Source organism: Candidatus Delongbacteria bacterium, assembly GCA_041675285.1.
Classification (GTDB): Bacteria; CAIWAD01; CAIWAD01; order CAIWAD01; family CAIWAD01; genus CAIWAD01.
Genome location: JBAYTZ010000008.1, coordinates 115343 through 173013, shown reverse-complemented (window position 1 = coordinate 173013; position 57671 = coordinate 115343). Strand labels below are relative to the sequence as shown.

The following is a 57671-nucleotide window of genomic DNA, read 5'->3' as shown; positions in this document are numbered from 1 at the left end:
CGGCAGGGTCAACAACAGCAGGGCGGCGGCCCCCAGCCGGCGGATCATGCGCTCGAACAATTTCATGCGGCGTCCTTTCAGGAGGACGGACCCGACCCGCCGGGCTCCGGCGGCCGGATCCGTTATGGGCACTGGAATGGGCCCGCTACAGGCCGATTCCCCGGGTCAGTTCCAGCCAGAGGCCCGGCCAGACGCCCAGCACCAGCACGCCCAGGGCGGCCAGTCCGGCGGCCAGGGTCAGTCCGCGGTCGCACTCCAGCCGCTCCGTCCGCGCCGGCGCGGGCTCGTGGAAGTAGGCGAAGACCACCAGCCGCAGGTAGTAGTAGACGGCCACCACGCTGGTCAGGATGCCCAGCACGGCCAGACCCGTCTGCCCGGCGCGCACGGCGGCGGAAAAGACCAGCAGCTTGCCCATGAAGCCCGCCAGCGGCGGGATGCCCGCCAGGCCCAGCAGCAGCACGGCCAGCAGGCCGGCCAGCACGGGGTCGCGTTTGGCCAGCCCCTTGTAGTCGTCGATGTGGTAGCGCCCGCCGCCCGCCCGGCTGACCCGCGCGGCGATCAGGAAGAGCGGCACGTTGAGCAGGCCGTAAGGCAGCAGGTAGAAGAGCACGGCCTCGAGGCTCTCCCCGGCGTAACCCGTGGCCTGCAGGCCCAGCAGCAGGTAGCCCGCGTGGGCCACGGAACTGAAGGCCAGCATGCGCTTGACGTTCACCTGGCCCAGGGCGCTGAAGTTGCCCACGATCATGGTCAGCGCCGCGCAGATCCCCAGCAGCGAGGCCCAGGCCGTGGACTGGGGCGCCAGCGGCAGCAGCAGGCGGCCGAAGCCGGCGAAGGCCGCGGCCTTGGCGCCCGTGCTCATGAAGGCCGTGACCCAGCTGGGGCTGCCCGTGTAGACGTCGGGCAGCCAGGAGTGGAAGGGCACGGCCCCCACCTTGAAGAGGAAGCCGGTCAGGCTGAGGACGATGCCCCCCAGCGCGATCCACTGCGCCCCGCCGCCATGGCGCGCGATGCCCAGCCCCAGCTCCGCCAGGTTCAGCGTGCCCGCGGCGCCGTAGAGCAGGGTCAGGCCGAAGAGCAGGAAGGCCGAAGCGAAGGAGCCCGTCAGGAAGTAGGTCAGGGCCGCGTGGCGCGATTCCGTCCGCTGCCCCAGGAGGCCCGCCAGCGCATAGAGCGAAAGACTGAGCACCTCGATGGCCAAAAAGAGCGTGATCAGGTCTCCGGCGGAGGCCAGGGCCAGCATGCCCGTGGCGCCGAACAGGGTCAAGGCCAGGGTCTCGGCCCGCGGCAGGGTGCGCTGGCGCAGGTAGGACGCGCCGCCCAGCAGCAGCAGCAGCAGCGCGGCCAGCACCGTGGTGCGCCCCGCGTAGGCCAGCGGATCGGACTGGACAGAACCGAAGTAGCCGGGTTCGCGGGTCACGGGGAAGAGGCAGAAGGCCAGGGCCGCCAGGACCGCCAGGGCGCTCAGCGGGCTCAGCCAGCCGTCGGCGCGCCGGCCGCCCAGGGCGTTGGCCAGCAGCACCAGCAGGCCGCCGCCCGCCAGGATCAGCTCGGGCAGCAGGCTGGCCGGATTCAGGGTGCTCAGGTCCATCTCAGCGGTTCCTCATCAGTTCCAGGGTCGCCTCCACGGCGGGATTGATGCGGTCCAGCAGCGGCTGCGGCTGGACGCCGATCCAGATCACCAGCACGATCAGCGGCGCGAAGACCAGTAGTTCGCGCCGGCTCAGGTCGGGCAGGCCCTGGTTCTTGGGGTTGGCGAGCGGGCCGAAGAGCACGCGCTGCACCATCCAGAGCAGGTAGACGGCGCCCAGCACCACGCCCGAGGCGGCGATGGCCGTCGGTCCGGGCTGGCTCTGGAAGGAGCCCAGCAGAATCATGAACTCGCCCACGAAGCCGTTCAGGCCGGGCAGACCCACCGACGACAGCACGAAGAAGACCAGCACGAAGGCGTAGAGCGGCATGCCCGCCGCCAGCCCGCCGAAGTCGGCGATCAGGCGCGTGTGGCGGCGCTCGTAGATCACGCCCACCGCCAGGAACAAGGCGCCCGTGGAGAGGCCGTGGTTGATCATCTGCAGCACGGCGCCCGAGACGCCGATGGTCTGCAGCGAGAACAGGCCCAGCATCACGAAGCCCAGGTGCGAGACGGAGCTGTAGGCCACCAGCTTCTTCATGTCCTTCTGGACGATGGAGACCAGCGCGCCGAACACGATGCCCACCACCGCCAGGCCCACCAGCAGCGGCAGCAGGGCCTGCACGGCGCTGGGAAAGAAGGGCAGGGCGAAGCGCAGGAAGCCGTAGGTGCCCATCTTGAGCAGCACGCCGGCCAGGATCACGCTGCCGCCCGTGGGCGCCTCCACGTGGGCGTCGGGCAGCCAGGTGTGCAGCGGAAACATCGGGACCTTGATGGCGAAGGCCACGGCGAAGGCCGCGAAGAGCCAGAGCTGGGTCCCGGCGGCGGGATGGAAGTGCTCCAGCAGCAGCGGCAGGTCGAAGGTGCGGCCCAGCCCGGGCACCAGCGTGTTCCAGTGGATGACCAGGATGGCCACCAGCATCAGCACGCTGCCCGCCATCGTGTAGAGGAAGAACTTCACCGCCGCGTAGATCCGCCGCGTGCCGCCCCAGATCCCGATCAGGAAGTACATGGGGATCAGCACCAGCTCCCAGAACACATAGAAGAGGATCAGGTCCAGGCTGGCGAACACGCCCACCATGCCCGTGGTCATCAGGAAGAAGAGCATCAGGTAGCCCTTCAGGGCCTTCTCCACGTGGAAGCTGGCCAGGATGATGATCGGCAGCAGCTGGGTGGTGAGCAGCACCAGCAAAAGCGAGATGCCGTCCACGCCCATGTGGAAGGAGATCCCCAGCCGGGGCAGCCAGTCCGCCTGCACGACGAACTGGTACTGGCCGGCCGTGGCCACGTCGAAACTTGTGAACAGCGGGATGCTGAGCGCGAATTCCAGCAGGGACAGCAGCAGAGCCGCGCCCTTCAACAGCCCCGTCTGCCGGGCGGGGATCAGCCAGAGCAGCAGCAGGGCCGCCAGGGGAAAGAAGGTCAGCAGGGGCAGGATCTGGTGCAGCATGGGCGTGTCCATCATCGGGTGAAGACCACAAGGAGCAGGGCCACCAGCCCCAGCGCCATGGCGGTGAGATACTGCGGCAGGCGGCCCGACTGCAGCGGACGCAGGCCCGCGCCCGCCCGTTCGCAGAGCCGGCCCAGCCCGTTGACCACGCCCTCCACCACCAGGCCGTCCACCTGCTTGTAGCAGAAGTCGCAGAGGCCGGCGATGGGCCGCACCACCAGCGCCTCGTAGATCTCATCCACGTACCACTTGTTGAGCAGCCGCCGGTGCAGGCCGGGATGCCGCTTGGCGCGCGCCGCCGCCAGCCCGGGCTGGCCCAGGTAGAGGCGCCGGGCCTCCAGCAGCCCCAGGGCGGCCACACCGATGGAGAGCGCGGCCAGCAGGGCTTCCAGGCCCGCGTTGCCGTGTTCCGCCGTGGCGTGCAGCAGGGCCAGGTCGCTGCCCTGGTGGAAGACCGGGGCCAGGAACTCGGCGAAGCGGTTGCCGACGTGGGCGAAATCCAGGAAGTGCGGCAGGCCCCAGAAGCCCGCGATGGCCGCCAGCCCGGCCAGGATCAGCAGCGGCAGGGTCATCACCAGCGGGTTTTCGTGGAAGTGGGCGGCCTCGGCCTCCGGGCCGCGGTAGCGGCCGTGGAAGGTCAGGAAGAGCAGGCGGAACATGTAGAAGCTGGTCAGCCCGGCGGCCAGCAGGCCCGTCGCCCAGAGGGCCCAGTGGCCGCCGGCGAAGGTCTTCCAGAGGATCTCGTCCTTGCTGAAGAAGCCGGCAAAGGGCGGGAAGCCGGCGATGGCCACGGTGCCCACCCAAAAGGTCCAGTAGGTGACGGGCAGGTGGCGGCGCAGACCGCCCATGTTGCGCATGTCCTGGGGATCCCGGTGATGGTCGTGGACCTGGTGGTAGACGTGGTGCATGGCGTGGATCACCGCGCCGGCCCCGAGGAAGAGCAGGGCCTTGAAGAAGGCGTGGGTGACCACGTGGAACAGTCCGGCCGTGTAGGCGCCCACGCCCATGGCCAGGAACATGTAGCCCAGCTGGGAGACCGTCGAGTAGGCCAGCACCTTCTTGATGTCCGTCTGCACCAGGCCGATGGTGGCGGCGAAGAGGGCCGTGGCCGCGCCCACCACGGCCACCGTCAGCAGGGCCGCCGGGGCCAGGCTGAACAGCACGTGGCTGCGCGCGATCATGTAGAGGCCCGCCGTGACCATGGTGGCGGCGTGGATCAGCGCCGAGACCGGCGTGGGGCCGGCCATGGCGTCGGGCAGCCAGACGTAGAGCGGGATCTGCGCGCTCTTGCCCGTAGCGCCCACGAAGAGCAGCAGGGCGGCGGCCGTGGGCAGCCAGTGGCCCACCGGGAAGGACTTCAAGCCCTCCGTCACCCCCCCGAAATCCAGGCTGCCCAGCTGGCTGAACAGCAGAAAGAGGCCGAGCAGGAAGCCGAAGTCACCGATGCGGTTGACCACGAAGGCCTTCTTCCCCGCGCTGGCCTTGGCCGGATCCTGGAACCAGAAGCCGATCAGCAGATAGGAACAGAGCCCGACGCCTTCCCAGCCCAGGAACATCACCAGGTAGTTGCCGCCCAGCACAAGCATGAGCATGGCGAAGCAGAACAGGTTGAGATAGGCGAAGTAGCGGGCGAAGTCCGGCTCCTGCCCCATGTAGCCGATGCTGTAGAGGTGGATCAGCGTGGCCACGCCGCTGACGAAGAGCGCGTAGAGCAGCGAGAGCGGATCCAGCAAAAGAGTCCAGTCCACGGCCAGGCTGCCCGAGTGGAACCAGCTGGCATAGGTGAAGCTCAAGGAGCGGGCGTCCGCGGGCAGGTTCTGGAACTGCAGGAAGATCAGCAGGGCGGTGACGAAACTGCCGGCGATGGCCGCCGTGGCCAGGGCACCGGCCACTTTGACATTGGTATAACGGCCCAGCAGCCCGTTGAGCAGCGCGCCCAGCAAGGGCAGCAGCGGAATCAGGGCCAGGGCCAGCGCGTAGTGGAAGCCGTCGTGCATCAGCGCCCTTCCTCCGGTTGTGACGGGACCAGGCGCAGGTGTTCCAAACTCGTGCTGCCGTGCCAGCGGTAGAGCAGCACCACGATGGCCAGGCCCAGGGCCACCTCGGCGGCGGCCACGGTCATGCTGAAGAAGGCGAAGGCCTGGCCGTCCAGCCCGCCGCCCTGGCGGCTGAAGGCCACCAGCAGCAGGTTGGCCGAGTTGAGCATCAGCTCGATGCACATCAGCACGATCAAGACGTTGCGGCGTACCAGCACACCGGTCAGGCCCAGCCCGAACAGCAGCACGCTGAGCAGCAGGTAGTGGTTGAGTTCGGGCATCAGGCCTCCTCGTCCGTCGCCGTGGCCCCGGGCTCCCCGGCGCGGCGGGTGAGCGCCACGGCGCCCACCAGGGCGGCCAGCAGCAGCACGCTGGTCAGTTCAAAGGGATAGACCCAGCGCCGGAACAGCTCGGCGCCGAAGGCCTCCACCGTGCCGTCCTGGGGCAGGCCGGCGGCGGGCAGCCAGTCGGCCCCGGCGCGGAACAGGCCGCTCAGCGCCAGCAGGGCCGCCGCGCCGCTCAGGGCGTAGAACCAGCGCCCGGCGGGCAGCCGGCGCGCCTGCAGCACGTCCTTGCGCAGGTTGAGCAGCATGATCACGAACAGGAAGAGCACGATCACGGCGCCGCCGTAGACGATCAGTTGGACGGCGGCAAGGAAGGGCGCCTGGAGCAGCATGTAGTGGCCGGCGATGGAGACCATCACCGTGAGCAGGCCCAGCACCGAGTCCACCGGACTGCGGCGCAACACCACCCACAAACCGCCCCCCAGCGTGAGCAGGGACAGCAGGATGAAGAGCAGGGGTCGCACAGATCCTCCAGGCAAGGGAGGCCCACGACAGTCCTAGGCGTGGACCAGGGCCTCGAATTCGTTGCGGAACTTGCTGATCCCCGACTTCACCGGCCCGGTGGCCGCGTCCCCCAGCGCGCAGATGGTGCGGAAGGAGACGTGCTGGCAGATGTCCAGCAGGAGGTCCAGGTCGCCGGATTTGCCCCGGCCCGCCAGCACGCGCTCCAGGATGGCGTGCATCCAATGGGTGCCTTCCCGGCAGGGCGTGCACTGGCCGCAGCTCTCGTGGGCGTAGAAGTGGGCCAGGTTGCGCACCACCTCGGGCACGCTCACCGTCTCGTCCAGCACGATCACGGCGCCGGAGCCCAGCATGGTGCCGTGCTCCAGGCAGCTCTCGTAGTCCAGCTTCAGGGTGGCGGCCTCGGCGGCGGTGAGCATGGGGACGGACGAGCCGCCCGGGATGAGCACCTTCAGTCGCCGTCCGCCCTTCATGCCGCCACAATCCTCGTCCAGCAGCTGCTGGAAAGGCGTGCCCAGCCGCACCTCGTAGACGCCCGGGCGCTCCACGTGCCCCGAGACGCTGAACAGCTTGGTGCCCGGGGACTTCTCCGTGCCCAGGGCGCGGTACCAGTCCGCCCCGTGGCCCACGATGGGCGGCACGGCGGCCAGGGTTTCCACGTTGTTGATGATGGTCGGGCAGCCGTAGAGGCCCACCACCGCCGGGAAGGGCGGCTTGGTGCGCGGCAGGCCGCGCCGGCCCTCCAGCGAGTTGAGCAGGGCCGTCTCCTCGCCGCAGATGTAGGCGCCGGCGCCCATGTGCACGTGCAGGTCCACGTCCAGCCCGCGGCCCAGGATGTCCCGGCCCAGCAGGCCCGCCCCGCGCGCCTCGTCCAGGGCGCGGTTCACGGCGGCGGCCTCCTCGAGGAATTCGCCGCGGATGTAGATGTAGCCCGTCTTCGCGCCGATGGCGAAACAGGTCAGCAGCATGCCTTCGATCAGCTGGTGGGGCGCGTAGCGCAGCAGGTCCCGGTCCTTGAAGGTGCCGGGCTCGCCCTCGTCGGCGTTGCAGACCAGGTAGACGGGCTTCTCCGTCTGCTTGGGCAGGAAACCCCACTTCATCCCGGTGGGGAAGCCGGCGCCCCCGCGGCCGCGCAGGCCCGAGGCCTTGACCACGGCGGCGACCTCGGCGGGCTGCAGGCGGTCCAGCGCGCTCTTCAGGCTCTGGTAGCCGCCGTCCTCGAGGTAGGCGTCCAGGCTGGCGCGGGTCTTGGATTGCAGGGCGGGGAAGCAGATGAACTCAGCCATGGACCGGGCCTCCGGCGGCGGCCGCCGTCCCACCGGGCGGCGCGACGAGGGGCGCCTCGAGTCCTTCCAGCTTGTCCAGCAGCACTTTCAAGCCCGGCACGGTCAGCCCCTCGTGATAGACGCCGTTGATCAGCAGCACGGGACCCGTCCCGCAGGAGGCCAGGCATTCCACCTCCTCCAGCGTGAACAGGCCGCGCGGATCCGTGCCCGCATGGGCCTCGCCCAGTTGCAGGCGCGTGCGCAGGTAGTCGAGGATCTCATGGCCGCCCAGCACGTGGCAGGAGAGCGTGCGGCAGACGCTGATCCGGTGGCGGCCCACCGGCTGGCGCTGGAACATGGTGTAGAAGCTCACCACGTCCGCCACGTGGATGCGCGGCAGCTCCAGCACGCGCGCCACCTCGTCCACGACCTCCGGGCTGACCCAGCCCAGACGGCCCTGCGCCAGGTGCAGCAACGGGATGGTGGCGCTCATGGGCTCGGGATAGCGGGCCAGGATCCGCTCGATCTCCTGACGCTCCTCCGCGGTGAAAGTGAAGGCCATGCCGGGGATCCGTTCAGTTGTGGAAAATTCAGCAGGCAAATCTATTGATCCCGTGCCGCGCCTCCAAGCTGCCGGCGCAGACGCTGCCCGTATGAGGCGCGGCGTGCGCGCCGCGCCTCCAAGCTGCTGGCACGGTCACTATCCCAATGGGCGCGCCGTGCGCGCCGCGCCTCCAAGCTGCCCGCCCATCACGTCGGTGGGCGCAAGCTACAAGCGCTCGCGGGTCTCCACCAGGACGGGCCGGCGGCCCCGGGTGTCCACGCGGGCCGCGGCCAGGCGCGGATCATGCTCGAAAACCAGCCAGCTGGAGCCGTCCCCGTGGCTCTGGTAGAGAGCCTGCTTCTCCTCCACCACGCTTAGGGGAAAGAGGTCGTAGCCCATCACCCAGGGCAGGGGCAGGTGCGCGGCCGTGGGCACCAGGTCCGCGCAGTGCACGAGGCCCGGACCCCCACCGCCGTCCAGCTCCACCAGCTGCATGCCCGGCGTGTGGCCGTCCACCACGCGCAGACTCAGGCCGGGGAAGAGTTCGCCCGGCCCCTCCAGCAGGTGCAGGTCCAGCCCGCGCAGCGGCTCCAGGTTCTCCTTCAAGTAGCTGGCCCGGTCGCGCAGGGTGGGCTGCAGGGCCCACTCCCACTGCCGGCGCTGCAGGTGGATGCGCGCGTTGGGCAGCGCGGGCACCCCGCGGCCGCCCTCCAGCCGGACAGCGCCCCCCGCGTGGTCGAAGTGCAGGTGGGTCAGCACCAGGTCGGTCACGTCCGCCGGCGCCAGGCCCTGCTCGGCCAGCAGTTCGTCCAGCGAGCGCCCCGCGTCGTCCAGGGCGAACATCTCGCGGAAGAGCGGGCCGTCCTTGTCGCCCACGCCGCAGTCCACCAGCACCGTGCGCGTGCCGTCCCGCACCAGCAGGCAGCGCAGGGCCAGCTCGATGCGGTTGAGGGCGTCCGGGGGCGCCTCGCGCTCCCAGACCACCCGCGGCACCACGCCGAACATCGCCCCGCCGTCCAGCCGAAAGCGGCCGAAGTCCAGGCTGCGCACGTCCCAGCGGCCGATCTGCATCAGGAGTTGTGATCCAGGAAGTGCTGGGCGTCCAGCGCGGCCATGCAGCCCGTGCCCGCCGCCGAGATGGCCTGGCGGTAGCGGCTGTCCGCCACGTCGCCGGCCGCGAACACGCCGGGCACGTTGGTGGCCGTGGTGCGGCCCTGGCAGAGCAGGTAGCCGGTCTCGTCCATCTCCAGCACGCCCTTGAAGAGCGCCGTGTTGGGCAGGTGGCCGATGGCCACGAAGGCGCCGTCCAGCTTGAGGACGCGCACGGCGCCGCTCACCGCGTGCTTGAGTTCCACGCCCTCCAGGCCGCCCTGGGCCGCGTCGCCCACGAAGGCCAGCGGGATCTCGTTCAGGGCGAACTCGATCTTCGGGTTCTTGCGGGCCTTCTCCACCATGATCGGCGAGGCGCGGAAGGCCTCGCGGCGGTGGATCAGCGTGACCTTGCTGGCGAAGTTGGTCAGGAAGCAGGCCTCCTCCATGGCGCTGTCGCCGCCGCCGATGACGCAGATCTCCTTGCCCTTGAAGAAGAAGCCGTCGCAGGTGGCGCAGGCGCTGACGCCGTAGCCCATCAGCTTGTCCTCCCCCGGGATGCCCAGCAGACGGGCCGTGGCGCCGGTGGCGACGATCAGCGAGTCGGTGGTCAGGGTCTGGCCGTCCACGTCCAGCGTGAAGGGCCGGCGGCTCAGGTCGACGGACTGCACGCTGCCCATCACGAACTCGGTGCCGAAGCGCTCCACCTGCTGGTGCAGGTTGTCGATCAGCTCCGGCCCCTGGATCCCGTGGGGGAAGCCGGGGAAGTTCTCCACCTCGGTGGTGATGGTGAGCTGGCCGCCGGGCTGCATGCCTTCGATGACCAGGGGGGCCAGGTTGGCGCGCGCGGCGTAGAGGGCGGCGGTCAGGCCGGCCGGGCCGCCTCCGATGATGAGCACCTTGCGGTGGCTGGACATGGGCGAATCTCCAAGGTTGTGCGTGGGTGGCGCCGCTGCGGGGCGGGTGCGGGAATATCGGGAAGGGTCGCGGCCGGGACAAGGAAGGCGCGGGGTCCTCGCCGCGCTCCCGCAGCCCCTTGTCGTGCCAGCGGGAGAAAATCCGTTGTTCCGCGCCGCGTCGAGCCCTATTTTGGGCCCACTTGTCTGCACACTTCATCCAATCCCATAAGAGGACCCGCCATGAGACTGCTGCTCGTTCTTTCCGTGTTGGGCGGCGTGCTGAGTGCCTCGGCCGGCCAGGCCGATCGGGCGCGCCACGCCAATCGGCCCCTCCAGGCGCCGCGTCCGGCCCAGAGCCTGGCCACGGGCGAGGAAGTCCTGCCCGACCTGGCCGTCAAGCAACCCGTCCTGCCCGTGCCGCGCACGGACATCACGGCCCAGGTGGGCTCCACGGCCTACGACTATCAGGGCAACGGCTCGCTGTCCAAGATGATCGCCGTCTCCTCCGACGGCGTGGCCCACGGCAGCTTCATGTATTCGCTGGCCACCGACCAGACCTGGGCCGACCGCCGCGTCAAGTCCTGGTGCGTCAACCCGGACCTCTCCGTCGTCGAGGCCCTGAACGTCTACGACGCCCGCGCCGGCTACACCACGGCGGCCTGCACGGGTCCCGAGGGCGAGACCCCCAACAGCACGGTGGTGGCCTTCCACACGGGCACCGACTCCTGGCTGGGCACGGACTTCTTCGGCTGCACGCACGCCTTCAACCTGCTCCAGTCGGGCACGGCCAAGTCCTGGCCCCACGTGGGCGTGGACGGCGACAACCGCCTGCACATGGTGGTCTATGACTCCGCCAACCCGCACATCTGGTACCGCGGCACGTCCGACGGCGCCGGCTGGGACGGCGCAGCCGTCCGCCTGACCTCCGACAGCCAGGCCCTGGGCGCCATCGCCGTGGGCAGCAAGATCAGCTCGCGCGCGGCCGTGCTCTTCCACCAGCGCACCGACGCCGAGGACATCCCCTACGACGGCGGCAGCGGCGTGATCGGCGTGCAGATCCACCACGACATCCTGGGCTACGTGGCCGACGACGGCGACATCTTCGGCCAGTACGAGGCGGGCGCGCTCCACAACTTCACGGACTACGGCCCGGACAGCGAGGTACCCTTCGGCCCCTACGGCAACCGCGCCTACTGCGACATCGACGGCCTCTTCGACCGCACGGAGAGCAACGACCTGCACGTGGTCTACTCCGGCGATCCCATGTGGACGGACACGCTGCACGTGATCTGGAACACGGAGATCGAGGACTCGCTCCAGGAAGTCTACTACCACTGGAGCCTGGGCCGCGGCCAGATCTGGCACTTCAACGCCGACCACGGCGAGTGGAGCCACGTGACGGGCCACAACAGCATCATCGACCCCAATGACCGCTGGCTGGACGGCGGCTCCTGGCGCATGCGCCAGGATCGGCCCAGCCTGGCCGTGGATCCCGAGACCGGCTACCTCTACTGCGCCTGGAGCCAGCGCATCGAGGGCGACCGCGCCGCCCCCGGCGAGTGGGGTTGCACCACGGCCACGCTGGACAGCATCGGCAACGCCGAGATCTTCATCGCCTGCTCGGCGGACAACGGCCTGACCTGGGGCGAGCCGGTCAACGTGACCAACACCAGCACGCCGGGCTGCGTCAACGACTGCCTGAGCGAGGACTGGATGTCCATGGCGGAAGTGGTCTCCGAGGGCAACCTGCACCTGACCTACGTCGAGGATCATTCCACCGGCGGCGTGGCCCAGTGCGAGGGCAACGCGGTGATCAACCCGATCATGTACATGCGCGTCCCGGTGGCCGACATCCCGCCGCACACGGGCACGCCCTGGGACGCCGCGGGCTGGGTGGGCCTGGCCCAGACCCAGCGCTGGTACGGCTGGTACAGCACGGCCTGGTGCGGCGAGGAAGCCGTGCTGGACAGCGTGAAGTGGGTGGATCCCATCCACCTCTTGAACGAGTCCCCGATGGACGTGCAGCTCTCCCACATCTCCTGGCACCACAGTAGCCTGGACCAGATCGGCACGCCGGAAGAGCAGGGCATCACCGAGGTCGGCCTGGAAGTCAGGACCGACGCGGGCTACGTGCCCATCAACGAGTGGACCGGCCTGCTGCCGGCCTGGCGCGGCACCAAGTTCAACGCCCACTTCGCCTACGCGGGCCTGACCAACTACGACGTGCTGATCGGCTTCCACTTCACCGACGAGCGGCCCTCGCTCTACTACCGGCTGGAGATGGTCAACGCCCTCCAGGGCGACGAGACCGAGCCCTGCACGGGCGTGGTGGAGATCCCCTGGGAGAACGTGGACCAGATGGAAGAGACCGTGCTGTTCGACTTCGAGGACGAGCTGCCCCCGGCGCAGCGTCCGGTGGAGTTCGGCCTGCTGCAGGCCTCGCCCAATCCCTTCAACCCCAGCACCCAGCTGCGCTACAGCCTGGACAGCGCCGGCCGGGTCAGCCTGAAGGTCTACAACGTGGCCGGCCAGCTGGTCGCCACGCTGGACGAGGGCTTCCGCGGCGCGGGCTGGCACCAGGCGCGCTTCGACGGCACGGGCCTGGCCTCGGGCGTCTACGTCTGCACGCTCGAGGCGGGCGGACGGACGGTGAGCCAGAAGCTGCTGCTTTCCAAGTAGCCGCTGATCAGCGTTGATTGAGGGGCAGGGAGTCGCGAGGCTCCCTGCCCTTTTTGCTGCCCGGGCCGCCCGCGCATGCGCAGCGACCCGCGCTTTTCATTGGCTTCGGCCAGACGGAACCTGATATTGGAGCCGACCTCAGCGGCGGCCGGGCCTGGTCGCCGGGTGACATCCCTTCATCCCAATACCTCAGGAGCCTCCATGCAGCGCCTTGTCCTTTGCTTCGTCCTGATCCTCGGCCTCGCCCTGGGCAGCGCCCAGGCGCAGGAGGGCCAGTTCTGCGCGCTGACCGGCGCCAGCGAGGGCGCCTGCCGCGCCGTGGCCAGCAATTGGAACACGGTCCTCATCGGGGCCGGCACCCAGCTCTCGATCCTCCATCACCTGCACGCCCCACAGGACACGCTGCTGCGCCAGGTCTCCCTGCACTTCCCCGATCTGGTCCTCGGCGTGGCCCTGGACGACACGCTGGCCTACGTGGCCGCAGGCCGCGGACTCTACCTCTACGGCATGAGCGACCCGGGCGAGCCGCGCCTTTTGAGCGTGCTGGACGTGGGCGACACGGTGCGCGACGTGGTGGTGGACGGCGACCGCGCCTACCTGGCGGCCAACTTCGCCGGCCTCTGCATCGTGGATGTCAGCGATCCCGTCCATCCGTTGCGGCTGGGCACGCTGCCCAGCCTGGAGGCCCAGGCCGTGGCGCTCCAGGGCCAGCTGGCCTACCTGGCGGACCGCGAGGCCGGCCTGCGCGTCATCGACGTCAGCGACCCCGCCCTGCCGCGGCAGACGGGCCACCTGCCCAGCCTGGACAAGACGCTGGACGTGATCGTGCGCGACAGCCTGGCCTTCGTGGCCGACGGCAGCGCGGGCCTGCGGGTGGTGAACCTGAGCAGCGGCACGCCCACTCCGCTGGGCCGCTACAACACGCGCGGCTACGCCGGCGGCCTGGCGCTGCTGGACAGCATGGTCTACGTGGCCGACGGCGACTCCGGCCTCTGCCTGGTCTCCGTGCTCTTCCCCCAGTGGCCGCACGAACTGGGCTTCGTGGACACCCCGGGCTTCGCCACGGCCCTCTGCCTGGAAGGCACGCTGGCCTACCTGGCCGATGACGGCGGCGGCCTGCGCGTGCTGGAACTGGGCAACCCGGCCTTCGCCGCCGAGGTGGACCGCTACGACGCGCCGGGCTACGCCCACGGCCTCTCGCGCCAGGGCAGCCAGGCGCTGGTGGCCGACGCCCTGGGCGGCCAGATCAGCTTGGTGGAGCTGGGGCCCTGGGAAGACCTGCCCACCCTGGCCTCCTTCACGCCGCTGGTGCCCAGCTGGAACGTCTCCTGGGACGGTGCGCTGGCCGTCACGGCGGCGGACACGGCCGGGCTGCGCGTGCTGGATCTGGTGGATCCTCTGCAACTGAGCGAGCTGGGCTTCCTGGACGACGACGTCAACGCCGAGTGGCAGGCCGCGCGGCTGGTGGACGGCGTGGTCCACGCCCTGCTCTACGTCCCGGCCACCCTGCAGGACCCGGAGTTCAGCGTCTGGGTGGCCATCGACCTGGCGGATCCCGCCGATCCGCAGGTGCTGGGCCTGCTGGAGCTGCCCGGCCACGCCTACGACATCACGGTGGTGGACAACCTGGATTACGTGGCCTGCGGCGAGATCGGCCTGGTGATCCTGGAGGCCGGCGCGCCGGCCTTCGCCGCGGTGCTGGGCTACCTGCCCACGCCGGGCGTGGCCCACGCGGTGGCCGTGGAGGGCGGGCTGGCCTGCGTGGCGGACGGCCTGGTGGGCCAGTTGCGCGTGGTGGATGTGACGGATCCGGAGCTGCCCGCCGTGCTGGGCGTGTTCCAGACGGGCACCTGGGTGGTGGACGTGGCCCTGCAGGACAGCATGGCTTTCGTGGCGGCCTACGATCTGGGCCTGCGGGTGGTGGACCTGCGCGACCCCAGCCTGCCGGTGGAACGGGGCTTCCTGGACACGCCGGGCCACGCTCTCGAGCTGGAACTGGACGGCGACGTGGTCTACCTGGCGGACTCGGAGGGCGGGCTGGCGCGCATCGGCTTTGACCGGGTGGCCGCGGCGGTGGGGGATGCGCCGGCCCAGCCCCGCGCCTTCGCGCTGGGCGAGGCGGTGCCCAATCCCTTCAATCCGCGCACCTCGCTGCCCTTCACGCTGGCGGCGCCCGAGCACGTGAGCCTGACCATCTACGACCTGCTGGGCCGCGAAGTGCGGCGGCTGGTGAACGGTCCGCTGCCGGCGGGCGCGCATCAGGTCACGCTGGACGCCGAAGGCCTGGCCAGCGGCGTGTACGTGGCCCGCTTGACGACTCCGCAGGGCTCGGAGAGCCGCAAGCTGCTGCTGCTCAAATAGGGTGCGCGCTTGAATTCGTGTTGATTCTGGGCAGGGGGCCGCTTGGCTTCCTGCCCTTTTTGCGGATGGTCAGGCCGGGGTAGGGTTTGGCGCGTGGCGGTGGTGGTTTGAACACGAAGTCTGGAAGGCTCGAAGAGGTGGGCGGTGGCCGGGGACTCTTCGGTGGATTTTACCACAGAGTCACAGAGGCACAGTGCATGGAGTGGCGAGGCGAAGCCCATTCCCTTCCCTCGCGCCCTCGCGGGGGAAGGCGCGACCCGGCGACGCCGGGGCGCGATGGGATGGGGGCTGCAACGGGTTGTCTGGCCGGGGCAGGGTTTGGCGCAGGGCCGCGGTGGTTTGAGCACGAAGTGTGGAAGGCTCGAAGAGCTAGGCGCTGGCCATTGGTCCGTCTCACCCGCTCGTCATCCCCCGGCTTGACCGGGGGATCCCCTGGCCAACGCGAGGCGAAGCCAATTCCCTTCCCTCGCGCCCCGCGGGGGAAGGCGCGACCCGGCAACGCCGGGGCGCGATGGGATGGGGGCTTCAACGGACGATGTGGCCGGGGTTGGGGTTTACGCATGGCCGCGCTGGTTTGAGCACGAAGTCTGGAAGGCTCGAAGTGGTGGGCGCCAGCCGTTGGTCCGACTCACCTGCTCGTCATCCCCCGGCTTGACCGGGGGATCCCCTGGCACAGGGCCTGTCATCCCAGCGAAAGCTGGGATCCCATGGGTAGGCAGGAGGAGTCTTCACCACAGAGACCCAGAGGCACAGCGCGGAATGGCGTGACGTAGCTTTATCGCCGTCCGCAAAGCTGACAGAATCAGAGAAAGTCCTTGCGCCAGCCAGCGGGGATTGCTCTCTTGAGTCCCGAATGGGCCGTTGGCGCGAATTCGTCCTGCCAAAGCGGCTTACTGGTTCACACAAAGGACCTGTCTAGTCGCGGAACGCTCCCCCCCACGCTCCGCTACGGGTTGATTCACGGCCTTTCGTCCCGGCCACCCAACAAGTTCTGGAGCCCCGCATGCCGCACCTTGTCCGTCGCCTCAGCGCCTTGGCCTTGCTGCTCACGGCCCTGACCTTCTCCACCAGCTGCATCGAGCACGAAGACGACCCCGCCTGCGACTTCCGCGGCCTGGCGTACACGGACTCCAGCGGAACCGTGCTGTTCACGGCCACCGGCGATCAGGACTGGTGCGTGGACACGCTGCAGACGCCGCTCCGGGACGCGCAGCTGCCCCCCGGCAGCAACGGCCTGGCCCCGGCCTGGCCCAACCCGGTGGAGGCGGATTCGGTCCACATCCTCTTCTCCCTGGCCCAGACCGGCCAGGTCCACCTGTGCCTCATCGCCACCACCTGCGACACGGTGGTCACGCTGGTGGACGGCCTGGTGGAGCAAGGCGCCCACGAAGTCATCTGGTCCCTGAAAGACGAGTTCGGCGTCCGCGTCCCCGCCGGGATCTATCGCTGCGCCTGGAGCTGCCCGGAACTGGATTGCGCGGGGGATATCTTGATCCCTTGAGAAAGGGAGATTGCGCGGGAAGGTGGCGCGGCCTGATTGGATGTTAGACACAATGCCATATGCATTGGGAGAATCATAACCGCTCGTCATAAGAGGTTTTGGAGGACTCGAGTTGCGAACAGTATATGCTGCCCAATTTCAGATTCAATGCTCGTCAGTTGACGAAGCAACGATTACACAAGAGAGCATCTCTTCGGCACTTGTCTCTTGGGTTGAAGGGAAATACCATCACGCCTGGCACACTGATGTGTCCGTACTGTTTGGTGGAACCGCTCTGGAGCCAATGTCTGGACACGAAGTGCGCGCGGAACAACAAGATGGTTCTGTAGGAGGTATGTTGACACTCGACTGGATTCATCCTGATGGTGAGGATCCCAGCGTCAATTGGAGCACATCATGGATCGTGGCGAGAGAGAATGACAGAATCGAGAGTTCTTGCGTAGTTAGGCTCGGATCGCGAGAATTTCGTATACGACCAACCAAACGTTACATTGTTGGAAGACCCAAACCACTTACCGCTATCATGCAACAATATCCATGCATGGTTGGCGAGTCCCAAATCCAAACACATGTCGGACGAGTGACTATTGACACCCTTGATCAATTTATCCAAGACTTGTTGTCAATAAAGAGATATCTTCCATTAATTCTCCTATCGCGTGATGCTTGGAGCGAGGAACCCGCAGTAGAGCCTGAACTCATTTTAAGACGCGTATTAGGACTTGCTAATGTTTTTATTATAGATAAACGAGCGTCTTTTGAATTAACTGGTGAACTTGGTCGTGCTTTATCTTGCTTTAACGGGGCAATTCGGGTTTATTGGCCGGGGTTCACGCGTAGTGCTGACCCAATGAACCATCCGCTCTTCTTATCGGAAAAACTTGAATACCATGCTAACAGAGGTGAAGCAATAGATGAGCATCTGTTTCGAGTTTTCTCAGGCATCGCTGCACTTCGGTTTTCAGAGGGACACCTCACAAAGCGAGTGCGGCAGGATCTGGACCTGAAACGAGTTGATCAAGATGCTGCCCTTCGAAATCAAGTTGCAGAACATCAGCTCAGCACAGCAACGTTGGAAGAGGAGCTATTGAAAAGCTGGGGTGCAGCAGACAAACTCAGAGCTGAGAGAGATGCAGCCCAATTCCGTGCAGCGGAGCTTGAGGAAGAGATTGCTCAACTAAAATTGAACCTTGCTGCCATATGGGAGTACCGGGGTGACACTGTAGTTGCAGAAGAAGGGCAACAAGCCACGCAGCAGGTTACATCTGTTGCAGACGCACTTCATAAGGCCGAGAAACAGTGGCTAGGAACACTTGAAATTTGGCAATCAGCAATTGAATCAGCTGAAAAATCAAATTTTTGCCGCCCAGATGAAGTGTTTGAAGCCTTAGATGCAATGAACCAATTGGCTGTTGCATGCGCAGTTGCAAAGAAGGGCGGACAATCTGTTGGACCTTGGGAGCAGTTTTTTGAATCAAGAGGAATCAAATACGCACCAACCGAGAGCCAAAACACCTTAAATATGTACGGTGACGAAAGACAATTCAAGAATAAAGGGCTTCGTAAACAAATGCTCCGACACCTAACGCTAGGTGGAGGTGACCGTAGCAATTGCCTCCAAATTTACTTTGATCTTGACGATAATACTGGTTTGATTCAAATAGGATATTGCGGCGTTCATCTTTCTTATTATGGGCAAAGAACCTAACGATAAACTCCAACATCAAACAAGACGCACGTTTCAACTTGTTCGTCGCGAAGTAGAGTGTTGAGGGTTCAGTGTTTGTGTCTAACACTTATGAGGTCTCCAGAGTCAAGGAAGCGTAGAGATTTCTTCCGAGTTCTTTTCGGTTCTTTGATGTGAAGGCATTGAGCGAATCCCGACTTGGTTTTACAATTGGGCGCAGGTCGAACCCGTCTAGGGACCTGCACCAAACACCTATCGAGGGTCACGAATCGGCGTTGTCGATCCGGCAAGAGCGGGTGTTCTTGGCGCCCTAGAAATCCATCGGTGCCCAAGTACCGGCCTTCTCACTGTTGGGGCTCGGCGGATGTCATCCAATCAGTTGCAGGCTCAGGGATAGGGCAGGATCCTATCCTCAACGCCTTCCGGCTATTGGATGGGCGGCCCGCCAATCACTGCTTGGGTTCGGGGAAGGCAAGCGCCGCGCTAGGCGCGTCGCGGCTGAAGCCACCGTTAACCGAACTCCCTATCAACCGGCTTGACTGAGAAGCCAAGGATTAAGGGTGAACATGAGGTTGTCCAGACTTGCACTCTTTCCGTTGTGCTTATGCACGCTTCTTAGTGCAATGCCTGGTCAGGCACAAGAGTCGGGCTCCATCATTGGCTGGGGTTATAGTGTCGTTGTAGAGCCGGACGCGCTGGAAGGACTCTTGACCATTGTAGCCGGTGGATCGCACAATCTGGGCCTCAAGGCTGACGGCTCCATCGTGGGCTGGGGTAGAAACGACAAAGGTCAGTGCAACATTCCCACTCCCAACGCGGATTTCGAGGCACTTGCAGCAGGTCTTTATCACAGTCTGGGCCTGAAGGCCAACGGCTCCATTATCGCCTGGGGATCGAATGAGTACCGCGCATGCAACGTCCCCTCCCCCAACGCGGATTTCGTGGCACTCTCAGCAGGCACTTATCACAGTCTGGGACTGAAGGCCAACGGCTCCATTTTGGCCTGGGGATTGAATGAATTTGGCGCATGCGACGTGCCATCCCCCAACACGGACTTCGTGGCACTTGCGGGGGGAGTGCTTCACAGTTTGGGTCTCAAGGCCGACGGCTCCATAGTCGCCTGGGGTGAAAACGGTGATGGTCAATGCGACGTACCTGCTCCCAACACGGACTTCGTGGCCCTTGCGGCGGGCGGTCGTCATAGCCTTGGTCTCAAGGCCGACGGCTCCATCGTGGCTTGGGGTGGAAACAGCTATGGCCAATGCAACGTCCCAGCCCCCAATGAGGGTTTTGTTGCCCTACTGACAGGCCTCCATCAAAATCTGGGCTTGAAAGCTGACGGCTCCATCATTGCCTGGGGCGATAATGGGTATGGCCAATGTGAAGTCCCCGAACCCAACACAGACTTCGCGGCCCTCGCTGCAGGCATTTATCACAGTCTGGGACTGAAAGCTGATGGCACTTTTATGGCCTGGGGTAATAACGACTATGGTCAATGCATCGTCCCCGCCCAAAACGCGGACTTCGTGGCGCTGGCTGCATTCGGATGGCACAGTATGGGCCTTAAGGCCGACAGCTCCATCCTGATTTGGGGCAAAAGTGGCGCTGACCTGAGCGACGTCCCCGCCCCCAATGAAGATTTCGTGGCTCTCGCAGCAGGCAGTTATCACAGACTGGGCCTCAAGGCCGACGGAGCTATCGTGGCTTGGGGCAGGAATAGCGAAGGCCAATGCGACGTCCCCACACCAAACGCGGACTTCGTTGCCCTCGCGGCGGGCGGCCTGCACAGTCTAGGCCTCACGACGGACGGTTCCATCATCGCGTGGGGTGACAATGGACATGGCCAATGTGAAGTCCCAGATCCCAACACAGATTTTTTGGCACTTGCGGCTGGCGACAACCACAGTCTGGGCTTCAAGGCCGACGGCACCCTCGTTGCCTGGGGTGAAAATGGTAGTGGACAATGCAACGTCCCCGCCCCCAATGTGGACTTCGTGGCACTTGCGGCGGGCAGTAATCACAGTCTGGGCCTTCACTCCGACGGTTCCATCGTCGCGTGGGGTGACAATGGACATGGCCAATGTGATGTCCCCGCCCCCAACATAGGCTTTGTGGCACTTGTGGCGGGCAGTAATCACAGTCTGGGTCTTCATGCCGACGGTTCCATCATCGCGTGGGGCGACAATGAGTATGGCCAGTGTGATGTTCCCGCCCCTAACGCAGACTTCGTGGCGCTCGCGACAGGCTGGTTTCACAGTTTGGGTATCAAGCGACCCGACTTGGTCGTTGATAAACCCCATGCCGGAGGCGCCCATGCTTCGAGCCTCGAGATCAACGGACTGACGCCCAACCCCTTCAACCCCAGCGCATGGCTCTCCTTCACGAAGCACACGGCCGGGCCCTTGACTCTTAAGGTCTTCGATGTCAGTGGCCGGTTGGTGTTGCGGCGGGAATTGGGCGAGTTTGCGCCAGGTAGGCACGAGGTACGCTGGGACGGGCGGAATTCGGCAGGGCGCAATGCTGCTTCCGGCCTGTATGTGTTGCAGTTGATAGACGCGCAGGGCGAATCCAGCACGGTCAAGGGGTTACTGCTGCGCTAGATATAGCCCAGCTTATTTTGTTGACTAACGTGAGTTTGCAGCCAATTTTGAGATTTGTAGCCTACGTTTGCAGACTTTTGGGAGAACAATTATGGCCATCCCGTTCGTTCCTCTCATGATGGCAGCCCTTGGCATGTTGTCCGCCGCCGGCGATCTAAAGAAAGCATGGTCTAAACCTCCAGCGGATTCACCCATTGAAAAGCGGGTTTCCGTCATTGAAGAACGAGAAGCGCAGCAAGCTCAATTAATTGAGAATATGGCGCTGCAAATCAACTCCTTGACTTCCGCCCTGCACGTGTTGTCAACCTACACGAAGATCGCTTTTGCCCTGGCTGCAGTGTCATTTCTAAGTGCTATCGTTACACTTTTCCTTGTACTAAAGTGAGTCATTTATCGATCAATCATCATGGATGGAAACATGGGTAGATAATGACAAGCGTCACGCCAATCGTGCTCCGGCAGAAGCAAGCGTTTGACTCAGGAATGAGACTCTCAGAATAGAGGCTTTAACAGATGGAACTTGAGTCATTTAATCCTCCTTACGTAGTCCGTTGGCGAACAAGAAGATTTGCGTCATCCTTAATCCCTTGTTACACTGAGTGGCATATTTCATACTATTTATATACTTCTATTTGCGGAAAATATATGCCGCCAAACATTTCGCATGATACGATATCTTTAGAGATAACCGATGACATTCATTTTGTTTCATGTTTCAAATGTTTCGAAATACTGAAATCAAGATTGATTAAAGAATACGATTCAACGGATCAGGTAAGAACTGAACTAACTAAAGAACCGGAGTTTTGTAAGTGCCCAGTGCCCAATTGTGGAAGGGAAGTTGAGTCAAGAAAGCTACATGCACACCTTTTTCATTCTCATGATGCAGTGATCTGCCTAATTGAAAACTGTGGATCCATCTTTTCAAAAGATGATATTGACTCACATATGAATGGTTTTCATAGTTTGATACGGTGTCCTTTTGAAGATTGCGACGATTTTATCGATTTCGACCTATTCAAAGAACATCTTTCTGATCACGGGTTCTTGAAACAATGATAAACTCAGTAATTCATCCAAGCCTGGGGATTATTTGACAATTAATTACGAAGCCTTTAAGAAACAAAGAAAGAAGGCGTGAGATGACCAATGCGCCCCACCTTCCCCTGAATGAAATCGGAGTTCCCCATGACCAACAAGTTCTTCCTCCCCGCCGCCACCTTCCTCTCCGGCTTCGGCCTCTGGCTGGCCTATCTGGCGTGGACGGAATGGAGCTGCGCCGTGGGCGAGCAGCCCGCGTGGTGGGGCGTGGGCGTCTGTCTGCTGGTGGGCGGCCTGGTGGTCTTCTCCGCGCGGGCCTGCAACCGGGCGGGTGGGCCGGTGCTGGGCAGCTACGTGCGCGGCGGGCTGCTGCTGGTGTTGGCGGCGCTCACGGTCTGGCGCATCGGCTGGCTGGCCGGCGGCGTGCTGGCGCTGGCGGCTCTTGGCGTGGGGTGTCTGGCCTGCGGCGCGGGCTGCCGGCCGGACGACTCCTCGACGAAATCCTGATCAGGAGACGGCGCATGCGGCCGATAGCTCGGTTCCAGTTGGGACTGCTCCTCTTGCTGATCCTGGCGCCCTGGGCCGCGGCCCAGGGCTGGGTGCGCACGTACGGCGGCCCGGGCGACCAGCGCGCCAACGCCCTCTGGGCCGGGCCGGACGGCCGCCTCACCTTCACGGGCCGAACCTGCGCCCCGGGCGATCAGCGCGGTGACTTGTGGGTCGTCCAGGTGGATTCCACGGGCCGCGAACTCTGGCAGCGGCGGCTGGGTACGCCCAAAGGCAATGAAGAAGGCTACGCCCTGGCGCCGCTGGGGGCGGAGGGCCTGCTGGTGGCGGGCTGCGGGTATCCAGGCAGCAAGAAAGAGGACAAAGGCCGCTCGCGAGCCAAGCGCCTGACGGGTCTGGTGCACGTCTTCTCCCCCACGGGCGAGCTGCGCTGGAGCCTGGAGCTGGAGCAGGTGGAATTGCAGGCGGCCTTGGCCCTGGAAGACGGCGTGCTGCTGGCGGGCTGCGAGCGGAGCGGCGCGGGCCACGCCTGGCTGGGCCTACTGGACCTGGAAGGCCGCTGGCGCTGGACGCGGAGCTACAGTTCGACGGACAGCACGCGCTTCGACGGTCTGGCCCGCCTCTCGGACTCGAGCTACGTGGCCGTGGGCAACTACCGCTCCGCCGGCACGGGGCCGCGCAGCGCCTGGTGCGTGGCCGTGGATGAAACTGGCGAACCGCTCTGGCAGGCCTTCAGCGGCACGCGCGACGACATCTTCCGGGCCGTGGCCGTCCACAACGGCGTGGTCAGCTGCGGAGGCGGCAGCAGCGACCACTTCTTCCTGGAGAACATTCCCGTCTACAACCAATTCCTGCTGCGCCTCAGCTCCGCGGGCCAGCCGCTGGACTCGCTGCGCGTGCCCACCCGGCGCTTCGAGCTGATCACGGCCCTCTGCGCAAACGACTCGCTGCTCGTGCAGGGAGGCTACAGCGCTGGCGATCCCCTGTCCACCCAGCCGTCACGCATCGGCGTGCACGTGCAGGCCCGGGGCGCCGGCTTCACCCCGCGCTGGGAGCGCAACCTGGACTACCTGGACTACGGCATGGGCAAGGCGCTGCTGGCGCTGCCTGACGGCTACGTGCTGGCGGGCCTGGCGCGCGTGGACCGCGCCGTCGACGCCGACGCGCTGTTGCTGCGCCTGGATGCGGCGGGCCGGGTGGATTCCACGCTCCCGCCGGCGGGGCCGCTGCGCTCGGAGCCCGAATGAGCGCCGCACGCCACCCGCTTTCCCACGTCGGCCAAGCGCTGCGCCGGCTGGTTTCCGCGGGAGTGGGGCTGGCCCTGCTGGGCGGCCTGGGCTGCGGACCCAGTCCACTCTACGACCTGCGGCCCCGCGCCGACGTGGATCTGCGCGTCCCCGCCGGGGCGGATTCCAGCGCCGGCCGGGCCGCCGGCCCGGGCGCCCTCCCCACCACCTTCTTTCTGGAAGGCCTGGAGTACTGCCGCGTGCGGGGCGACAGCACGGAGTGGATCGTGGCCTATGACCGCAACGATCACAAGCGGCTGAGCTTCGACATGGTCGTGGTCAACCGCGGCCGGAACGCCCGGCTGATCTCGCCCGCGGACGTCTCCCTTGTGCTCCCGGCGAATCAGAAGCAGGGCTCGTCGGAGCGGATCCTGGCGGCGCGGGATCCCGAACCCGAGCTGCTGCGGCTGGACTCCCAACTCTCGGAGGAGTCCAACCAGCGCACGCTGATGATGGCTTTTGAACTGGTGCAGATCGCGGGCGAACTGGCCGAGGACCTGACGCCGGCCCTGCGGCCGGACACCCCGGAGGGCCTGGCCGCCCAGGATGAACGCCACGCCGAGCAGCTGGCGGATCGCGAGGAGGCGCGGGCTTTCCATGAGGCCCACCAGAGCGGCCTGGAACAGAAGAAGCAGTGGTGGATCCGGCGCGCGCTGCGGGCCACCACCCTGCCACCGGGCGTGCCCTTGCGGGGCGTGGTGCTCTTTCCTCCCGCCGGCCCCGTGCAGCAGGTGCGACTGCGGCTGCGCTGTCAGGCGGGCGAGACCCTGGAACTCCCCTTCAGCAATCAACGGCCGGACAGCACCGGCCCATCGACCCCTTCAGACTAAGGAGCTGCGGCATGCTGCGCTGGATCATCGTGTGGGGAGTGGGCCTGGCGGCCCTGGGCGCGCCGCGGCTGGCGGCCGAGGAGCTGCCCAAGTTCGGCAAGGTCACGGCGGAGGAACTGCAGTTGACCAGCGTTCCGGAGGATCCGGAGGCCGACGCCGTCTGCTTGTTTGACCGGGGCGAGGCGCGGATCGTCCAGCGGGATCGGGGCTTCAAGGTCGAGACCTACCGCCAGGTGCGGATCAAGATCCTGACCGAGCGCGGCAAGGAGGCCGCCAGCGTACGCGTGCCCTTCTGGCACGAGGACCACCTCTTCGACGTGGACGCCTACTGCCTGGCCCCCGACGGCACCAAGACCCGCCTCAAGGCCGCCGACGTCCACGAGGAGCCGGGCGAGGAGTTCAAAAGCGTGCAGTTCGCCGTGCCCGGCGCCCAGGTGGGCTCCGTGCTGGAGTACCGCTACCAGCTCAACAGCGATCACGTGCGCACGCTGGACCCCTGGGAGTTCCGCGGCCCCTGGACCACGCTGCGCAGCCAGTTCTCGCTGGTGCTCTACCCGGGCTTCCGCTACAACATCCACCTGAAGAACATGCCGGAGCTCCAGCCCGAGGTGCGCGCCGTGCTGCTCACCGACGGCGGCAGCGGCAGCTGTCTGACCTGGACCGCGACCCGGCTGGCCCCCCTGCGGCCGGAGCCCCAACTGCGCAACCTGGTGGACCAGGGCTCGGCGCTGCTGGTGGAGCTGGTCTCCTACCAGGACGGCTACCAGTTCCTCGATTTCTCCAGTAGCTGGACCACCATCGTCAAGGAGTTCCAGGAGAACGAGCAGCGGCTGGACAAGCTGGGCGCCCGCCGGCTGGACGAGCTGCTGGCCGCCCACTGCCAGGGCTGCCCCACGGCCCGGGACACGCTGCTGGCCCTGCATGGCTTCGTCAGCCGCCGGCTGGCCTCCAGCCAGCGCGGGCGGATCTACGAGCGTGCGCCGCTGTCGCAGCTGCTGGAGCAGTCCGTGGGCACGGAGATCGAGAAGAACGTCTTGTTCTGCGACCTGCTGCGCCGGGCGGGCTACCCGGCGCGCCCGCTGCTAATCAGCACGCGCGACCACGGCACGGTCTGGGAGAACATGGTGGCGGCCTGGCAATTCAACCACCTGCTGGTCCAGCTCGAGCTGGACGGCCAGGCGCTGGTGCTGGACACGGCCTCGCCGCACTGCCCGCTGGACCTCTTGCCCGAAGACAAGCTGGTGGAGCGCGGCCTGCTGGTGGACGAGGGGGAGGGCCGCTTCCTGAGCCTGAAGCCGCCGGCCAGCATCAGCATGCTGCACGTCCAGAGCGAGGCCTGGTTGGACAGCCTGGGCGACCTGCACGCCAGCAGCCTGTTGCGCCACGAGGGCTACCACGCCCTGCGGGCCCGCGTGGCCCTGGAGCAACAGCCGGAGGCCGAGTTCGTCCAGGCCGCCCTGGCCGGCTGGTTCGGCCAGGCGGAGTGCGACTCCTTCCGCTTCGAGACGCGCGACTCCCCCGCCGAGCCGCTGCTGCTCAGCGTCCACTACCGGGTACCGGGCTTCGCCCAGCGCGCGGGCGGACAGTTCTACCTGCCCGTGCCGACGCTCAACCGCCTCAGCGCCAACCCCTTTCCCGACCCGGAGCGCCGCTACCCGGTGGACTTCCCCTGCCGCCTCACCTGGAGCGACGACCTGACCCTGCACTGGCCCGCGGGCTGGAGCCTGACGCAGACCCCGCCAGCGGCGCGCCTGCAGTGCGGGGGCCTGAAACTGCTGGCTGCCGCCGAGGCCGGCGCGCAATCGCTCCACATCCAGCGGCACTACCAGCAGACCCAGCTCAGCTACGGCGTGCTGGAATACCCCAAGCTGCGGCAGTTCTACGACCAGGTGGTGGCGGCGGACCAGGGCGGCCTCGTGCTGCAGCGCACGGCGGCCCGCTGATGGGTGCGGGCTGGGTGGTGTTCCTGCTGCTGGCGCTGGGGCTGACGCCGCTGGTCCACGCCGCGCCGGACGGCACGCCCGACGCCGTGATCCGCTCGGACCACAGCGAGTACGAGGTGCTGGACGACCAGCGGGCCGTGCTGCGCCGGCAGCTGGTCCTCGAACTGCGCAACGCGGCGGGCAGCCAGCGCCACGCCAGCTGGAGCACGTGGGAGGATTCCTTCCGCTCCTGCACGCGCTTCAAGGCGCAAATCCGCGATTCCAGCGGCCGCGTGGTGCAGCGCTTCGACAAGGGCGATCTGCACCGGGAGAGCGCCTCTGACGATCCCGCCCAGCACCGGGACGACGTGCTCGTCTGGGGGGATTTCCGCTGGGGCCGCTATCCGCACACCCTCGAGCTGGAGACGGAGATCGCGTTCCAGTCGCTGTTCTTCTGCCCGAGTTGGGACCCCCAGGCCGAGATCCCCGTCCAGGCGGCCAGCTTCACGCTGCTCAATCCGCGCCACCTGCCCTTCCGCACGCGGCTGCTGGGCTGCGCGCCGGACAGCGTGCAGACGGCCGACGCCGACAGCAGCCGGATCTGCTGGAGCCTGCGCGACCTGCCGCCCCGCCTGCGCGAGCCGGGCATGCCCGGCGAGGACCGCCAAACCCTGGGCCTGCGCCTGGTGCCCGACCGCTTCCAGCTGGGCGGCGTGGCCGGTTCCTTCGCCAGCTGGAGCACGCTGGCGAACTGGTTCCGCGAACTGGCCCGGGGTCGCGCGCAGCTCGACCCCGCCACTCGGCTCGCAGTGCGGGAGCAAGTGGCGGGCCTGGCCACGCCGCGCGAACAGGTGGCCGCGCTCTACTCCCACCTGCAGCGGCACACGCGCTACGTGTCCATCCAGCTCGGGGTGGGCGGCTGGCAGCCCCATTCGGCCCAGCACGTCCACGAGGTCCGCTACGGGGACTGCAAGGACCTGAGCTTCTACATGATCGCCCTGCTCGAGGCCGTGGACATCCCGGCCTGGCCGGCCCTGGTGCGCACGCGCGAGCGGGGCGCCCTGCGGCCGGACTTCCCCTCCAACGAATTCAACCACCTGATCGCCTGTGTGCCGCTGGGGGCGGACACACTCTGGCTGGAGTGCACGTCCGACGAGCTGGCGGCGGGGGAATTGCCGCCTTCCGACGAAGGCCTGCAGGTCCTATTGATCGGGGAGTCGGGCGGCGCGCTGGTGGGCACGCCCCAAAGCGCGGCGGACGCCAACCGCTGGATCGGCCAGCTGAGCGCGCAGCTGGAACCCACGGGCCGGGCCGCGCTGGCCGGCCGCCTGGAGGGACGCGGCCAACCCGCCCGGGTCCTGCGCGGCGCGCTGCGCCCCCTGCGCGCCGCCGAACGCGTGCGCTGGCTGCAGGACTGGTTGGAACCCTGCTTTCCCGGTCTGGAACTGCAGGCCGGACCCGAACTGACAGGAGCCGACGAAATCGGCCGACCGCTGGCGCTGGAGTTCCGCGCGGCCAGCGCCCACTGGGCCCAGCGGCTGGGTCCGCGCTGGCGCGTGGCGCCCTTTCGCCTGCAGGCCGTGCGGCGCGCGGAGCTGCCCGCGGCCGGGCCGCGCCGCTACGCCCTGGAGCTGGAATCCGCCTTTTGGCAGACGGACACCGTCCGCGTGGCGCTGCCGGCCGGCTACCGGCTGGAAGCCGCGCCCGAGTCCCGGGAGATTCGCTGGGCGCTGGGCAGCTACCGAGCCGACTATCAAGTGACAGAGGCGGGTCTGCTGGCCACGCGCGAGTACCGGCTGGAACAGCGGCGCATCCCGGCGGACGCTTACGAGGAATACCGGCGCTTTCTGCAGGCCGTTTGCCAGCAGGACGAGGCGGGCTTCATCCTCGCACCCGCGCAAGCGGCGGCGCCCTGAACCGGCTGCTATGCCCCGGCCGCACCCGTCAGCCCAGTTCCACGGGCAGCAGGCCGCCCAGGTTCAGGCCGTGGGCGTCGCCCGTCACCAGCAGGGCGCGGACCTCCACGCCGGCGGCCACGGCGCGGCGCAGGCCCGCCGCCCAGGCAGGATCGATGGCCGCCGCCGGGCGGAACCCGCGCAGCCCGGAGCGCTGGACCATCAGCAGCAGCAGGGCCCGGCCCCCCTCCTCCACAATGGCGCGTAGTTCGTCCAAGTGCTTCAGGCCGCGCACGCTCACGCTGTCCGGAAAGCCGGCCCAGCCGTCCTCCAGCCGAAGGGTGACGCTCTTCACCTCCACCCAGCAGACCGCCCCCGCCTCCGTCTGGCCGCGGAAGTCCAGCCGGCTGGCGCCCCGCCGGACCTCGGCCCGCCAGTTCCAGCCCGCGGCCAAGCCGGGCAGCAGGCCGGACTCCAGCGCCTCGCGGGCCATGGTGTTGGCACGCAAGGTGTTCACCACGATCCAGCCCGCGCCGTCGTGGATCAGCTCCAGGGTGTGGGGGAGTTTGCGCGTGGGGTTGGCGCTGTGGGAAAGCAGGACGGGCCAGCCGGGCCCCAGGCAGCTGAGCATGCTGCCGGAGTTGGGCACGTGGACGGTGAGGATGCGGCCGGAGGGCTCCTCCACGTCCGCCAGGAAGCGCTGGTAGCGGCGCAACAGGCGGGCGGGCTGCAGGGGCGGGTCGAAAATCACGGGGTTGTAACGGAGCCGCTGGTCTCCTCCAGCTCGTCCAGCAGGGCCACGGCCCGCCGGGCGTGCGGGATCACGATGCTGCCGCCCACCACCAGCGCCACCTCCAGCGCCTCCATCAGCTCCGCGGCCGTGTAGCCCAACTCGTGGCAGCGGATCAGGTGGTAGCGGATGCAGTCGTCGCAGCGCAGCACGGCGGAGGCCGTCAGGCCCAGCAGTTCCTTCTGCCGTGCCGGCAGCGCGCCGTCCTGGTAGCAAGCGTGGTCCACGGAGAGAAAGCGTTTGAGGTTGCGGCCGGAGCGGGCCTGCAGGCGCTCCTGCAGACCGGCGCGCTCCTGCTCGAAGGCGTCGCGCAGGGACATGGGAACCTCGTCAGTAGGTGCCGCTGATGTATTCGTGCAGGTAGCGGTTGGTGGCTTCGCTCTCCTCGAGCAGGGCGAAGATGATGTCGCCGATGGAGACGACGCCCTCCAGCTTGCCATCCGCGAAGACCGGCACGTGGCGGATGCGGTTGTGCACCATCAGGCCCATCAGGTACTGCAGGGAGTCGTCCGGCGTGGCGATCACCACCTCGCGGGTCATGATCTCCGCCACCGTCTGGTCGCGCAGCTTGCGCGCGTCCCCCAGCCCTCGGCGCAGCACGTCGCGTTCCGTGACGATGCCCGTCACCTGTTCGCCCTCCCGGACCAGCAGGGAGCCCACGCGATGCTCGATCATCCGGTCCAGCGCGGTCTGGACGCTCTCCTCCGGCCGCGTGGTCTGGACCTCGCGACCCTTCTGGTTCAGCAGATTGCGGACCTGCATGGCTTCCTCCTGGCTGGTGATGATGCTCCGAACAAGATATGGCTTGCGCGGCCGCCTGCGGTCTCCGGCGGGCGCCTGTTTCATCTTCCACAGGTCCGGTGATTTTTGCCCAGCTGGCGCGGGCCGCGCGTCCGCAGTGATCGGCCGCCCGCGCCGCGTTCCACCCGCGCCGGCCGACGGTCAAGTCCCGTTTCAGCAAGCCTTTCCCGAACCAGGCCTGGGGTCAACCAGCCCCTGGCCGGCGGAGCGCCGGCGGACGACGACCCGCCCCGTCACCCGCAGCCCCGGCCGGCCCCGCCCGGCGTGCACTTTCCGGGCGGGCAAGCTTTAGAACTTTGGAAGTTCTGCCGATAGACCGAGAGCGCGCAGCCAGGCCCCTGCCGGCCCGCGCCGAAACCTGCAACCCCATGTCCGCGAAACTCTTGTGTTTCCTGGATTTGTCTTGGCCGGGAGGTGATCGTGCACGCCACCACGCCCCAGTTCGTGCTGCTCTGCCAGCTTCTGGTGCAGTCCATGGAAGAAGTGCCCCCGGCGCGCCAGGAAGCCGAACGAGAAGCGATCCTCGAACGGTTGATGGGACATTTGATGCGCGAGGGCCTGGTCTTCGACCGCGCCTTCGCCGGCCGACTCTTCGACCAACTGGTGGCCGAAGAGCCCGCGGGCCTGCCCGGCGAGGCGCGCATCGACGAACTGCGCGAGAAGGTCCGGCGCCAGGAGTACTTCAACGAGGCCGTGCTCCAGACCGTGGGCGAACGCCTGCTCTGGGTGCTGGGCAACCAGCCCTGAGATCCCCACCAGCGAACACGCCAGCCGCCCACCCGGGCGGCTTTGCTTTTTCCAGCCCGCCCGGTCCTCCCCGGCGCTCCGTTTCACGGACAGCGGCCGATTGCTACGCTTGCAGCGCCGCAATTGAGTGGAATGGAATGCCATGCCCCCCCGCCTGAAGGCCTATCTGTGGATCGTGATCCTGCTGGGCCTGGGCGCCGGCGGCCTGGATCTGCGACTGCTGGCCCAGGAGAGCATCCCCCTGGCGGGCTGGCTGGAGCGGCTGGTCTGGTTCGGCCTGCTGCTGGGCGTCTCGCACTTCCCCATCGTCTCCCGCAGCGGCGGCGCCGTCTCCACCCTCAACAGCGCCCTGAACTACTGCCTGCTGCTCAGTTTCGGCGCGCCCTTCGCCGGGCCGGCCGTGGCGCTGAACTCGGTCTATCTCAACTTCATCCGCCGCCGGGCCATCTGGTACAAGGTGTTGTTCAACGCCGCCCAGATGCTGCTGGCGGTCAACCTGGCCCACCTGCTGTTCCGCTGGGCGGGCGGGCAGACCGGCCAGACCCCGGCGCTGGACCTGCCGCTCAGCTACCTGCAACTGGTGCTGCCCTTCGTGGGCGTGGTGAGCGCCAATCTGCTGCTGGTCAGCCTGGCCGTCCGGCTGGAGCGCGGCACGCCGCTGGGCCAGCAGATGCGCGCCAGCCACTACTTCGACCTGGGCGGCAACACCATCCTGCTCTATCTGGGCGCCCAGCTCTTCTACCTGAAGATCGAACTGGGCTGGCTGGGCGTGGCGCTGGCCACCGTGCCGCTGGTCTGGGTCCACACCTACCTGCGCCGCTACAACGAACTCAAGCTCGTCCACGCCCGGTTGGACGAGTCCAACCAGTCGCTGCGCGAGCGCGGCGAGGAGCTGGAGCGCGGCAACCGCGTGCTGGAGGACCTGAACCGCAACCTGGGCAGCCAGGGCGACCGGCTGCGCGCCCAGACCCAGGAGCTGGAGGCGGCCAACCAGCAGCTCCAGCAGATGAACGAGGACCTCCAGCACACCCGGCGCACCCTGGTCCGGGCGGAGAAGCTCAAGACCATGGGCCAGATGGCCGGCGGCGTGGCCCACGACTTCAACAACATCCTGGGCGCGATCATCGCCCGCTCCGAGCTGCTGCAACTGGAGGAGCTGCCCCCCGCCGTCCGCGACGGGCTGGCCAGCATCCACCGCAGCGCGCTGGACGGCGCCGCCGTGGTGCGGCGGATCCAGGACTTCTCCCGGGTGCGCGAGCAGCAGGACTTCGAGCGGCTGGACCTGAACGCACTGGTGGAGGATTCGCTGGAGATGACCCGCGCCTTGTGGCGCGACGGCGCGCACCGACTGGGCCTGACCTACGAGATCCGCCGGGACTGCCCGGCCCCCGTGGCCGCCTGGGGCAACGCGGCCGAGCTGCGCGAAGTGCTGCACAACCTGATCCTCAACGCCCTGGACGCCATGCCCGGCGGCGGCGTGCTGAGCATCTCCACCCGCAGCCGGGAGACCGGCGTGGAACTGGTGGTGACGGACACGGGCCAGGGGATGGGCCGGGACGTGCTGGAGCACATCTTCGACCCCTTCTTCACCACCAAGGGGCCGCGCGGCAACGGCCTGGGCCTCTCGGTCTGTTTCGGGATCATCGAGCGCCACCAGGGCGAGATCCGCGCCGAGAGCGAGCCCGGCCGGGGCAGCGCCTTCCGCATCACGCTGCCCGCGCCGCCGGCGGATTCCGTCGCTCCCGTGCCCGCCGCGCCCTCCACGCGCGAGACCCTCCAGGGCGGCCGGCCGCACACGGCCCTGGTGGTGGACGACGAGCCCGACGTGCGCGCCGTGCTGGTGGACACCCTGCGCCTGATGGGCCACGAGGTGCGCGAGGCCGCCTCGGCGCCCGAGGGCCTGGAGATCTGGCGCGAGCAACGCCCCGAGCTGGTCTTCACCGATCTGGGCATGCCAGGCATGAACGGCTGGGAGTTCACCGACCGCCTGCGCCAGGAAGCCGGCGAGCGCCAGCCGCTGGTGATCCTGGTCACCGGCTGGGGCGCGCAGATCAAGCAGGAGGACCTGCAGCGGCACGCCGTGGATCGCGTGCTGCCCAAGCCCTTCAAGCTCAAGGAGCTGGACCGCCTGCTGCGCCAGTTGGACGAGGCCGCGGCCGGCGAAGGCGCGGTTGGCCCAACCGGCGGCGGGGCAGTTGGCCCCGGCGGCGCGGGATTCTGATCTTGCCCGCGTGAACACACGTCCCGCACCCCCACCCTGGCACCAGTCCTGGTTCGACCAGGACTACCTGACCCTGTACCAGCACCGGGATCCCGGCGAGGCCGCGGCCTTCCTGGACCGGCTGGCGGGTTGCGGGCTGATTCCGCCGCCCGAGGCCTGCGGACCCGTGCTGGATCTGGCCTGCGGCGCCGCGCGGCACAGCCTGCTGCTCAGCGCCCGGGGCTACCGCGTGCTGGGGCTGGACTGGTCGCAGCCCCTGCTGCGGGCCGGGCTGGCCGCCCGGGCCGGGGCGCGTGAACCCGTGCTGCTGCGCGGGGATCTGGGCCGGCTGCCCTTCCGCCGCGGCGCGGGCCTGGTGCTCTCGCTCTTCACCAGCCTGGGCTATCTGGACGACGACGCGGCCAACGCGCGGGTCTGGGACGGCCTGCTGGCCCTGCCCCGGCCGGGCGGCCGGCTGGTGCTGGACACGCTCAATCCGGCCTGGCTGCGGGCCGGACTGGTGGCCGCGAGCGAGCGCCACGTGGGCGACTGGCGCGTGCTCGAACAGCGCCGCCTTCTGCCCGCCAGCAACCAGGTGGAAAAGACGATCCGCTTCGGTCCGCCCGGCGCCGAGCCGCGAGAGGTCGTGGAACGCGTCAAGCTCTACGGGCCGGATTGGTTCCGCGGGCCGGCGCGGGCCGCCGGGCTGCGCGAATTGGCCCACTGGGGCGACTTGGATGGCCGGCCCTGGCAGACGGACGCCCCGCGCAGCATCCTGGTCTGGGAGCGGGACGCATGAGCCTGCCCAGCGCCCTCAACGCCAGCCTGGCGCGACCCCTCTCCCCGGCGGGCCGGGAACGGCGGGCCGCGCTGGCCCCGCTGCTGGCGGCCCAGTGGGAATCCGCCCCCGACGCGGCGGAGGCCCGCGCCCTGGACCGCCTGGGGCACGCGGGCAGCCTGCTGGTCAGCGGCCAACAGGCCGGCCTGGCCCTGGGGACCTTCCTCTTGCTCAGCAAGTGCACGGCCCTGCTGGCCCTGGCGGACCGGGTGGAGGCCGCGGGCCACGCCCGACCGCTGACGGTCTTCTGGCTGGAAGGCAACGACCACGACTGGCGCGAGGCCGCCAGCCCCGGCCGACCGCTGCCCGAGGGCTGGAGCGCCCCGGCCCCGGCGGGCGCCGAGGGCCACCCGGTGAGCCGCATCGTGCCGGACACCGCCTGGTGGGCCGGGCAGCAGGCCGCCCTGGCGCCCGTGCTCGAGGGCCTGGACGAGCCGCTGGGCGACGGGCTGCGCGCGGCCCTGCGCGGCAGCCTGGTGGAGCACACCCGGCGCCTGCTGCGCGGGCTGTTCGCCGGCAGCGGCCTGCTGGTGCTGGATCCGGCGGACCCGGCCCTGCGCGCCCTGGCCGCCCCGTTCGCCCGGCGCCTGCAGGAGCACGCCGCCGGCCTGGGCGCCGACCTGCGCGCCCGGACGGACGAACTCAAGCGCCAGGGCCGCCGCACGCCCGTGGAGGTGGACGAGCGTCCGCCCTGGTTCACGGAGGACGAGGCCGGCCGGCGCCGGCGGGCCGAACCGGGCGAGAGCGTGCCGGCCGAGCGCTTCAGCCCCAACGTGCTGACCCGGCCCCTGCTCCAGGACTGGCTGCTGGAACCCGCCGCCGCCCTGCTGGGGCCCAGCGAGCTGGCCTACACGGCCCAGGCCGAGACAGCCCGCGCGCGACTGGAGCTGCCGGCCGTGCTGCCCCTGGCGCGACCCACCGTGCAGCTGATCCGCCGCGCCGACCACTCCGCGCTGCGCTCGGCCGGGCTGGATCCCTGGAATCCGCCCCAGCCCGGCCAGCCCTGGCCCGAGGAGCTGCTGCTGGGCCTGCCGGGCGGAAGCGAACTGGCCGCGCGCCTGGCGCTGCTGGAACAGGCCCGGGCGGAGATCGGCGGGCTCTGCGCCGCCGCCGGCCGTCCGGACCTCGAGCAGCTGGGCCGGCGCCAGGAGGCTCTGGCCGAGCAGATCCGCCAGGCCCTCTGGACGGCCCACAAGGCCGGGCACAAGGACACGCTGCGCCGCCTGCACGGGCTGGCGGCCTGGCAGGACGGGCCGGACTCGCCCCAGGAGCGGCGCCTGAACGCGCTGGCCCTGCTGGCGCGCCTGGGCGGTCCGGCCGTGTTGGCCGGCCTGCGCCGGGAGCTGGATCCGCTGGCGGCCGGCCAGCAGCGCTTCGTCTGCGACCCGATGGGCGGGGTGGAGCGGGAGTAGGGCGGGGTCGGGAAGGGCCTGCCGCCCAGGAGAAAGGGAAACACGCATGCTCGATCTGCTGGCCTTCGGGCCGCATCCGGACGACGTGGAGATCTGCGCCGCCGGCACCCTGCTCAAGGTCAAGGCGCGGGGGGGCCGGGTGGGGATCGTGGATCTCACCGCGGGCGAGATGGGCACGCGCGGCAGCCGCGAGATCCGCGCCGCCGAGACGGCGGAGGCCACGCGCCGGCTGGGGCTGGAGCTGCGGCGCTGCCTGGACCTGGGGGACGGCCGGCTGCGCGAGGGCCGCGAGCCCGAGCTGGCCGTGGTGCGCGTCCTGCGCGAGCTGCGCCCGACCGTGGTGCTGGCGCCCTGGGGCGTGGACGACCATCCGGACCACGAGCACGCCGCCCGGATCATCCGCAACGCCTGCTTCCAGTCCGGGATGGGCAAGGTGGAGACCGGCCAGCCGCCCCACCGGCCGCGGGCCATCCTCTCCTATCCGGGCCGGCGCGAGTTCACACCCAGTTTCGTGGTGGACATCACGCCCTGGTGGGACGAGCGCCTCCACGCGGCCCGCGCCTACAAGAGCCAGTTCCACGACCCGGCGAGCACGGAGCCCGCCACGGCCATCAGCTCGCCCGACTTCTGGCACTTCATCGAAGCCCGCGCCATGTATTACGGCCAGCTGATCGGCACGCGCTACGGCGAGGCCTTCTGGAGCGAGGGCACGCTGGAGATCGAGGATCCGCTGGCCCACTTCGCCCGCGGCGGCGGGCCCCAGCTGCCTTCCCGGAGCGCATCATGAAACGCATCGGCATCATCTGCTACCCCACCCAGGGCGGCAGCGGCATCGTGGCCACGGAACTGGGCCTGGAGCTGGCCAAGCTGGGCCACCAGGTGCATTTCATCAGCTACCGGCGGCCCTTCCGGTTGGACCGGATCTACCCCAACACGCACTTCCACCAGGTGGAGGTCAGCGAGTACCCGCTCTTCGAGTACCCGCCCTACAGCCTGGCGCTGACCTCGAAGATCGTCGACGTGGCCACGCGCTCGGGCCTGGATCTGGTGCACGCGCACTACGCCATCCCCCACGCGGCCAGCGCCTGGATGGCCCAGCAGATGCTCAGCGAGCGCCTGCCCGTGATCAGCACGCTCCACGGCACGGACATCACGCTGGTGGGCCAGGATCCGGGCTACCTGCCGGTGACGCGCTTCACGCTGGCGCACTGCCAGGCTTTGACGGCGGTGAGCGACTTCCTGGTGGCCGAGACGCACCGGGTCTTCGGGCCGGAACTGCAGATCCAGCGCATCCACAACTTCGTGGACACGGAGGAATTCCAGCCCCGCCGCCGGCCCGAGCTGCGCGCCTGTTTCGCGCTGCCTGGCGAGAAGATCCTGCTCCACGTCTCCAACTTCCGGTCCGTGAAGCGCATCCCCGATGTGCTGGCGATCTTCGCGCGGCTGGCGGCCGCCCACCCCGTCCGGCTGGTGCTGGCCGGGCTGGGCCCGGAGCGCAACGCGGCCAAGGAGCAGGCCCAGGAACTGGGGGTGGCCGAGCGCGTGCACTTCATCGGCAACCAGGAGTCCATCGTCGATTTGATGAGCGTGGCCGACCTCTACCTGCTGCCCTCGCAAACGGAGAGTTTCGGCCTGTCCGCGCTGGAGGCCATGAGCTGCGGCGTGCCCGTGCTGGCCAGCCGGGTGGGCGGCCTGCCCGAGCTGATCGACGACGGCGAGACCAGCTTCCTCTGCCCGCTGGGCGACGTGGAGGCCTTCGCCGAGCGGGGCGGACGCCTGCTGGCCGACCCGGCTTTGTATCACCGCATGTCCGCCGCCGCCCGGGCCGTGGCCGTGGAGCGCTTCGCCATCGAGCGCATCCTGCCGCAGTACCTGGAGGCCTACGAGCGCGTCCTCGCCTGAGCGGCGTGTGACACAGTTGACCGCGACGACCCGGTCCGCCGTGAGACAACGGCCGGCCGACCCAAGCAGGAGCGATTCGTGACCATCCAACCCCGCCTCTACAACGGCACGCGTGATCTGCTGCCCGCGGACATGCTGCCCCGGGAACGCGTGCTGGCGGAGTTCCGCCGCAGTTTCCAGCTCTTCGGCTTCGCCCCGGTGGAAACGCCGGCGCTGGAGTACCTGGAGATCTTGACCGGCAAGTACGGCGACGACGAGGCCCAGCTCCTCTACCGGCTGGACTACCGCAACGACGACCCGGCCCGCCGGCTGGCCCTGCGCTACGACCTGACCGTGCCGCTGGCCCGGCTGGTGGCCCTGCATCCCGAGCTGCCCCTGCCCTTCAAGCGCTACCAGCTGCAGCCCGTCTGGCGCGCCGACCGGCCCCAGCCGCACCAGGGCCGCTACCGCGAGTTCATGCAGTGCGACCTGGACACCGTCGGTTCCACCAGCTTGTCCGCCGACGCCGAGATCGTGGCCGTCTGCGCCGATCTGCTGGGCAAGCTGGAGCTGCCGGGCTTCGTGATCCGCCTGAACCACCGCCGCCTGCTGGGCGCCATCGTGGAATTGGCCGGGCTGGACGCCGACCAGGAAGCCGCGGTTTGCGGCGCCGTGGACAAGCTGGACAAGGTGGGCCTGGAGGGCGTGCGCAAAGAACTGGGCCAGCGCGGCCTGGCCGAGGCGGCCGTCGCCCGCGTGCTGGAGCTCATCACCCTGCCGGTGGACTTCGCCGACCCGGCGGCCCTGGCCGCGCGGCTGGCCGACCATCCCGCCGGCCGGCAGGCCCTGGACGAACTGCGCGAACTGCACGCCCAGTTGTTGACCCTGGGCGTGGCCGGCGCCCACCTCAAGCTTGACCTGACCCTGGCCCGCGGCCTGTCCTACTATACGGGCCCGATCTTCGAGACTGTGCTGCCCGCCCTGCCGCACATGGGCAGCCTGATGGGCGGCGGGCGCTACGACGGCCTGGTGGGCATGTTCCTGGGCCGCGACCTGCCCGCCGTGGGCGCCACCCTGGGGCTGGACCGGATCCTCACCGCCCTGGCCCAGTTGCGGCCGGGCCTGGCGGAGCGGACGCCCACGCGCGTGCTGGTCAGCCGCAGTTTCCCGGAGACCGACGCCCTGGCCCTTCAGCTCGCTGCGCGGCTGCGCGGGGCCGGCGTGCCCACAGAGATCGCCCTGGAGCCCGGCAAGCTCAAGAAGCAACTGGCCTACGCGGACAAGAAGGGCATCCCCTGGGTGCTGGTGTTGGGTCCCGACGAGGCCGCCCAGGGCCAGGTCTCCGCGCGCGACATGCGCGGCGGCCGCCAGCAGACCCTGAGCCTGGCCGGGCTGGAGGCGGATCCCGGGCGCTGGGAACCCACGGCGGGTGCCCCGGCTTGAGCGCCCCTCCGGATCCCGTTTTCAGGGCGTCGACCGGCCCGGGCTCAAGTCCGGCCGATCGGCTGCCGAAAAGAGACGAATCCCGCTTTCCCGGCAACGGGATTCCGCCACCCAAGGCGACCCCCCGGCGGGAGGAAGTCCCGCTCCAGCACCGGATCCGGGGCTTTGAAGAAAGCTGGGGCCGGGGTCAAAAGGTTTGGACAACGAGGGTCAAGTCCTAACTTTGCGCAGCCATTTCGAGGGTCGGAGTGGCCGACCCGAACTACACAGCCATGACATGTTCGAACATACGAGGTCAAGACACCGGACGGTATGTCGCTCGAGTGAGGATTCCGTTACCTGGCGCGCGCGCCCAGGAGGGTCGGCTTCGTGAAGCAAGGGAGAGTCCGATGAAGAAACTGCTGGTCGCCGGACTGGTACTGACGGTGGCAGGCAGCGCGCTGGCGGCAACGCCCCAGCCCAGCCTGGACCGCGAGCACCAGAAGCCGGTCAAGAAAAATCTGTCTTCCAGCCTGGTGCGGCACACCGCTCCGGCCCAGCCGCTCACCACGGGCACGCTGGGACGGACGGCTCCGGCCCGTCCCGCGAAGGAAGGCGGACCGGTCGTCACGCCCCTCAACGCGCAGGTCCTGCTGGGCGACTCCCCGAGCTACCCCTCGGCCGCCCACGCGGAATACGCGCACTTGAAGGCCAACAACCTGCCCATCCCGGCCTCCCTGATCCGCGAAGTCTTCGGGGCTCCCGCCCAGGGCGGCGGACAGCGCCAGGGTGGCGAGACCTGGGCCTCCGCCGTGGCCATCACCTTCCAGGCGGGCGGCACCTACACCGACAGCGGCACCACCGTCGGCTCGGTCAACGATGTGCCCACCGGCCAGATCGCCCCGGGCCTGTGCAACACCAGCTTCTTCTCCACCAGCAGCTTCGGCGGCGGGGACGTGTTCTACACCTTCACGCTGCCCGGCAGCTACGAGGTGGATGCCAGCACGTGCAACGCGGCCAGCTACGACAGCTGCCTGGGCATCTTCGACGCGGAGCACAACCTGGTGGCCGTGAACGACGACGGCGCGGGTTGCTCGGGCTTCAGCAGCATCATCGATCCCTGCTGCCTGGAAGCCGGCACCTATTACGTGGTGGTGGACGGCTACGGCACCGCCAACGGCACCTACGACCTGACGGTGAATTTCAGCGCCACCACGTGCTCCGCGGGCTGCCCGCCCATCGAGTGCGACGGCACGGCCGAGGTCGAGCCCAACAACGGCCCGATCGATTTCGGCGGCAACGATGACTTCGGCGCCATCGAGTGCGGCGAGACCATCTGCGGCACGACCTTCACCGACGACGCGGCCCAGACGCGCGACACCGACTGGTACGAGATCCTCATCACCGAGAACAGCATCCTGACGATCAACAGCGAAGTCGAGCTCTTCGACCCGCTGATCTTCGTGCTGAACTCGAACTATGACATCGAGTACCAGGCGAACAACTTCAGCTGGTGCGAGGGCGAGAGCCTGACCACCGACTGCATGTTCCCCGGCACCTACTACATCTGGATGGGCCATTCGGGCTTCACGGGCGTGCCCGAGGAAGTCGGCTACAGCCTGAGCGTCTCCTGCGAGACCTGCACCATCGACGATCCCTGCGCGGATCCCGTGCAGCTGAGCTGCGGCGACAGCATCACGGGCACCACGGTGGACGGCTACGATTACGTCGGCAACCCCGCCCTGGACAAGTTCTTCGAAGTGACCATCGACCAGGATGGTCCGATCACCTTCTCCCTGTGCACGGCCACCGACTATGACAGCTATCTGCGCATCTACGACGGCTGCCCGGTCAGCGGCGGCACGGAGATCGCCTTCAACGACGACGCTTGCGGCCTGGCCTCCGAGATCACGACGATCCTGACCGCCGGCACCTACTGGGTGGTGGTGGAAGGCTACAGCGAGGGCGTCGGCAACTTCTCGCTGGACATCATCTGCAGCACCTGCGGCGAGATCACCTGCAATGGCGACGACGAGGGTGAGCCCAACAACGGTCCCGCCGACTTCGGCGGCGACGACACCTACGGCTCCATCGAGTGCGGCATCGCCTCCACCGTCTGCGGCACCACCTGGGCCGACGCGGACACGCGCGACACCGACTGGTTCGAACTGCTGCTGCTGGAACCCTCCGTCTTGACGATCACCTCCGAGGCCGAGCTCTTCGACCCGCTGATGTTCGTCCTGGACGACGCCTACAACATCATGTTCACGGCTGACGAGATGGGCTTCTGCGAGGGTGAGACCATCACCACCGACTGCCTGCCCGCCGGCACCTACTATCTGTGGATGGGTCACAACGCGTTCGCCGGCGTGCCCGACGAAGTGGACTACTCCCTGACCCTGAGCTGCGAAGTCTGCGAGTGGCAGGATCCCTGCGAGAACGTCGTCGCCCTCGAGTGCGGTGAGACCGTCACCGGCGAGAGCGGCATGAGCGTGGGCAACTCCTGGGACACCTACTGCTTCGGCGGCGAAGACGGACCCGAAGTCCTGTTCGCCTGGGACCACACGGGCGGCTACATCGAGCTGACCCTGGCCAGCGACGCGGCCGAGGACCTGGACATGGCCCTGCTGGGATCCTGTGATCCCCTGGACTGCCTGGACATGCCCTATGCCGTCGGCTCCGAAGAAGTGATCACGGGCGTGTATCCCGCCGGCACCTACTACGTGGTGGTGGACGCCTACGGTTACACGGGTTCCGACTACTCCTTCGACCTGACCCTGTTCTGTGGCGCCGATCCCTGCGAGAACCTGCCCCCGGTGGACTGCCAGGGCACGGCCGAGGTCGAGCCCAACGAGGGCTGGAACGACGAGAACGCCACCTACGGTGAGATCACCTGCGGCGAGACCGTCTGCGGCACCACCTGGGCCACGGGCGGCAACCGCGACCTGGACTGGTTCCACTTCACCCACACCGGTGGCGACATCGAAGTGACCACCCAGATCGGCATGTTCGACTGCATCCTGTTCCTCACCGATTTCGATCCCGCGGGCGCCATCATCGCCTCTGCCGACGCCAGCCCGATGTGCGTGGCCGAGACCATCACCTTCGCGGGCCTGGCCGCCGGTGAGTACCACCTGGTGATCGCGCACAACGATTTCGAAGGCGTGGACACGGATCAGGACTACGCCCTGACCCTGACCTGCCTGGGTGACCCCTGCGAAGGCCACGTGCCCGTCCAGTGTGATGGCACGGCCGAAGTCGAGCCCAACGAGGGTTGGAACGACGACAACGCCAGCTACAACGAGATCGCCGAAGACGAGACCGTCTGCGGCAGCGTCTGGGCCGACGGCGGCAGCCGCGACCTCGACTGGTATCGCTTCACGGTGCCCGGCGACGAGCCCATGAACGTGAGCCTGGTCGCGGAGATCGACGAGTTCGACGCCATCGTCTTCCTGCTGGACTACGAGCTGGACGGGGCCACCTACACGGCCGCCAACCAGAACGGTCCCTGCCAGGGCGAGACGATCAACTACGAGTGCCTGACCCCCGGCGACTACTACGCCGTGATCGCGCACACCGACTTCGAAGGCGTGCCCCTGGACCAGAACTACAGCCTGACGCTGACCATGGCCGCCTGCACGCCGGTTGATCCCTGCGAGGGCATCATCACCGGCACGTGGCCGACCGGTTACTACACCGTGACCAACCACAGCGCGCCGACCATGAACCACCACAACGCGGTGAACGGCTGCGACGGCATCAGCAGCGCGGGCTACGACCACCTGCACATGCTGACGCTGGCCGCCCCGGCGGACATCCGCTTCACCATGCAGGGCCAGGGCCTGGCCGACGAGTCGATCTACGTGCTGACGGACTGCAACTTCACTGAGAGCTGCATCGCCGGCATCGACGTGGGTTCCTCCGATGCGGCGCCCGAAGTCCTCGAGGTCGCGGACATGCCCGCCGGCACCTACTACTTCGTGGCCGACTACTGGGGCGCCTCCGAGACCCACGACTACTCGATGGAAGTGCGCAACCTGACCATCGCCGTGGATGAGAACGGCCAGCCCTTCGCCTTCGAGCTGCAGGGCGCCTTCCCGAACCCCTTCAACCCGACGACCACCATCCGCTGGACCCAGCCCGAGCTGATGCCCGCCAGCCTGGCCATCTACAACCTGGCCGGCCAGTTGGTGCAGCAGATCGATCTGGGCTACCGCGGCCCGGGCGTCCACAACTTCGTCTGGAATGCCTCCCAGCTGTCCAGCGGCGTGTATTTCACCTCGCTGACCACGGGCGGACAGACCCTGACCCAGAAGGTCGTCCTGCTGAAGTAATCCAGCCGGTCACCTGAATCGACGTTCCTGGAAGGCCCCCACGCGGGGGCCTTCCTCTTTCTCCCCCAAGCTGACGAGTGGGGGGAAGAGCGCTTCCGGCCAGATTTCCCTCGGCCTTTTGCCCCGCTCTTGGTACATACCTGCACTTGCCACACAGACCCAACGGGAGGACCCATGTACCTGCCTCGACTTGTCGTACCCATCGCACTCTGCCTGGGACTCGGGCTCAGCGCCCAGGCCGGGCTGCGCGACGAACTGCGCACCCGCTGCAAGACCGACGCCGACGTGGAGCGCATGCTGCACGAGCACTTCGCCCCCTGGGCGGAGCAAGCCGACTTCATGAGCCCCGATCTGGCCCGCTACCTGGTCCTCAAGCACGAGGGCGCGGCCCTGCCGGCGGACCTGCAGGCCCGGCTCTTCCCGCCCGCGGAGGGCGGCACGCGCCAGGGCGGCGAAACCCCGGCGGAGGCCACCCAGATCGACGGCATCCCCTACAACGACACGGGAACCACCGTGGGCTACGTCAATGAGGAAGGCACTTCCTACGGCAGCCCGGACGTCTTCTACAGCTTCACGCTGGAGCAGATCTCCTTCATCACCATCTCGCTCTGCGGCGGCACCAGCTACGACAGCGCGCTGGAGGTCTTCGAGAACGCCGACGGCGCCCTGGGCACCAGCCTCTACGTCAACGACGACGCCTGCGGCCTGCAGTCCCAGCTGACCGAGATCAGCCTGCCCGCCGGCGACTACTTCCTGGCCGTGGACGGCTTCAGCTCCGCCAGCCAGGGCACCTACACGCTGGACATCACCGAAGTCGGCAACCCCTGCGAGGGCTACAACGACGCCGTGGTGGAGTTCGCAGCTCCGGGCACGCTGTCGGGCAGCAACGTGGGCGCCACGGACGTCTACGGCGGCGACGGCGGCGACGCGGGCATCACGCTGACCATCCCCAGCTCCGGGCTCTGGAACCTGGACGCCTGCCAGGCGGGCTCCAGTTACGATCTGGTGTTGAACCTCTTCACCGACAACCCGTGTGAAGGAGGCACGCTGATCGCCTCCGCCGGCTGGTCGGACTGCCAGCTCCCCTGGGGCGCGGCCCGCCTGAACGAAATCAACCTGGAGGCGGGCACCTACCACCTGATGGTCTCCGACGACTGGACCGCCACGGGCACCTTCGAGATCGTCATCGAGCCCACGCCCCCGCGGCCCACCACGGGCGGCCCGGACGAGATGGGCTACGTCTGGACCAACAGCCTGGATCCCAACGGCCCGGAATTCGAGTGGGTCGACATCAGCGCGACCGGCACGGACGTGACCCTCTCGGACGACAGTTTCGGCGGCCCCTTCGACATGGGCATCGACTTCCCCTTCTACGAGGACACCTACACCCAGTGCTGGATCGGCTCCAACGGCTACGTGAGTTTCACCCAGGGCTACAGCAGCCTGGGCGCCCAGCCCTTCCCCACCCCGGCGGACGGCTGGAGCCCGGACAACTTCATCGCGCCCTTCTGGGATGATCTCTGGCCCGTGACCCCGGGCTCCGTGCGCTACCTGTCCGACCCGGACAACGAGCGCTTCATCGTGCAGTTCACGGACGTGCCCGGCTGCTGCAGCGACACCAACCCGCGCCACACCTTCCAGGTGATCCTCTACGGCAGCGGCGACTATCTGGTCCAGTACCAGGACATGGGCGAGGGCGACCTGCTCTCCTTCAGCGTGGGCCAGGAGAACACGGACGGGACCATCGGCCTGCAGTACCGCTATCACAGCGACGGCGGCGTGGTGACCGACGGCGTGGCCTTCTTCGTGGACGCCCTGGAAGGCGACTTCCGCCCGCCCGTGGTCTCCCTGCAAGACCTGCCCTCCGACGTGGAAACCGAGCTGCCCGGCGACTATCCGGTGACGGCCACGGTGACCGACGAGACCGGCCTTGAGAGCGTGACCCTGCTCTACACGGTCAACGGCGGCACCGAGTTGAGCGTGGCCATGAGCCAGGGCGCGAACAGCCTCTGGAGCGGGGCCATCCCGCACCAGCCGGAAAACAGCCTGGTGAGTTGGTGGCTGGTGGCCGTGGACGCCACGGAGCTGCACAACACACGCACCACCGCGCCGTTGGCCTTCGACGTGGTGAGCTACGCCACGGCGCCCCTCAACCTGAGCGCCTCCGACGGCCTGCAGACCGGCACCCTGATCACCTGGCTGCCTCCGCCCAACATCGAGCTGGTGACCCTGTTCGGCGCCGAGCTGCCGACCTCCGAGGACGAGGCCGTGGCCTTCCTGATGGAGACCCACGGGATGAGCAAGCTGGCGGCCGCGGGCGTCTGGCAGCGCTGGCTGCACGGCGGCGCGGAGCGCGAGTTCGAGAGCTTCCGGCTCTACCGCGACGACGAGCTGCTGGTGGAGACCACCGGCCTGGCCTTCACCGACTTCCTGAATTCGGGCAGCGAGGCGGACGTGGTCTACACCTACTCCGTCAGCGCCGTGTTCACGGCCGGCGAGTCCGACCGCTCCAACGAGGACCAGGGCTCCTGGTCCGAGGCACCCAGCAGCGGCGGGCCCGACGCCTTCGGCTACATCTGGCGCAGTTCGCTGAGCCCGGGCGGCCCCGCCTACGAGTGGACCGACATCAGCGGCACGGGCACCAACCTGGGCATCGCGGGCGACGACGTGGCCGCCACGGCCAGCCTGCCCTTCGAGTTCCCCTGGTACGGCAACTTCTACAGCAACCTCTGGGTCTCCTCCAACGGCTACGTGACCTTCCAGTCCACGGCGACGCCCTACTGGAACGGCGCCATCCCCGACCCCCTGCTGCCCAACGACGTGATCTTCGCCATGTGGGACGATCTCTACGTCGGGACCAACGGCAGCGCCGTCTACCAGTGGGACGACACGGCCAACGAGCGCACGATCTTCCAGTGGAACGACGTCACCCCGCTGGGCGGCAGCAATCCGCTGACCTTCCAGATCATCCTCAGCGCCAGCGGCCTGGCCGTGGTGCAGTACGAGGACATCTCGGAGACGGACGTGCTGGACGTCTCCGTGGGCACCGAGGACGCCACGGGCACCATTGGCCTGCAGGTGAACCGCGACGGCCAGGGCATGCCGATCATGGACGAACTGGCCCTGGTCTTCCTGCCGCCCTCCAACTGCGAACCCGTCGAGTGCGCGGGCACGGCCGAGGTCGAGCCCAACGAAGGCTGGAACGACAACAACGCCAGCTTCAACGTGATCCGCTGCGGGGACACGCGCTGCGGCACGGTGCTGGCCGACGGCACGAGCACGGACACCGACTGGTACCTCTACACCCACTTCGGCGGCAACATCACCGTCGCGCTGGACGTCTCCGACTTCAACGGCCGGGTCAGCCTGCGCGAGCACGCCGTGGACGGCGCGACGCTGGCCGCCGCGGGCAGCTTCCCGCGCTGCTTCGACGAGGCCTTCACGGTGAACGACCTGGCGGGCGGCGCGTACTACATCGTGGTTGAGCACGTGGGCGACCCCGACGTGCTGACGCCCCAGACCTACGGCCTCAGCCTGGTCTGCTCCGGCGATCCCTGCTCGGGCCACGTGCCCGTGGAGTGCGCCGGCACGCCCGAGGTGGAGCCCAACGAGGGCTGGAACGCCACGCCGCCCAACTCCAGCTACGGCGAGATCGCGCTGGGCGAGACGGTTTGCGGCACCACCTGGGCCAACGCCGGCCAGCGCGACATGGACTGGTTCCGCTTCACGCTGACGGAGCCCCGGACGATCCACCTGAGCTGCGAGGTGGACGCCTTCGACGCGGCCCTCTTCCTCACCGACCTGGATCCCGCCGGCTCCGTGTTGTCCGATGTGGACGACAACCTGGCCTGCGCGCCGGAGGCCCTGACCTATGAGAACCTCCCGGCGGGCCAGTACTTCGTGGTGATCGGCAACAACTCCTTCGACGGCGTGCCGGTCCCGCAGAACTACTCGCTGACGGTCAGCCTGGCGGGCGGTCCGGAAGACCCCTGCGACAACTACGTCGACATGGGCAACTTCCACGACATCGTCCAGATGAGCCGGCCGGCCCCCATGAACATCCATCACAACGGCACGGGCTGTCCGGGCGCCATCAACAGCCCGGGTCGCGACGAAGTAACGCGCCTGGTGCTCAGCCAGACCACGGACCTGCAGGTCACCCTGCAGGGAGACGGGAACGCCGACGAGGTGATCCTGCTGCTGGGCAACTGCGCGCAGCCCGAATCCAGCTGCGGCGCGGCCGTCAACGCCAACGGCGCCGGCCCCCAGGGCGAGACCCTGACCATGGCCAACGTGCCGGCGGGCGACTACTTCATCGTGGCCGACTTCGCGGGCCAGGACGAGACCCAGGGCTACCAGCTGACCATCATCGACATGGAGTCCAGCCTGGACGAAGGCCGGGAGCTCGCCTTCACGGTGGAGCCCAACTATCCCAATCCCTTCAACCCCAGCACCACCATCCACTGGACGCAGCCTGCGCTGGCGGCGGCCACGCTCACCGTGCACGACATGCGCGGCGCGCTGGTGGAGGAACTGGACCTGGGCGTGCGCGGCGCGGGTCGCCACCAGGTGACCTGGGACGCCACGCGCTTCGGCTCGGGCGTCTACTTCTGCACGCTCGCGGCGGGTGGGCAGTCCCACACCCTGAAGGCCGTGCTGCTCAAGTAAGCCGACCCAGACCAGCCGATTCTGAAACGGGGCCCCGCGGGGCCCCGTTTCTCTGTCCCTCCACGAAGTTCGCCGCCGGGCAACTTGCGCTCGGGGAATTGCCCGGCTCATCCTACATAGTGCCTGCCGGCCCGCCGGGACCGACGCAAGCCGGGAAACCGCGCTTTCGCCACCTCGCGGGCACTCAACGTCACACAAGCACCATGAGCCGAACAGCACAAGGAACCGCCATGCGATCAGGCCATCCTCTTCCCCATGTCCTCAGGGCGTCCCTCTGGGTCCCCCTGCTGCTGTCCGCCGGCCTCGCCCAGGCCGCCCAGACCCCGCCGCTGCGCCCCCTGCTGGAGGCCAAGGCGGCGCTGGGCCACCAAAGTCTGCCCGAGCTGGAGCGCGAGTACGCCTCCCGCCTGCCGGTGGACGCCGCCGCGCCGACGCCCGGACTCTTTGCCCCCGGCTCCGACGACGCGCTCTACGCGGAGTTGAAGGCCCAGGGCGCGCCCATCCCGGCCTGGCTGCAGGCGCGGCTCTTCCCGCTGGCCGGCCGCACCCAGCACGCCGAGCGCGACGGCGGCGACGGTCCGGACGACGCCACGCCCGTCCCCGACGTCAGCTGGGGCACCACCTGGACCGACACGGGCACCACCGTGGACAAGACGGACGTGCTGCTCAACCCGCTGCCCGCGCCGCCTGTCCAGTGCGACTTCGGCTACTTCCCGACCACGAGCTTCTCGGCCCCGGACGCCTGGTACCTGCTCGAGCTGGAGGAAGCCACCCAGGTGACCCTTAACAGCTGCCGGCCGGGCACCACCTACGACACGGCGCTGGCGATCCTGGACAGCGACCTGGTGCCCGTGGCCGCGGACGACGACATCCCCGTCTGCGACTTCGGCAGCTGGCGCTCCTACCTGGCCTGCTGCCTGGAGCCCGGCCAGTACTACGTGGTCGTCGACGGCTACAGCGTCGCGTCCACCGGGGACTATGAGCTGGACATGAGCTTCGCCGAGTGCCCGCCGGATCCCTGCATCGGCTACCAGGACGACACCGTCCAGGCCGAGCTGCCCGGCGTTCTGAGCGGCGACACCAGCGCGGGCTGGGACGTGCTGAACAACGACGGCCTGCGCGAGGTGGGCTTCGACATCGACGCGGGCCAGGGCGGGATCTTCACCTTCGACCCCTGCTCGGAGAACACCGTCTCCGATGTCCGCCTCTATCTCTACACGGCCAATCCCTGCGCGGGCGGCACGCTCGTGGCCTCCTCCACCTGGGGCTCGTGCACGCTGGGCAACCCCACCGCAGCCAGCCTGAGCAACCTTACCCTGGCCGCCGGCAGCTACCACCTGCTGGTTAGCAGCGGCGGCACGGAGGGCCCCTTCGAGCTCAACGTCTACACGCCCTGCGAGGGCTACAACGACCAAGTGGCGACCTTCACGGCCCCCGGCCTGCTGACGGGCACCACCAGTGACGGCGTGAACGTCTACTCGGGCCCGGGCCCGGATAAGGGCGTGGACGTCACGCTGCCCGCCGCGGGCTTCTGGGACTTCGACGCCTGCCAGGCCGGCACGGCCACCGACGTGGCCCTCTACCTGTTCAGCACCAACCCCTGCGAGGGCGGCGAGCTGCTGGCCCAGGCCGGCTGGTCCAACTGCCAGGTGCCCGCGGGCGCCGCGCGGCTGCGCGAGGTCTTCCTCGAGGCCGGCACCTACCACCTGATGGTCAGCCACACCTGGACCGGCTCGGGCGCCTTCGAGATCCAGGTCGCCCCCACGCCGGACCGGCCCACCCAGGGCGGACCGGACGAGCTGGGCTACACGTGGATCTCCAGCCTGGATCCCCAGGGTCCGGAGTACGGCTGGGTGGAGATCGCCGACACGGGCCAGCAACTGGCCTTGAGCGGGGATGACGGCGCCGTCAGCATCGAGCTGCCCTGGGCCTTCCCCTACTACGACTTCAACTACACGTCCGTGCAGGTCAGCACCAACGGCTACCTGGCCTTCACGGGACCGGCCACGCCCTACTGGAACGGCGCACTGCCCTCCAGCGAGACGCCCAACGACGCCATCTACGCGCTCTGGAACGACCTCTTCGTGCCCGGCGGCGAAAGCGGCGCCCTCTACACCTGGGACGACCCGGCCAACGGGCGCTTCATCGTCGAGTGGCACAACGTGCAGCGCCTGGGACAGACGGCGAACAACAGCTTCCAGATCATCCTCCACTCCGACGGCGCCATCGACGTGCAGTACCTGGAGCTGGATCCCACCGACCTTCACGGCGCCACGGCGGGCATCGAGAACGCCGACGGCAGCATCGGCCTGCTGGTGAACTACGACGGCGAGGGCGGCTTCCTGGGCAATGAGCTGCTCATCTCCTACGTGCCCCAGGAGGGCGACTTCCGCGCCCCCTGGATCACCCACGACGCGCCGCTCCAGGACACGGAGACCGAACTGCCCGGCGGCTACCCGATCACGGCGCAGATCACCGACGAGACCGGCGTGGCGCAGGCCCACGTGCTCTACGCGCTCAACGGCGGGGCCGAGCAGAGCGTGGCCATGACCCAGGGCGCCGGCGACAGCTGGACGGCCAGCATTCCCCACCAGCCGGCGGGTACGCAGGTCACCTACCGGCTGCGGGCCGTGGACGCCACCGAGGCGGCCAACACGCGCTTCACGCTCAACTGGGGCTTCTCCGTGGTGAGCTACCAGTGGCCGCCCTTCGGCCTGAGCGCCAGCGACGGCCTGCTCTCGCGCACCACGCTGAGCTGGTTCCACCCCGTCAACCCGGGCCTGCTGAGCGCCACCTTCGGCGCGGACTGGCCGCGCAGCGAGGCCGAGGCCGTCCAGCGCCTGATGCGCGAACAGGGCCAGTCCAAGGAACAGGCGCTGGCCACCTGGCAGGCGCTGACCCGGCCCGCCGAGCGCGAGTTCATCGTGTATCACGTCTACCGCGACGGCGAGCCCATCGCCGAGACCACGGAGTCCGTCTTCGAGGACAACGCGGGCCTGGGCAGCGAGATGGACGTGACCTACACCTACACGGTCACGGCGGAGTTCACGGCCGGCGAGTCCGCGGCCAGCAACGCGGACACGGGCTACTGGGGCAGCCCGCCCTCCTTCGGCGGTCCGGACGCCTTCGGCTACATGTGGATCAATTCCGAGAATCCCAGCGGCCCCGAGTTCGAGTGGGTGGACATCTCCGGCACGGGCACGCCCCTGGGCCTGACGGACGACTCCAACACCGGACCCATCGCCATCGGCTTCGACTTCCCCTTCTACGACCAGAGCTGGAGCGAGCTCTACGTGGGGTCCAACGGCTACGTGACCTTCGGCGCGGGCTTCACCAGCCTGAGCCCCCAGCCCTTCCCCACCCCCTCCGACGGTTGGAGCCCGGACAACCTGATCGCCATGTTCTGGGACGACCTCAATCCGGGCGCGGGGGGCACGGTCTACACGCGCTCCGAGCCCGAGCGCTTCATCGTGCAGTTCCAGGCCGTGCCGCCCTACGGCGGGGGCGGCGGGAGCTACACGTTCCAGCTGATCCTGAACGCCGGCGGCATCATCCAGGTCAACTACCTGGACATGAATGAGAACGACCTGGCCTGGGCCGGCGCGGGCATCGAGAATTCCACCGGGACCATCGGCCTGCAGTACTACTACCAGGGCGAAGGCGCGCTGATGGCCGACAACGTGGCGCTGATCTACACGCCCTCCCCCAGCTGCGGACCCGTGGAGTGCACGGGCACGCCGGAGACCGAGCCCAACGAGGGCTGGAACGACGGCAACGCCAGCTTCGACGTGATCCGCTGCTTCGACACGCGCTGCGGCACGGTGCTGGCCGACGGCACGAACACGGACACCGACTGGTACCTCTACACGCACTTCGGCGGGGACATCATCGCCCAGCTGCGGGTCTCCGAGTTCGACGGCCGGCTCAGCCTGCGCGAGTTCGCCCAGGGCGGCCAGGTGCTGGCCAGCGCCAACACCTTCCCGCGCTGCTTCAACGAGACCATCACCTTCCACGACCTGCCGGGCGGGGCCTACTACCTGGTGGTGGAGCACGACGGCGATCCCGACATCACGACGCCCCAGAGCTACGAGTTGAGCCTGACCTGCCTGGGCGACCCCTGCTCGGGCCACGTGCCTGTGGAGTGCGTCGGCACGCCCGAGGTGGAGCCCAACGAGGGCTGGAACGCCACGCCGCCCAACTCCAGCTACGGCGAGATCGCGCTGGGCGAGACGGTCTGCGGCACCACCTGGGCCAACGCCGGCCAGCGCGACATGGACTGGTTCCGCTTCACGCTGACGGAGCCCCGGACGATCCACCTGAGCTGCGCCGTGGACGCCCTCGACGCGGCCCTCTTCCTCACCGACCTGGATCCCGCCGGCTCCGTGCTGGCCAACGTGGACGACAACCTGGCCTGCGCGCCGGAGGAGCTGACCTATGAGAACCTGCCGGCGGGCCAGTACTTCGTGGTGATCGGCAACAACTCCTTCGACGGCGTGCCGGTCCCGCAGAACTACTCGCTGACCTTGGGCCTGGCGGGCGGACCCGAGGATCCCTGCGACAACTACGTCGACGTGGGCAATTTCCACGACATCTACCAGGCCGCGCGCCCGGCCCCCCTGAACACGCATCACGACGGGACGGGCTGCCCGGGCGCCATCGACAGCCCGGGTCGCGACGAGGTGATCCGGCTGGTGCTCAGCCAGACCACGGACCTGCAGATCTCCATGCACGGCGACGGGGACGCGGACGAAGTGCTGCTGCTGCTGGGCAACTGCGCGCAGCCCGAATCCAGCTGCGGCGCGGCCGCGGACAACAACGGCGCCGGACCCCAGGGCGAGATCCTGACCCTGCCCAACGTGCCGGCGGGCGACTACTACGTCGTGGCCGACTTCGCCGGTCAGGACGAGACCCACTCCTACGGCGTGATGATCATCGACATGGAGTCCGGCCTGGGCGAGGGCCGGGAACTCACCTTCGCGGTGGAGCCCAACTATCCCAATCCCTTCAACCCCAGCACCACCATCCACTGGACGCAGCCTGCGCTGGCGGCGGCCACCTTGAGCGTGCACGACCTGCGCGGCGCGCTGGTGGAGGAGCTGGACCTGGGCGTGCGCGGCGCGGGTCGCCACCAGGTGACCTGGGACGCCACGCGCTTTGGCTCGGGCGTCTACTTCTGCACGCTGACGGCGGGTGGGCAGTCCCACACCCTGAAGGCCGTGCTGCTCAAGTAAACCGGCCCGGCCATCCCGATCCTCAAACGGGGCCCCGCGGGGCCCCGTTCTCATCCCGGGGCGCGGCCGCGCCGGCGAAGCGCGCCCCCATCCTTCCGAATGGAAAAGAGAGGCTCGCCAATCCGCCGGGCTCTTGGTAAATAGTCGCTTCGCTTGTTCATCCTACCCTATCGCTTAGCCTTGGGAGCCGATCATGACGACAGCCCTCCTGACCGAGACCAGGCGCAGACTCTGGCCACTGGTGTTGGGTCTGATCCTGGTGGCCGCACCCGCCTGGAGTGCCGGTCGAACCAGTACCAGCGCAGACGCCGAGCGCGATCTGATCCAGAAAGAGAAAGATGCGGACCGCCAGGCCGACTTGGCCCGCAGCCGGAATCCCCAGTTCGGGGAGGGAAGCGGCGAACGCGAGAGTGGCGGCCCCGACCCCTACGGATACGTGTGGCTGGACAACAACGAGGCCGCCGGCCCGGAATTCGAATGGGTGGACATCTCCACCACGGGAACGCAGATCACCCCGACCACGGACGACGGCTTCACCGGCCCCTACGCGCTGGGTTTCTCCTTCCCGTTCTACGACCAGGCCTACACGGACGTGTTCGTGGCCTCCAACGGCTTCCTCACTTTCGGGGTCGGAGCCGGCAGTCTGAGCAACCAGAACCTGCCCACCGCCTCCACACCCAACAACTTGATCGCCCTGTTCTGGGACGACCTGGATCCGGGCGACGGCGTGGGAACGATCCACTACCTGGCCGACGCCGCCAACGGACGCTTCATCGTCCAGTACACGGGCGTGCCGGACTATCCCGGGCCGAGCAGTCCGCCCAACACCTTCCAGGGCATTCTCTACGACGACGGGCGGATCGTCATCCAGTACCTGGACATCCAGGGTGACCGCACCAGCGCCACCGTGGGCATCGAGAACTCCACCGGCACCATCGGCCTGACGGCGAACTACAACAACGCCGGCATGACCATTGAGAACAACAAGGCCGTGCAGTTCTTCATCTCGGAAGACGACATCACGGGTCCGCAGATCACCCACGTGCCGCTGGGCAACACGGATCTGGCGGGCGGAGCCAACAGCTACGTGGTCAACGCCGATCTGGTGGACAGCCAGTCCGGCGTGGGCGGCGCCACCGTGTACTACCAGGTCAACGGCGGGACCTTCGCCAGCGTGCCCATGACGGCGGGCACGCCGCCCACCTGGAGCGCGGCGATCCCGGGCCAGGCGATGGGATCGACGATCAGCTACTACATCCTGGCCATGGACGTGGCCAACCCTCCCAACACCAGCACCAGCGCCAGCTGGAGCTTCCGCGTCATCGACTACACCCTGGCGCCCACGGGCCTCACGGCCAGCGAGGGGCTGCTGGACATCGTCAACCTGACCTGGACGGCCCCGGTGTGGGTCGCGCAGGCCGCGGCGGGTCCCCGGCCGGAGTTCGAGGACTACCTGGGGCAGTTCACGCTCAAGGATGAGGCCTGGACCGCCTACCAGCAGGATCTGGCGGAGTGGCAGGCCGCCGGCCAGCCGGCGGGGCGCGCCTTCCTGAACTACAACGTCTACCGCGACGGCGAGCTGGTGGGCACCTCCACCAGCCTGGCCTACACCGACTACCCGCCCGAGCAGGAAGTCTTCTACGAGTACTACGTCACGGCCCTGTTCACGGCGGGGGAATCCGACCCCTCCAACACGGACACGGGCAACATGGTGGGCCGGCCCACGGAAGGCGGCCCGGACGCCATGGGCTACATGTGGCAGAACAGCAACCACCCGGAGGGCCCGGGCTTCGAGTGGGTGGACATCTCCGGCACGGGCACGCCCGTCACGGCGCTCAGCGACGACGGCTTCACGGGTCCCTACGACTTGGGCTTCAACTTCCCGCTCTATGACGCCGCCTATTCCCAGGTCTACATCGCCTGCAACGGCTTCCTCACCTTCGGGACGGGCAACGGCAGCCTGAGCAACCAGGCCCTGCCCACCACCAGCACGCCCAACAACCTGATCGCCCTGTTCTGGGACGACCTGGATCCCGGCGACGGCGTGGGCGCCATCCAGTACCAGTCCGAGCCGGAGAACGGCCGCTTCATCGTGCAGTACACGGGCGTGCCGGACTATCCCGGCCCGAACGGTCTGCCCAACACCTTCCAGGGCATCCTGCACAGCGACGGGCGCATCGAGATCCAGTACCTGGACATCCAGGGCGACCGGACCAGCGCCACGGTGGGCATCGAGAACTCCACCGGCACCATCGGCCTGCAGGTGAACTACAACAACGCCGGCGGCCTGATCAACAACGAGCTGGCCGTGGCCATCACGCCCCAGGAGGGCGACTTCGTGCCCCCGCTGATCGCCCACACCCCGCTGCAGAGTGTGGAGACCGAACTCCAGGGCGGCTATGAGGTGACGGCCACCATCAGCGACGAGAGCGGCGTCAGCGCGGCTCGAATCCTCTACACCGTGAACGGCGGCGCGCCCGTGACCGTCACCATGTCCAACGTGACCGGGGAGGTCTGGAGCGGCCTGATCCCGCACCTGGACATGGGCAGCAGCGTGGCCTACCACATCGAGGCCAACGACGCCGGACCCAACGAGGCCCTGGCCGTGAGCGCCACCTGGAGCTTCAGCGTGGTGAGCTACACCTGGCCGCCCCTGAGCCTGGCCGCCACGGACGGCAGCCTGCTCTCGACGGTGATCACCTGGCTGCCCCCCGTGAATCCGGGGCTGCTGGCCGCCCGCTTCGGCACTCCGCTGCCGCGCAGCCAGGACGAGTTCATCGACCGGCTGGTGCAGGGCGAAGGCCTGAGCAAGGCCCAGGCCTATGCCGTCTGGGACGAGTTCTTCGGCGAGGCCGAGCGCGCCTTCATCCAGTACCGCGTCTACCGCGGCGCCCAGCAGATCGGCAGCACCACGGCCTTGAGCCTGGTGGACAATCTGGCCGCCGGCGCCGATCCGGACGTCACCTACACCTACACCGTGCGCGCCGAATTCACGGCGGGCCTCTCGGATCCCTCCAACAGCGACGACGGCTACTGGTCGCTGGGGCAAACGGAAGGCGGACCGGACGGCTTCGGCTACACGTGGGCCAACAGCAGCGCCGAGGGCGGCCCGACCTTCCAGTGGGAGGACATCACGGCCACCGGCACCCTGCTGGCCCTGACCGGGGACGACGCCCAGACCGCCATCAATCTGAGCTTCCCCTTCCCCTTCTATGACGCGACCTACACCACGGCCTCCGTGGTGACCAACGGCTACGTGAACTTCGGCACCGTCTCGACCACCTACAGCAACACGACCATCCCCAACGTCAACCAGCCCAATGGCTGCGTCTTCGCCCTCTGGGACGACTTGTACGTCCCCGCCACGGGGAGCGTCTACTTCCTGGACGACACGGATAACGAGCGCGCCATCATCCAGTGGAACAACGTCACCCCGCTGGGCAGCCAGACCACGCCCCACACCTTCCAGGTCATCCTGCACGCCGACGGCACCATCCTCGTCCAGTACCTGGATCTGGCCGAAGCGCAGATCCTGGACGTCACCATGGGCATCGAGGACATCACGGGCGCCGACGGCCTGCTCTACAACTTCGACGGCACGGGCGCGCCGCTGGCCGACCAGGTGGCCATCCGCTTCACCTACCCGGTGGGGCCGCTCATCGCCCACACGCCGCTGACGGATGTGGAGACCGAACTGCCCGGCGCCCACGTGGTGAGCGCCCAGATCACCAGCGAGCTGGGCGTGGCCTCGGCCCTGGTGGAGTACAGCCTGAACGGCGGCGCCGCCCAGAGCGTGGCCATGACCCACGGCGCCGGTGACACCTGGACGGGCAACATCCCGCACCAGCCCGCCGGCACGACGGTGGCCTACCACATCGAGGCCACGGACACGGAGAACAACGAGCGCGCCTCCATGACCTGGAGCTTCCAGCTGGTGAGCAGCCAGTGGCCGCCCATCAACCTCAGCGCCTCGGACGGTCTGCTCTCCCAGACCAACATCTCCTGGCAGCCCCCCGTGAATCCGGGACTGATGGCCAGTTGGTTCGGCGACCGCACGCCGCGCGACGAGGACGAGGCCGTCCAGCGCCTGATGGACGAGCGCGGACTGGCCAAGGAAGCCGCCCGGGCTCTCTGGCGCGGCCTGTTCGAAGAGTCGGAGCGGCAGTTCATCCAGTACCGCCTGTACCGGGACGGCGAACTGCTGACCCAGACCACGGACCTGGTCTTCGTGGACAACGTCGACACGGGCAGCGCGGCCGACGTGACCTACACCTACACGGTGACCGCCGAGTTCACCGCCGGCGAATCCCAGCCCTCCAACGCCGAGACCGGCTACTGGGGCAGCCCGCCCACCTTCGGCGGACCCGACGCCTTCGGCTACACGTGGATCAGCTCGCTGAACCCGGCGGGGCCGGCCTATGAGTGGGTGGACCTGGGCGGCCAGGGCACGGCCGTGACCCTGACGGACGACAGTTTCAGCGGCCCGGTCTCCATGGGCATCACCTTCCCCTTCTACGGCCAGCCCATGAGCGAGCTGTTCATCAGCTCCAACGGCCACTTGAGCTTCGGGACGGGCAGCACCAGCCTGGGCGGACACTACCTGCCCGGCGTCCAGCTGCCCAACAACCTGATCGCCCTGTTCTGGGACGACCTGAACCCGAGCACGGGCGGCACCGTCTCCTACTTCGCGGATGCGGCGAACGAGCGCTTCATCGTCCAGTACGAGAACGTGCCGGACTACGGCAACGCCACCGGCCTCAACACCTTCCAGGCCATCCTGAGCTCCACGGGCGTGATCCAGGTGAACTACGCCAGCCTGCTGGGCGACATCGCCAACGCCACGCTGGGCATCGAGAACTCCGACGGCACCATCGGCCTGACCTACAACGACAACAGCGACGGCGGATTGATCCAGAACGAGTTGACCATCCTCTATTCGCCGGTGCCGGACTGCGATCCCGTGGACTGCGCGGGCACGCAGGAAGTGGAGCCCAACGAAGGCTGGAACGACAACAACGCCAGCTACAACCTGATCCACTGCGACGAGACCGTCTGCGGCACGCTGCTCTCCAGCGGCGCCGACACGGACACGGACTGGTACCTCTACAACCACTTCGGCGGCAACATCAGCGTCAGCCTGGACGTCTCCGACTTCAACGGCCGGATCAGCCTGCGCGAGCAGACCGTGGACGGCGCCACCGTGGCCAGTTCCAACGTGTTCGGCCGCTGCTTCAGCGAAGCCTTCACGGTGACGGGTCTGACGGGCGGGGCCTACTATCTGGTGGTGGAGCACGTGGGAGACCCCGACCTGACCACGCCCCA

General features: G+C 67.9%; 35 protein-coding genes (2 of these 35 running past the window's edge). 22 read left to right on the top strand and 13 right to left on the bottom strand.

Annotated features, from left to right (window positions below; genetic code table 11):
- The 10 genes from WC326_10040 to trxB form a co-directional block, all read right to left on the bottom strand.
- Positions 1-66, bottom strand: partial view of a sodium:proton antiporter gene (locus tag WC326_10040; protein ID MFA7331399.1) — the 5' end (the start) only. The gene continues 1422 nt to the left of window position 1, outside the view; 66 of the gene's 1488 nt are visible here — the first part of the coding sequence; its start codon is at positions 64-66; its stop codon lies beyond the left edge, outside the window.
- Positions 67-145: 79 nt separating this feature from the next.
- Positions 146-1588 carry an NADH-quinone oxidoreductase subunit N gene (locus tag WC326_10035; GenBank protein MFA7331398.1) on the bottom strand — a complete coding sequence of 481 codons (1443 nt, stop codon included), beginning with the start codon at positions 1586-1588 and terminating at the stop codon, positions 146-148.
- Between the two features lies 1 nt (position 1589).
- Positions 1590-3077 (bottom strand): NADH-quinone oxidoreductase subunit M, encoded by a 1488-nt coding sequence (locus WC326_10030; GenBank protein ID MFA7331397.1) that lies wholly within the window; start codon positions 3075-3077, stop codon positions 1590-1592.
- Positions 3078-3088: 11 nt separating this feature from the next.
- Positions 3089-5074 carry an NADH-quinone oxidoreductase subunit L gene (gene nuoL, locus WC326_10025; protein ID MFA7331396.1) on the bottom strand — a complete coding sequence of 662 codons (1986 nt, stop codon included), beginning with the start codon at positions 5072-5074 and terminating at the stop codon, positions 3089-3091.
- The gene (nuoK, locus tag WC326_10020; protein MFA7331395.1) at positions 5074-5397 is read right to left on the bottom strand and encodes an NADH-quinone oxidoreductase subunit NuoK; all 324 of its coding nucleotides are present in this window, start codon (positions 5395-5397) and stop codon (positions 5074-5076) included. Before nuoK ends, nuoL begins: the two co-directional genes overlap by 1 nt.
- Complete coding sequence (locus tag WC326_10015; GenBank protein MFA7331394.1) at positions 5394-5921, bottom strand: NADH-quinone oxidoreductase subunit J; 528 nt, start codon at positions 5919-5921, stop codon at positions 5394-5396. The genes nuoK and WC326_10015 overlap by 4 nt, the downstream gene beginning before the upstream one ends.
- Positions 5922-5954: 33 nt before the next feature.
- Positions 5955-7205 carry an NADH-quinone oxidoreductase subunit NuoF gene (gene nuoF / locus WC326_10010; protein MFA7331393.1) on the bottom strand — a complete coding sequence of 417 codons (1251 nt, stop codon included), beginning with the start codon at positions 7203-7205 and terminating at the stop codon, positions 5955-5957.
- Positions 7198-7746, bottom strand: a complete 549-nt coding sequence (locus WC326_10005; GenBank protein MFA7331392.1) for an NAD(P)H-dependent oxidoreductase subunit E — start codon at positions 7744-7746, stop codon at positions 7198-7200. The genes nuoF and WC326_10005 overlap by 8 nt, the downstream gene beginning before the upstream one ends.
- 207 nt (positions 7747-7953) lie before the next feature.
- Positions 7954-8799 carry an MBL fold metallo-hydrolase gene (locus WC326_10000; GenBank protein MFA7331391.1) on the bottom strand — a complete coding sequence of 282 codons (846 nt, stop codon included), beginning with the start codon at positions 8797-8799 and terminating at the stop codon, positions 7954-7956.
- Positions 8799-9734 carry a thioredoxin-disulfide reductase gene (gene trxB / locus WC326_09995; GenBank protein ID MFA7331390.1) on the bottom strand — a complete coding sequence of 312 codons (936 nt, stop codon included), beginning with the start codon at positions 9732-9734 and terminating at the stop codon, positions 8799-8801. Before trxB ends, WC326_10000 begins: the two co-directional genes overlap by 1 nt.
- A 222-nt stretch (positions 9735-9956) precedes the next feature.
- Here trxB and WC326_09990 point away from each other — a divergent pair, with 222 nt between their 5' ends.
- The 11 genes from WC326_09990 to WC326_09940 all read left to right on the top strand — a co-directional run bounded on the left by WC326_09990 (position 9957) and on the right by WC326_09940 (position 28046).
- Entirely contained in the window at positions 9957-12395 is a 2439-nt protein-coding gene (locus tag WC326_09990) for a T9SS type A sorting domain-containing protein (GenBank protein MFA7331389.1), read from the top strand.
- A gap of 201 nt (positions 12396-12596) precedes the next feature.
- A complete protein-coding gene (locus WC326_09985) occupies positions 12597-14756 on the top strand; it encodes a T9SS type A sorting domain-containing protein (GenBank protein MFA7331388.1) in 2160 nt (719 codons plus the stop codon).
- Between the two features lie 1003 nt (positions 14757-15759).
- On the top strand, positions 15760-16257 hold the full coding sequence (locus WC326_09980; GenBank protein ID MFA7331387.1) for a hypothetical protein: 498 nt from the start codon (positions 15760-15762) through the stop codon (positions 16255-16257).
- A 112-nt stretch (positions 16258-16369) separates the two neighbouring features.
- Complete coding sequence (locus WC326_09975) at positions 16370-17965, top strand: hypothetical protein (protein ID MFA7331386.1); 1596 nt, start codon at positions 16370-16372, stop codon at positions 17963-17965.
- A 686-nt stretch (positions 17966-18651) separates the two neighbouring features.
- Complete coding sequence (locus WC326_09970; GenBank protein ID MFA7331385.1) at positions 18652-20544, top strand: FlgD immunoglobulin-like domain containing protein; 1893 nt, start codon at positions 18652-18654, stop codon at positions 20542-20544.
- A gap of 91 nt (positions 20545-20635) precedes the next feature.
- On the top strand, positions 20636-20929 hold the full coding sequence (locus WC326_09965) for a hypothetical protein (GenBank protein ID MFA7331384.1): 294 nt from the start codon (positions 20636-20638) through the stop codon (positions 20927-20929).
- Between the two features lie 803 nt (positions 20930-21732).
- On the top strand, positions 21733-22092 hold the full coding sequence (locus WC326_09960) for a hypothetical protein (GenBank protein ID MFA7331383.1): 360 nt from the start codon (positions 21733-21735) through the stop codon (positions 22090-22092).
- Positions 22093-22106: 14 nt separating this feature from the next.
- Entirely contained in the window at positions 22107-23339 is a 1233-nt protein-coding gene (locus WC326_09955) for a hypothetical protein (protein ID MFA7331382.1), read from the top strand.
- The gene (locus tag WC326_09950; protein ID MFA7331381.1) at positions 23336-24208 is read left to right on the top strand and encodes a hypothetical protein; all 873 of its coding nucleotides are present in this window, start codon (positions 23336-23338) and stop codon (positions 24206-24208) included. The genes WC326_09955 and WC326_09950 overlap by 4 nt, the downstream gene beginning before the upstream one ends.
- Before the next feature lie 11 nt (positions 24209-24219).
- Complete coding sequence (locus WC326_09945; GenBank protein ID MFA7331380.1) at positions 24220-26151, top strand: DUF3857 domain-containing protein; 1932 nt, start codon at positions 24220-24222, stop codon at positions 26149-26151.
- On the top strand, positions 26151-28046 hold the full coding sequence (locus WC326_09940) for a transglutaminase-like domain-containing protein (GenBank protein ID MFA7331379.1): 1896 nt from the start codon (positions 26151-26153) through the stop codon (positions 28044-28046). Before WC326_09945 ends, WC326_09940 begins: the two co-directional genes overlap by 1 nt.
- A gap of 28 nt (positions 28047-28074) precedes the next feature.
- Here WC326_09940 and sfsA read toward each other — a convergent pair whose 3' ends face one another.
- From sfsA to WC326_09925, 3 genes are read right to left on the bottom strand one after another with little or no spacing between them, the layout of a single operon-like run.
- Positions 28075-28776: a DNA/RNA nuclease SfsA gene (gene sfsA / locus WC326_09935; protein MFA7331378.1), complete on the bottom strand. Its 702-nt coding sequence runs from the start codon at positions 28774-28776 to the stop codon at positions 28075-28077.
- A complete protein-coding gene (locus WC326_09930) occupies positions 28773-29135 on the bottom strand; it encodes a carboxymuconolactone decarboxylase family protein (protein MFA7331377.1) in 363 nt (120 codons plus the stop codon). Before WC326_09930 ends, sfsA begins: the two co-directional genes overlap by 4 nt.
- Before the next feature lie 10 nt (positions 29136-29145).
- The gene (locus tag WC326_09925; protein MFA7331376.1) at positions 29146-29577 is read right to left on the bottom strand and encodes a CBS domain-containing protein; all 432 of its coding nucleotides are present in this window, start codon (positions 29575-29577) and stop codon (positions 29146-29148) included.
- Between the two features lie 459 nt (positions 29578-30036).
- Here WC326_09925 and WC326_09920 point away from each other — a divergent pair, with 459 nt between their 5' ends.
- The 11 genes from WC326_09920 to WC326_09870 form a co-directional block, all read left to right on the top strand.
- The gene (locus tag WC326_09920) at positions 30037-30363 is read left to right on the top strand and encodes a hypothetical protein (GenBank protein ID MFA7331375.1); all 327 of its coding nucleotides are present in this window, start codon (positions 30037-30039) and stop codon (positions 30361-30363) included.
- Positions 30364-30505: 142 nt separating this feature from the next.
- Complete coding sequence (locus tag WC326_09915) at positions 30506-32584, top strand: ATP-binding protein (protein MFA7331374.1); 2079 nt, start codon at positions 30506-30508, stop codon at positions 32582-32584.
- A gap of 10 nt (positions 32585-32594) precedes the next feature.
- Positions 32595-33362, top strand: a complete 768-nt coding sequence (locus WC326_09910; GenBank protein ID MFA7331373.1) for a methyltransferase domain-containing protein — start codon at positions 32595-32597, stop codon at positions 33360-33362.
- Positions 33359-34813: a bacillithiol biosynthesis BshC gene (gene bshC, locus WC326_09905; protein ID MFA7331372.1), complete on the top strand. Its 1455-nt coding sequence runs from the start codon at positions 33359-33361 to the stop codon at positions 34811-34813. The genes WC326_09910 and bshC overlap by 4 nt, the downstream gene beginning before the upstream one ends.
- Before the next feature lie 46 nt (positions 34814-34859).
- A complete protein-coding gene (gene bshB1, locus WC326_09900; GenBank protein ID MFA7331371.1) occupies positions 34860-35600 on the top strand; it encodes a bacillithiol biosynthesis deacetylase BshB1 in 741 nt (246 codons plus the stop codon).
- Complete coding sequence (bshA, locus tag WC326_09895) at positions 35597-36715, top strand: N-acetyl-alpha-D-glucosaminyl L-malate synthase BshA (GenBank protein MFA7331370.1); 1119 nt, start codon at positions 35597-35599, stop codon at positions 36713-36715. The genes bshB1 and bshA overlap by 4 nt, the downstream gene beginning before the upstream one ends.
- Positions 36716-36793: 78 nt before the next feature.
- Positions 36794-38137, top strand: a complete 1344-nt coding sequence (gene hisS / locus WC326_09890) for a histidine--tRNA ligase (GenBank protein ID MFA7331369.1) — start codon at positions 36794-36796, stop codon at positions 38135-38137.
- Positions 38138-38526: 389 nt separating this feature from the next.
- Positions 38527-42450 carry a T9SS type A sorting domain-containing protein gene (locus WC326_09885; protein ID MFA7331368.1) on the top strand — a complete coding sequence of 1308 codons (3924 nt, stop codon included), beginning with the start codon at positions 38527-38529 and terminating at the stop codon, positions 42448-42450.
- 174 nt (positions 42451-42624) lie between these two features.
- Positions 42625-47118 carry a T9SS type A sorting domain-containing protein gene (locus WC326_09880; protein MFA7331367.1) on the top strand — a complete coding sequence of 1498 codons (4494 nt, stop codon included), beginning with the start codon at positions 42625-42627 and terminating at the stop codon, positions 47116-47118.
- A gap of 230 nt (positions 47119-47348) precedes the next feature.
- Complete coding sequence (locus WC326_09875) at positions 47349-52349, top strand: T9SS type A sorting domain-containing protein (GenBank protein MFA7331366.1); 5001 nt, start codon at positions 47349-47351, stop codon at positions 52347-52349.
- A 193-nt stretch (positions 52350-52542) separates the two neighbouring features.
- Positions 52543-57671: the 5' portion of a T9SS type A sorting domain-containing protein gene (locus WC326_09870; GenBank protein ID MFA7331365.1), read on the top strand. It continues 1150 nt past the right edge of the window; only the first 5129 of its 6279 coding nucleotides appear in the window; it begins with the start codon at positions 52543-52545; the stop codon falls past the right edge of the window.

Bases quoted from the DNA above. Each gene is read 5' to 3' on its own strand.
- WC326_09985 (MFA7331388.1), top strand. From the start codon at position 12,597: ATGCAGCGCCTTGTCCTTTGCTTCGTCCTGATCCTCGGCCTCGCCCTG.
- WC326_10035 (MFA7331398.1), bottom strand. From the start codon at position 1,588: ATGGACCTGAGCACCCTGAATCCGGCCAGCCTGCTGCCCGAGCTGATC.
- WC326_09980 (MFA7331387.1), top strand. From the start codon at position 15,760: ATGCCGCACCTTGTCCGTCGCCTCAGCGCCTTGGCCTTGCTGCTCACG.
- WC326_09885 (MFA7331368.1), top strand. From the start codon at position 38,527: ATGAAGAAACTGCTGGTCGCCGGACTGGTACTGACGGTGGCAGGCAGC.
- nuoL (MFA7331396.1), bottom strand. From the start codon at position 5,074: ATGCACGACGGCTTCCACTACGCGCTGGCCCTGGCCCTGATTCCGCTG.
- WC326_10005 (MFA7331392.1), bottom strand. From the start codon at position 7,746: ATGGCCTTCACTTTCACCGCGGAGGAGCGTCAGGAGATCGAGCGGATC.
- WC326_09990 (MFA7331389.1), top strand. From the start codon at position 9,957: ATGAGACTGCTGCTCGTTCTTTCCGTGTTGGGCGGCGTGCTGAGTGCC.
- WC326_09930 (MFA7331377.1), bottom strand. From the start codon at position 29,135: ATGTCCCTGCGCGACGCCTTCGAGCAGGAGCGCGCCGGTCTGCAGGAG.
- WC326_09940 (MFA7331379.1), top strand. From the start codon at position 26,151: ATGGGTGCGGGCTGGGTGGTGTTCCTGCTGCTGGCGCTGGGGCTGACG.
- WC326_10030 (MFA7331397.1), bottom strand. From the start codon at position 3,077: ATGCTGCACCAGATCCTGCCCCTGCTGACCTTCTTTCCCCTGGCGGCC.
- nuoF (MFA7331393.1), bottom strand. From the start codon at position 7,205: ATGGCTGAGTTCATCTGCTTCCCCGCCCTGCAATCCAAGACCCGCGCC.
- WC326_09875 (MFA7331366.1), top strand. From the start codon at position 47,349: ATGCGATCAGGCCATCCTCTTCCCCATGTCCTCAGGGCGTCCCTCTGG.
- WC326_09880 (MFA7331367.1), top strand. From the start codon at position 42,625: ATGTACCTGCCTCGACTTGTCGTACCCATCGCACTCTGCCTGGGACTC.
- WC326_09915 (MFA7331374.1), top strand. From the start codon at position 30,506: ATGCCCCCCCGCCTGAAGGCCTATCTGTGGATCGTGATCCTGCTGGGC.
- WC326_09925 (MFA7331376.1), bottom strand. From the start codon at position 29,577: ATGCAGGTCCGCAATCTGCTGAACCAGAAGGGTCGCGAGGTCCAGACC.
- bshC (MFA7331372.1), top strand. From the start codon at position 33,359: ATGAGCCTGCCCAGCGCCCTCAACGCCAGCCTGGCGCGACCCCTCTCC.
- trxB (MFA7331390.1), bottom strand. From the start codon at position 9,734: ATGTCCAGCCACCGCAAGGTGCTCATCATCGGAGGCGGCCCGGCCGGC.
- bshB1 (MFA7331371.1), top strand. From the start codon at position 34,860: ATGCTCGATCTGCTGGCCTTCGGGCCGCATCCGGACGACGTGGAGATC.
- WC326_09965 (MFA7331384.1), top strand. From the start codon at position 20,636: ATGGCCATCCCGTTCGTTCCTCTCATGATGGCAGCCCTTGGCATGTTG.
- bshA (MFA7331370.1), top strand. From the start codon at position 35,597: ATGAAACGCATCGGCATCATCTGCTACCCCACCCAGGGCGGCAGCGGC.
- WC326_09950 (MFA7331381.1), top strand. From the start codon at position 23,336: ATGAGCGCCGCACGCCACCCGCTTTCCCACGTCGGCCAAGCGCTGCGC.
- WC326_10000 (MFA7331391.1), bottom strand. From the start codon at position 8,799: ATGCAGATCGGCCGCTGGGACGTGCGCAGCCTGGACTTCGGCCGCTTT.
- WC326_09960 (MFA7331383.1), top strand. From the start codon at position 21,733: ATGACCAACAAGTTCTTCCTCCCCGCCGCCACCTTCCTCTCCGGCTTC.
- WC326_09945 (MFA7331380.1), top strand. From the start codon at position 24,220: ATGCTGCGCTGGATCATCGTGTGGGGAGTGGGCCTGGCGGCCCTGGGC.
- WC326_09955 (MFA7331382.1), top strand. From the start codon at position 22,107: ATGCGGCCGATAGCTCGGTTCCAGTTGGGACTGCTCCTCTTGCTGATC.